The sequence below is a fragment of the Mogibacterium kristiansenii genome, assembly GCF_029224645.1.
In the GTDB taxonomy this organism is placed as follows: Bacteria; Bacillota; Clostridia; order Peptostreptococcales; family Anaerovoracaceae; genus Mogibacterium_A; species Mogibacterium_A kristiansenii.
The window spans coordinates 1-57,671 of record NZ_JAQXUZ010000020.1 but is presented as its reverse complement, the minus strand read 5'-3'; the positions used below and the strand labels follow the sequence as shown (position 1 = coordinate 57,671).

Here is a 57,671-nt window from a genome sequence, read left to right as displayed (position 1 = left end):
TCGTACCCGGCAGGTCTTGCAATCTACTGGGCCGGCGGTCAGACCATTCAGATTTTCCTGAACATTCGCATGAATAAGGTTCGGAAGGATTTGAAGGAGAAGGCGGATCGCGAAAAGCTTGTTGCCCGTGCGGAAAAAGAATTGAAAAGAAGACTGAATGCAACTTCTAAATTGAAAGGAAATCGTTAGAAAATGAGAGTTTCAGAAAAATGGGGAGGAGATGTTGACGCAGCGGTAGAGCTTGCGCTCAAGGAACTCAAACTCACCATCGATGAAGTCGATGTCGAAGTTCTGGAAGAATCCTCCAAAGGTTTCCTCGGCATAGGTTCCAAACTGGCAAAGGTCAGAGTTACAGCAAGGGAAGAGAAGTCGAATAAGAAGGAGAAGAGTTCCTTCGATGATATCGATAGAATCCTGGCTTCTTTACCTGAAAATCAGAAAGTAGAAGTTCCTGAGGAAATCAGAGAAGATTATGATAAGTTCGAGCAGGAAGAGATGGAAGATGCTCGAGCAAGTGCAAAAGCAAAGAAGAAAGACAGACATAGATCCAGAAACAACCGGGGTAATCGGAGAAAAGAGCATAAGGAACATCGTGCTGAAAGTTCCATGTTCGCCGATCTGAAGAACCTGGAGCCGGCAGAAGGTCATCCGGTGGAAACATTCCTTCGGGATGTAACCACAGAGATGGGCATCGATCTGGATTTCACCGTGAAAAGCGGAAATGGAATCGTCTATGTAAACATTACCGGTAAGGATACCGGAACCATCATTGGAAAAAGGGGTCAGACCCTGGATGCGATTCAGTATCTTGCCAGCATCGTTGCCAATAAGGAAAGCGATGAATACGTGAGAGTTATTCTGGACGCAGAGAATTACCGTTCCAAGCGGGAGCGTACACTGGTGAATCTGGCAAACAGACTTGCCGGCAAGGTGGAGCGTTCCGGAAGAAGCATTACGCTGGAACCGATGAATCCTTATGAGCGTAAAGTAATCCACTCCACATTGCAGGATCATCCGTATGTGACGACTCGCAGTGAAGGAAAGGAACCGTATCGCCGGGTTATCATCGAGAAAAAGTAAAATGAAGGAATCTCGGTCCATCTCCGGATGACCGGGATTTTTTTTAAAGGAGAGAAAATGGGAGACACAATTGCAGCAATCGCCACGCCGCAAGGTGAAGGCGGAATCGGCATCGTCCGAATCAGCGGAGATGATTCACTGAACATCATGAAAAAAATTCTCCGTCCCTGCCCGGCGGAGGTGAAGCCTCGCTATGCTTATTACGGGAATATCGTGAATCCGGAAAACGAGAATGTCATCGATGAAGCCATCTGCTTGTACATGAAGGCCCCGCATTCTTACACTTGTGAAGATGTGGTGGAAATTCAGGCACACGGCGGCATCGTTTCCATTCGGTTGATTTTGCGGACGGTGTTGGACTGCGGTGCTCGCATGGCGGAGCCGGGCGAATTCACGAAGCTTGCATTTCTCAACGGCCGGATGGATCTCGCCCAGGCGGAGGCGGTCATCGATGTGATAAAAGCAAAGAGCGAAATGCCGTTGCAGATTGCCGAGCGTCAGCTGAAGGGGCGCCTCGGTACGGAGATTTCCGAAATTCGGGAAAGTCTGCGGGATGTGCTGGCTCAGATGGCTGTGAATATTGATTTTCCGGATGAAGATATCGAGCAGGTGGAATCCCAGCGGTTCTGTGAAGATTTGAGCAAAGTGAAGGAAAAGGTGCAAAATCTTCTGGATACATGCGATAACGGTCGAATTGCGAAAGAAGGGATTCGCGTAGCCATTGTTGGAAAGCCGAACGTGGGGAAATCCTCCTTGATGAATGCGCTGCTGGGAGAAAACAGAGCCATTGTAACGAATATTCCCGGAACCACCCGGGATACCATTGAGGAAAGCGCCACCATTCACGGTCTTCCTTTGGTACTGACGGATACTGCGGGAATTCGAGAAACGGATGACGTGATAGAGCAGATGGGAATTCAGAAATCCCACGAAGAGATGGAAGCGGCGGATCTGGTGGTTCTGGTTTTGGACGGAAGCAAAGCGTTGTCTCCGGAGGATGTGAAAATTCTGAATCAAAATAAAGGGCAGCGAGTTCTTGTCGTTCTGAATAAGAACGATCTGGGTGAAGCGGTCTCTCAGGATGAAGTGAAGGATATTATTCCGGAAGCGGAAATTGTTCAGACGTCTCTTCTCCGTTTAAACGGTGCGGATGCGGTAACTCATCGAATTCAAGAGATGTTTCTGGAAGGCATTCAGAATATGCAGGAGAGAAACATCGTTACCAGCGAAAGACATCGGGATGCCTTGAACCGGGGAATGGAATCCATCGTGGATGGAATGAATCTCCTGGAAATGGGGGAATCTATTGAAATCTGTGAGCTTCAAGTTCATAATGCATATGAGGCACTGGGTGAAATTATCGGCGAAACGGCCGGTGATGAGATTTTGGACACGGTGTTCTCCAAATTCTGTCTGGGTAAGTAACAGGAGCGTTAAATGACATCAAAAGAGATTAATAAAGATACCATTCCGGTAATGGGAGAATATGATGTAATCGTGGTAGGTGCCGGACATGCCGGCTGCGAGGCGGGTCTGATTTCCGCGCGCATGGGAATGAACACCTTGCTGCTGTGCATCAACCTGGAATCCGTGGCCATGATGCCTTGCAATCCGTCCATCGGCGGAACGGGAAAGGGACACTTGGTGTGCGAAATCGATGCGTTGGGCGGTGAGATGGGATTGAACATCGACAAAACCTTCCTTCAGAGCAAGATGCTGAATACCTCCAAGGGTCCTGCGGTACACTCCCTTCGGGCACAGGCGGATAAAACAAAGTACCACCTGGAGATGAAGAAGACCATCGAAAAAGAACCGAACCTTCATCTGAAACAGGCGGAGGTCATCGACCTTGTCATCGAGGATGGAAATATTCAGGGTGTCATCACCCGCACCTTCACCCGTTACAATGCGAAAGCGGTGATTCTTTGCACCGGAACATTTCTGGGAGGTAAAATATTTATCGGTGATTCCGCATTCCGGAGCGGCCCGAACGGCTTGGCTGCTTCCACGGATTTGGCGGAAAAACTCTACGAATACGGATTTCCGATGCGGCGGTTCAAAACCGGCACGCCGGCCAGAATGCTGGGAAAGACCCTGCATTACGATCGCATGAAGGAGCAGTCGGGAGATGAAGAAATCGTGCCGTTTTCTTTTATGAATGAAGGTAAGGATATCGGAACGAATCAAATTTCTTGCTGGCTATCCTATACGAACGAGGAGACGCACCGGATAATTCTGGACAATCTGGACAAGTCGGCTATGTATTCCGGCAACATCGTGGGGGTGGGGCCGCGGTACTGCCCGTCCATTGAGGATAAAGTGTCTCGTTTCCGGGATCGGGAGCGGCATCAGCTTTTCGTGGAGCCGGAGGGTTTGGATACCGATGAGATGTACATTCAGGGAATGTCGTCCAGTTTGCCGGAGGATATTCAGCGGGAGTTCTACCATTCCATCCCGGGGCTGGAGGACGGCGAAATCGTTCGGCCGGCCTATGCCATCGAATACGACTGCATCGATCCTCAGAGTTTGAAGCCGTCTTTGGAGAGCAAGGTGGTGAAGAATTTGTTCTGTGCCGGACAGTTTAACGGCAGTTCCGGTTACGAGGAAGCGGCGGCCCAGGGGCTGATGGCCGGAATCAATGCGGTTCGGAAGCTTCAAGAGAAGGAACCGCTGGTGCTTGGCCGGGATCAGGCGTACATCGGCGTGCTGATTGATGATCTGGTGACCAAGGGAACCAATGAGCCGTACCGTATTATGACTTCCCGGGCGGAATACCGTCTGCTACTGCGTCAGGACAATGCGGACCGGCGTCTTACGGCGCTGGGTTATGAATACGGTTCCGTCAGCGAGGAGCGTTATCAGAAATTCTTGAAAAAAAAGGCGAACGTAGATGCGGAGCTTGCACGCATCGAGAAAAAAACAGTTTCGAATAAGATTCAGAATGAATTTCTTTCCAGGCACGGAAGTGCCGAATGCGACCGAGGGCTCTCCTTCGGTGAAATGATGCGCCGCCCGGAAATTCATTATGCGGATACGGCAGAGATTGATGACGAGACCAGACCGGAGCTGACTCGAAACGAGCGATATGAAGTAGAAGTAAGAATTAAGTACGATGGATATATTCAGAAGCAGATTGCTCAGGTAGAAAAGATGAAGAAGCTGGAAAGCAAACGGTTGGATGATTCCATCGATTACAACAGCATTGGCGGTTTGAGATTGGAAGCGCGCCAGAAGCTGACGGAGATTCGTCCGATTAATCTGGGGCAGGCCAGCCGAATTTCCGGCGTGTCTCCGGCGGACATCAATGTTCTTCTGGTATATCTGGAGAAAGAGAACAGAAAGAGGTCGACAAATGAGTAAAGCCTATGAGCGGCTGGAGCAGCAGGTAGGGGAAGAAAAAGCGGAATTGATGATTCACTATATGGATGAGATTTTGCGGATGAACGAGCATATCAACCTTACCGCCGTTCGGGATCCGGAAGAATTTATCGTAAAACATCTGCTGGATTCTCTGGGGTGTGTGGGTTCTCCGGAATGGGAAAAGGCCGGCACGATTGCAGACGTGGGGACCGGTGCCGGATTCCCCGGAGTTCCGTTGGCCGTCATGGCACCGGAGAAAAAGATTTACCTTATCGATTCCCTTCAGAAAAGACTGCGTGTAATTGATGACATTACCCGGTCTCTGGATATTCAGAATACCACGACATTCCATCTTCGTGCCGAAGAGGCGGGACAGAGCAAGGAGCACCGGGAGAGGTACGATCTATGCGTATCTCGAGCGGTTGCTTCCATGAATGTTCTGGTGGAATGGTGCCTGCCCCTTGTTAAAGTAGGGGGGACCTTTGTGGCGTACAAGGGAGAAAAGGCAGAAGAAGAAATAAAGGAGGCGGAAAAAGCAATCCGACTTCTGGGCGGAAAGATTGACCGAATCGAAACGGTGAATCTGGAAGATGAATCTGCGGAGAATCACGCGTTGGTGTATATAAAGAAAGTTAAAAAGACGCCGGCGAAGTTCCCGAGAAAATCCGGAACGGCTCGAAAAGAACCGCTGTAGCAAAGCTGTAGAAAAATGAGGGGTGTGTTTCATGTGAAACATGCTCCCTCTTTTTTTGCACTTTTGCTCGTGAATTGCCGACGTATTTGTTGTTGGATAGAAAAAAATAAAGGATTGATTATTATTAGATAAAAATTAACCCAAATAGGTTGACAAAGAGATGAAGGTGGTATACAATACAGTTAACCTAATTTGGTTGAGGAGGATGGACAATGAAAACAACACTTGGAGCTTTTTTGAGAAAATTGAGACTACAGCGTGGGGAGAAACTCAAAGAAATGGCCGAAAATTTAAATGTTTCCTCAGCATTTTTATCAGCTGTTGAAAATGGTAAGAAGAAAATGCCTGCCTCTTGGTACGAGAAATTAGCAAACTTATACAATCTTTCAGCTAAACAACAAGAGGAATTGGAAAATGCCGTTATTGAATCCGGAGAAACTGTTGAATTAAAAATTAAAGATATTCCTTCAGGTAACCGTGAACTCGCAGTATGCTTTGCCAGACATTTTGACAGTTTAGACGAAGAAGCCAGTAAAGAAATATTCGCTATTTTAAAGAGAAAAGAAGAGGAGAAATAGTTTGGCAGAATACATTGTTGAGCCCAAATCCAGACAAGATATCAGAGATTTAACTTTAATGTTAAGAAAGTTTTTGGGTCTAGAAAATGAAAAGTATTTTCCCATTACGGAACTATTGGATGTTCTTGCTGAAATATTTGATAACTTCAGTTATGAAATCGTAGAGAATAACGAGTTACCTTTTGGAACTCACGCTGACACCAATACTCTTACCGGTCATATCCGCATAAGGGAAAGCGTGTATGAAGGTGCTTGCAATGGAAATGGCAGAGATAGAATGACTATTGCACATGAAATTGGGCACTATTTTACCATTTGCTTTTGCGGATTTAAGTTAGAAAGAAATTTTACCAACAAAAAAATTAAAGCATATCGTGACCCGGAGTGGCAAGCGAAATGCTTTGCCGGAGAACTTTTGGTTCCAGCACATTTAATGAAAGGTTGTTCCGTAGGAGAAATTATTGAAGAATGTGGTGTCTCTTATGATGCTGCCAAAATTCAATATAAAAAGATTAATAGTGAAAGGAGTGATGCCTCTTGAATGTTCTTAATGTTAAAAAAATCAATATAACTTGTTAAGACAAGATATATTGATTTCATCTCCGAATATTGCTATTCGTATCAAAGCAGAAGTATTATAGCAATTTTCGGAGAGATATTCAATAGAAAACGGTAAATTAATATTCTAAACAAGGGGGTTCTATGCCGTTTTCTCACTAATCCCCGGAAAGTTTTATAATATGTCTAGAACTAACTATAGCAGAAAAGGCTGTAAGGATGTCTTTCGTTCATTTCTTGTAAGGAATGCGACTTATGATGGCTCTTTAGAAATGCCTTGTATCAAATCCGTTGATGTAATCCCACACAAGTTAACTGTGTTTTCAAAATCAATACGAAGCAAAGACTTCAATAGTTTCGTACATTTCTTCGAGGATGATGTACAATTTGAGAGAATCTGGAACGCACCAAACAGGTATCTTCCGATTTTAAAGAATTTTGATGGAGTCATTACTCCTGACTTCAGTCTATATCGTGATATGCCTCTTGTTATGCAAGAGTGGAACACTTACAGAAACCGAGCTATCGGATACTGGTTACAGGAGAACGGCATTACCGTTATTCCAAATATCAGATTTTCTGATGAACGTTCGTATGCGTTTTGCTGTGACGGTGTTGCCAAAAATGGAACCATTGCAGTTGGGTCGCATGGATGTGTCAAAGTCAACATTGAGCGAATATACTTTGAAAGAGGTTTAAGAGAAACTGTGAAAAAGTTGGAACCGAAGAGAATTTTAGTCTATGGAGTAGCTCCGGATTGTATATTCAAGGACTACATAAAAGCAGGTATTGAAATCATTCAGTATGACAGTGATTGCTCAAGCTCTCGAAAGGTGGTGAGGGCTTAATGGGTACAGGTTATCACGGCGAATTTGGCAATAGCCACGGTACAAAAGAGCAGGCAAAGATTCCAATAAAATCACTCGGAGATGTCCGTTATAGCAAAAAGAAAACCGAGGGATATTTACTTAATATAAATCATCCAAAAGGTGGATCAAAAGCAAAATTTATGAAAGATGTTTTAGGATATTCTTCAACTGATTCTAAGTTATTTCATAAAAATATCGTAAAATCAATTATAGGAAAAAAACCTGATAAAACTGAAGTAACCCCATTTGGAACAAAGCACACCTATAAAACAAAGTTAATCGGGATAGCAGGTGAATCGGTAAGTGCCAACGTAGTGGTTGTCATACAAAAAGATAATAACAGAAGTACTTACAAAATTGTCACGGTTTACCCGGATAAGAAAGGAAATTAAATTATGAAAGAGTTAGATGTAGTAAAATTGAATAAAGAATTCAAAGGATTAAAAGCCGGAACAGAGGGAACTATTGTACTGGAGTACGATGGCAATTATTTTGAAGTGGAATTTTTTGATGATAACAATGATACAATAGGTGTTTTTACAACTCCGATTGAATTATTGGAAACTGTAAATGAAATGTAATCTTTAACTGTGGACAAGTAAAAATAAAAACCGCCCAGTCTCTCTGAAATGTTGTGTTAAGGGAAAGATTTGGGCGATTTTTAGTTCTTCGTACAATGAACTAGAATCGGCGTTCCATTTTATTTTGCCATTACAAACAGGTTTTTTCAATGCTTTTCAGCTTGTTTCGGTAATAAAAACATCTTCCGGAGAAATGTTCTTCGAAGCTCATAGTTAAACTATTGTTGACTGGTGCAGAATTATTCTTTTGTGAGAATTTCTGAAGAAAAAATTATATATGTTTCACGTGAAACACAATACAACATTTCTTAACTTGTGTCAGCGAAAAGAAAAAATACAATATATTGTTTCACGTGAAACAAAGAAAGAAAAAAGCGTGAAGATTCGGTGATATATGGCAATAGCGGGGGCTTAAAACTGGAAATGAAAGTGCTTTTATTATATAATAAACAGATGATTTTAATTACAGAAGGAAGGAAAATGAATGGGAAAATCATACGCAATCTTTAATCAAAAGGGCGGTGTCGGGAAGACAACAACGAATATCAATCTGGGGGCCTGCCTGGCACGCAAAGGAAAGCGTGTGTTACTGGTGGACATCGATCCCCAGGGAAATACAACCAGCGGCTTGGGGCTGGTGAAGAGAGAGCTTCGCGATACGCTTTATGAGGCGCTGACCATGGAAGAGTACGACGTTCACAAGGCGGTGTACCATACCGAAACGAAGAACCTGGACATCATCCCGGCAAGCGTGGATCTGTCCGGTGCGGAAGTGGAACTGATTCAGATTTTCGGCAGAGAAATTTTACTTCGAAATGTATTGGCGCAAGTGAAAGACGAATACGATTTTATTTTTATCGACTGTCCGCCATCTTTGGGGCTGCTCACCGTAAATGCGTTGGTGGCAGCGGATGGAGTAATCATTCCGATTCAGTGCGAATTCTACGCTTTGGAGGGCGTAAGTCAGCTGATGAAAACCGTGGAATTGGTTCGCCGAGAGATGAACAGAAATCTTCAGATAACCGGGGTCATCCTCAGCATGTTCGATGGTCGGACGAATCTGGGACTGCAGGTAGTGCAGGAGGTAAAAAGATTCTTTGGCAATAAGGTGTTCAAGACCGTAATTCCGAAGAATGTCCGTCTGGCGGAGGCTCCGAGTTACGGACTTTCTATTGTGGATTATGACCCTTCGTCGAAGGGGGCCAAGGCATATAAGAAACTGGCCGATGAATTTGTACAGCGAGAAGGGAGATAATGAATGGCATCAAAGAAAAGAGGACTGGGAAGAGGACTGGATGCACTTTTTGCAGATGCGGCACCGGTATTGGAAGAAGAGAATACCGCGGTTATAGATAAAGTGTTCGAGAAGGAAGAAGAAGCGGATTCGGGAGACCGGGTGCATTACATCGATATCGATGATATTAAACCGAACCCAAATCAACCGAGAAAGAAATTCAATGTGAAGAGACTAGAAGAACTGTCTCAATCCATTCAGGACAATGGCGTAATTCAGCCGCTGGTAGTACAGCGCAAGGGTTCCGGATACGAGCTGGTAGCCGGCGAACGGAGATGGAGAGCGTCCAGACTGGCAGGACTAAAGAAAGTTCCTTGCTTGATTCGGGAGTTTGACGAGAAGCAGAATCTGATTGTAACCATCATCGAGAATATGCAGCGAGAGGATTTGGATCCGATTGAAGAGGCGAACGGACTGCAGCAGATGATTCACAAATTCGGCTTTACACAGGAACAGGTATCCGAATCGCTGGGCAAGAGTAGGGCATATATCGCAAACTCCGTACGTCTTCTGAAACTTCCGGAAGATGTTCAGAAAAAGGTGAGTGAAGGAAAGATTTCCGCGGCTCACGGAAGAACACTTCTGTCGTTAGAAGATCCGAGAAAACAGCGAATGCTGGCGGAGCGAATTGAAAAAGAAGAGCTTTCGGTGCGTACGGTGGAGGAAATCGTAAAAAAACTGAAAGAGGGCGGAAAAAAGGAAACGAAGAAGACGGAAAAGACGAAGTCTACTGAAATAATTACGGTGGAAAACGACCTGAGAGACTTGATCGGTACAAAGGTATCCATCGTTCAGGGTAAGAAAAAGGGAAAAATCGAGCTGGAATACTACAGCATTGATGAATTAAACCGACTGATTGATCTTCTGAGAACAGTTGGAAAATAAATTAAAGAAAAATTAAGGATAGAACAATAGACTGCGAGAATACTATGGAACAGATAAAAGTAACAGAAAATTCAAGCGTAAACGAATACTTAGCGGACATCCCGCTCCCCGCCTGCATACTGGCACCGGATGGATGTATCAAAGCGGCAAACGCACTGATGAAGGATGTATTTGCTTACGAAGGCATTGCGGAGCAGAATTTCTTTGCCTTGACCGGTGTTAAGAGAAAAGCACTTGTAGCCGCTGCTCGGGATGAAGAAGCTGAAGAGATTGAAATCGAACGAAATTCTCAGTCCTTTGTCCTTCGGACGAATAACGACCCGAAGGATGATGAAGATATTTTCGTGTACTTTATCAATGTGACGGAAAGGGATACCCTGAGGGAAGAGAGAAAGCAGGAGCAGGTGTGCATCCTGTACATCAGCATCGACAATTACGATGAGATGATGTCCATCACGACGGAAGACAGCCGGCTGGCAGTTCCGACGGAAGTAGATCGAATCGTTCGGAAATGGGCATCTCAGTATGATGCCTCCATCGATTCCATCGAAGCGGATTCCTACATGATGACCGTGTACCGGAGAGATGCGGATCGAATTATCGAAAGTCGTTTCTCCGTGCTGGACGACGTGAGAAAAATCGATACGAAGGTAGACTTTCCGGTCAGCTTGAGCATCGGCATGGCTTTGGGAATGAAGTCCTTGAAGAGTGCAAAAGAATTGGCAGAGGCCGCACTGGAGTTGGCGCTGGGTCGTGGGGGCGACCAAGCGGTTGTAAAGAATGGGGATCGCACCCACTACTACGGTGGAAAGCTGCAGTCTTTGGAAAAAAACAACAAGGGAAAATCCAGAATTATCGCTCATGCGTTAAAACAGCTGATTCTGGAGAGTTCGAAAATCGTTATCATGGGGCATCGCTGGCCGGATATGGACTGTTTCGGCTCGGCCATCGGCGCATATAAAATTTGCCGGTATTACGAACGGGATGCCTATATCGTGATCGATAATTACAATGAAGCCCTTCAAACCGTATACACCCAGGCGGTGGAAACGGAAAACTACAATATCATAAACAGCGATAAGGCGAAGGAAATTCTGGATGAGAAGACTCTGATCATCGTTGTGGACGCCAATCGCCCGAGCATGGTGGAGTGCAGCGATATTTTGGAGAAAAACCTTCGGGTGGTTGTGGTGGATCACCACCGATTGTCCGATGATTCCATTGCCAATCCGACGCTGGCATACATCGAGTCCTACGCTTCTTCCGCCAGCGAGTTGATGACGGAAATCATTCAGTATACGGCAACCCGCCGAATTGTGAACAAGTTCGAAGCGGAGACGCTGCTGGCCGGAATTACCGTGGACACCAACAGTTTTTCCAGCAAAACCGGCGTGCGGACCTTCGAAGCGGCTGCGTGGCTGCGGCGAGCAGGTGCGGACACATCGGAAGTAAAGCGGTTCTTCCAGAGCGAAGCTACCACCTTCCAGTCCAAAGCGGATGCCATCGCCAATGCGGAGTACTTGGATAACGGTGTGGTAATCGCCACATCCCAGGGCTATTCCACAGAAGCTCAGATTATCAACGCGCAGGTTGCGGATTCGCTGCTTTCCGTAAAGGGGGTGCGTGCTGCAATCGCACTGGGCAAAAACGATATGAACAAGACCGTCATCAGCGCCCGTTCGCTGGGAGATGTGAACGTACAGATGCTGATGGAGCGTTTTGGCGGGGGAGGACATCACACGTCCGCCGGCGCACAGGTGGAGGAAAATCCGGAAGAAGTCATTGAACAGATCAAAGAGATTTTACCGGAATTTACAGATGAGGATAATACAGAGGAGGAATAAGACATGTTAGTAATTCTTAAGAAAAACGTAAAGGGTACCGGAAAGGCCGGAGATATTGTAAAAGTAAGTGACGGTTTTGCCAACAACCGGTTGATTCCGGCAGGTCTGGCAGTTCCGGCAACCAATCAGAACGTAAAGAGTGCGGAGAAGCAGAAGGCCTTCATTGAGAAGAAGAATGCGGAAGAGAAGGCTGCGGCAGAAGCAACGGCAAAGAAGCTGGAATCCAAGACGGTAACCATTAAAACCCGCGTAGGAGATAACGGAAAGCTGTTCGGATCCATCACTTCCATGGACATCGCCGACGCAATTCAGAAGCAGGTTGGAAATAAGATTGACAAGAAAAAAATCGTTCTTTCCAAGCCGATTAAGGAAATTGGCGAGCACACCGTAGAGGTGAAGCTGTATCCGGAAGTATCCGCAACCGTTAAGGTCGTTATTTCCGAAGAATAAGAAATTGCGGAACTGTAATCGCGGAACTGTATATAAAGGATAGAAGAGACGAGAAATGGCAGAAGAAAGGGAGATAACCACCAGTCTGGAACCGCCCCAGGATATAGAGGCGGAAAAAGCCGTCCTGGGATCCATGCTTCAATCGGAAGATGCGGTGATGGACGTGACAGATCGGCTTCGCGCCGAGGATTTCTACCTTCGGGAACATCAGGAAATCTACAAGGCGTTCCAGGATTTGTGTCGAAAAAATGTTAATATCGATTTAAACACCACGTACTCCCAGCTGCGAAGCCGGCACACGGCGGACTTCGTGGGAGGAATGGTGTATCTGAGCCGTCTGTCGGATAACGCAATCGTCCCGGGAAATGCAAAGTACTATGCGGAAACCGTATTGGCAAAGTCCAACATGCGACAGCTGATAAAAGAAGCAGACGAGATGCGGGCGCAGGCATATGACGGGCAGAACTCTGCAGATATTATTTTGGATCATGCAGAGCAGCGAATTTTCGAAATCGCCCACAAAACCCAGAAGAGAAATTACACGGACATCAATGAGGTGCTGGTAGAAAATATCAAGCAGATTCAAGAGTTGGAACGAAATAAGGGACAGCTCCCGGGAATCACTACCGGTTTCACGGATTTGGATAAGTTGCTGGGCGGTCTCCACAAGACGGACCTGATCATTCTGGCAGCCCGTCCGGGTATGGGAAAGACGGCGTTTGCGCTGAACCTGGCCGGAAATGCGGCAGCGGATGGTGCATCCGTCATTATATTTAGCATGGAAATGTCTAAGGAACAGCTGGGCGAGCGTATGTTCGCAACAGCCGCTTCTGTAGAGATGGAGCACCTGAAGAGAGGAAACCTGACCCAGGACGAATGGATGAGCCTCAGCGAAGCTCAGGACAGCTTCGAAAATTGTAAGATCGTTATCGACGATACCTCAGATATTTCGGTATTGGAAATTAAGAATAAATGCCGCCGACGGAAGGCGGAAGCGGGACTGGACCTGATTGTCATCGACTACCTGCAGCTTATGAGCCAGCAGGGATTCAAGTCCGGCGACCGTGTGAACGAAATCAGTGCAATCACCCGTCAGATTAAGATTCTGGCGAAGGAACTGGATTGCGCGGTGATTCTGCTGTCTCAGTTATCTCGAGACATTGAAAAAAGACCGAATCACAAACCGCAGCTTTCCGACTTGAGAGAATCCGGATCCATCGAGCAGGATGCGGATATCGTCATTTTCCTAAAGCGTGAGGATTACTATGCGGAGGACGACGATGAAGTGGATCTGAGCCGGCAGAGCAATACCTGCGAAGTTCACGTGGCAAAACACAGAAGCGGATCCACGGGCGTCGTGGAGCTGGCATGGATTGGAAAGTATACCAAGTTCGGAAATTTAGAAAGAAGCATACTGTAGGATTACAATATCAACACATAACAGGAGTACAATGGCGAAGATAAGATTCAAAAAAATTAACACTCGAAATCCGCTGCTGTTCAGCACCAGCGTGGAGAACTTGTTCATCAGCGAACTGCTTCCGGCAGCTCCGGGAGAATACGTGAAGGTATACCTCTTTGGACTGATGAATGCGGGCTTTGGCGGTGCGGAAGATATAAAAGTAACTTCCAACGTGCTGAATATGCCGGTGGAGGATATCGAAAAGGCGTGGGCGTACTGGGAAGATAAAGGCGCAGTGCAGCAGGTATACGACCCGGAAACCCGGTCCTATCGAATTGATTTTATCAGCCAAATTGAAGAGATATTCGGAACGCCGATGGAAGAGGCGAAGCCGGCAAAGACGGCATCGGTATCTCCGGAAGCAGCGCCACAGGACGCACCGGAAGCATCGGTCAGCAAGACGCCGGAACAACTCATGGCGGAAGAGGTAGCGCGGCTGGAAGACCTGGAAATCCGGGCATTGTACACCAATCTGGAGGAGGCGAAAGGAACGCCGATTTCCACGCAGGAAGCGAACAAAATCCGGGATACCATCAATATTTACGGGGTGACACCGGATGTCTATTCCTATGCGATTCAATACTGCAGCGAGCTGGATAAGTACAGCGTGGACTATATTTCTAAGGTGGCAATCCGCTGGACGGAAGAGGGATGTCACGATATCGCTCAAGTAAAGGCTCTGCTGGACAGCGAGAGTAAAAGAACTTCCGAATACCACCGAATTTTCCGAGAGGTAGGCTTCAAGCGAACCCCGAGTCCGGCCGATCGGGAGATGATGGATACCTGGCTGGATAGCTGGGGCTTTAAGATGAGCGAAATTCTGGATGCTTGTCGGACCACTGCAGGAATGCGGGAACCATCCCTGCGCTATGTGAATCGCGTTTTGGAAAACAAGATGAAGGAAGCGGGGGGAATCGACACAAAGAAATCCTCAAGGGCTTCCGCAAACAACAGCGAAAAAGGGGACAGCTATCAGAAGACGGTCAGTCGGAGAGTCCTGGGCGCCTATTACGATTATATTCGAAACCAATCCGAGCTGGAGTATCAGGAGCATCTGGATGAAGCCCGGAAAATTCCGCAGATGGCCGATATTTTGAAACTGGAAAGCGAGCTGAATAAGGCCATGATGACCTTTGAGTTCGGATCAAATATAAAAGAAAAGAAAAAGATTCAGATGGAGAAACGGAATAAACTGGAAAAGAAGAAGCGGGAATTGCTTCTTCAAAGCGGATATCCGGAAGACTATCTGGAGAAGAAGTATCGGTGCGAGAAGTGCAGGGATACCGGGATTACCGATGACGGACAGTTTTGCTCCTGCAAGAGACAGCGGATTGAAGAGGCATATGAATGGAATTTGAAAAAAAACCGATAGACAACATGAATGAGAATAACCGAATGCCGGAAACGGTGAATCCGGAGGAGAATATGGAGGAAGAAAAATCCTCAAAGGAAAAGAAGAAAGAAGAAAAGAACGCGAAGAGAGAAGTGGCTGCCAGAAAAAAGGCGGAAGCGAAAGCGAAGAAAGCGAAGAAAGCGGCGGAAGCGGAGGCAAAGGCTGCGGAGAAGAGAAAGAAAAAGGCGGCAAAGAAAGCAGCAAAAGAAGGAAAAATCACTCTGGGAAAAATCATCGTGGATGAAGCCGCGGATGTGATTTCCACCCATGACCGCATTCAGGCTTCCGTGGATCGTTTTTTTGCTGCCATGAAGTACAGCTTGGTTTATGAGATGAATGACGCCCGGATCCGCTATAAACACAACGCGACCGGAATGCTTACCGCATTCTTCGGCACTATCGTCATCATTTGCTTTATGCTTCTTGTTTTTGACCATGAAACATCCTATCAATATTCCTATAACGGAAGAATTCTTGGATACGTCGATGACCAGGAGCAGGTGTACAATATTTTGAATATCGCCGGGGAGAAACTGTCCAAGGTAAACGATGCAAAGATTCGTTTCAAGGTGGGACAGAATATTACCTTTAAGAAGGTGTCCAGCTCCAAGAAGGATATCGATACCGCCGACCAGGCGCTGAACAAGCTCACCTATATGACGGAAATTGACGTGGTGGGTTATGGAATCTATGAAAAAGACCGCCTGCTGGCTGTGGTGGAATCCAAGAGCGTTGCCGACAAGGTGCTGGATGACGTGGTAAATTACTACCGGACGCCGGATAAAGGAATGCAGCTTCAGAAAATCGGATTTAAGCATCACGTAGAGGTGAAGCCGGTGAACGTCATGCTCACCAGCGTGATGACTCGAAATGAAGCGGAGGACATTCTGGAAAACGGCGGAAAGATGTCCTTGCAGCATATCGTGATGGAAGACGAGGATACCGCGAAGCTGCAGGAAATCTACAGTGCAGACAGTCAAGAAATTCGGGTCATCGGTCAGAGCGATTCCAACCGAGAAGAGGAAGAAGCGGACACGACGGAAAAGGGTGATAAGAACGTCAGCAAGGGAAAAAAAATAGATGTGGCCACCGCACTGTCTGCCGTTACGGCCACTATTCGAACACCGGAATCGGGAGATAAAATCGAAATCGACCGAAAGGTGGAACCGATTACCGTAGAGATGACGGAAGACGGCACCATGTCAGAGGTCATCAAATACAAGACCATCGAAAAGAAGACGAAAGAAATGTACCGGGGAGACCGAGAAGTCACTCAGAAGGGTGTGAACGGAAGACAGATTATCACCGGTACCGTGGTATATCAGAACGGTAAGGAAGTAAAGAGAGATATTCGAGATAAGGAAGTACTCAAGAAATCCGTAGACAGGGTGGTTCTGGTGGGTACCAACGACAAGCCGAAGTGGTATCCGACCGGGCATTATATTATTCCGGTGAAGAATGAGGTCATTACTTCCTACTTCGGATCCAGGTGGGGAAGAATCCACGGCGGACTGGACTTCGGTATGCCGATCGGAACGCCAATCTACGCTTCCGATGGAGGAACCGTCACCCGGGCAAGCTACTTTGCGGGCTACGGATTGTGCGTAGAGGTGACTCACAATAATGGCACCTTCACCCGATACGGACACTGCAGTGCCGTGAAGTGTAAAGTGGGCGATAAGGTTGCCCAAGGTCAGAAGATTGCACTGGTAGGAAATACCGGAAACAGTACCGGACCGCACCTGCACTTCGAGATCCATCCACACGGCGGTGGATACGTGGATCCATACCCGTATCTGTACGGCAGCAATAAGGGAAATCAGCTGAATAACGAGTAGAGAGGTGTTTTCTGAATGGAAAGAAACCCATACGAGGAGTTCCTCGACCCTTCCGTGGAAGAATTGAATCGGACGCGAAAGGATCGGGTGGCTGCCCGAAAGAAACAGAAGAAAGCGCAGAAGCGGGCCAATCGTCGTAAAGCGATGGCCTCCGGAAAGAAGCGGCGACGGAAACCGAACAAAGTGGTTTTGGTTCTGGTGATTGTTATTGCAATCGGCCTGTTTGCTTCTGTACGGAACATCACTAGGCTTCAGTCCGAGAATAAGCGATTAAAGGAACAGAACTTGAAGCTTTCGGAAAAGCGGGATGACTTAAAAAAAGAATTGAAAAATGTGAATAGCCGGGAATATATTGAGAAGAGAGCCCGGGAACAGCTTCGGCTGGTGAATCCCGGTGAGATTATTTTTACCTTCCCGGATGAAGATAAGGAATAGAATGAAGAAGATAGCGATAGACGAAGCCATAGTAGTAGAAGGAAGAGACGATGAGATTGCTCTGCTGAAAGCAGTGGATGCATTGATTATAAAAACCCATGGGTTCGGGATTCGGCAAGAAACCTGGACGCTGATGGAGAAGGCGTATCGGGAGAAGGGGATTATCGTATTTACGGATCCGGATTTCTCCGGCGAGGAGATTCGGCGGAAGATTACCGCCCGTTTTCCGGAAGCGAAGCAGGCTTATCTGCCACTGGAGGAAGCAACTCGAGACGGTGACATCGGGGTGGAAAACGCCTCCCCGGAAGCCATCATCCGGGCCCTGCTGAAGGTGCATTCCGGAACGGCGAAGGGACCCGCGGATCCGATTACCATGGAGGAATTGGAGCAGCTGGGTTTATCGGGTTGTGAAGGTTCCGCCGCTCGCCGGGAGAAGGCGGCAGCGGTTCTCGGAATCGGCTATGGAAACAGCAAGACATTTCTGAAGAAGGTCAATGCTTTCGGTATTGACCGAGCTGCGCTGTTGGAAGCGCTGAATAAAGAGGGCAGAGTTGAGTAAGAGTAAGAAGAAAAGTACAGGATTTCATCATTCCAAGAAGCTGGGACAGAATTTTCTGACGGACCACGGAGTGGTAGAGGACATCGCCATTGGAAGTCTGGCAGATGAGGATACCCTGGTTATCGAAATCGGACCGGGCCAAGGCGTGCTGACCGACGAATTGATGAATTATGCCGGCGCGCTGATTGCAGTAGAACTGGATGACCGATTGATTCCGTATTTGAGAACCCGATTTGCATTGAACGACCGGGTGGAAATCGTTCACGGGGACATTCTGGAAATCGACCTGGAGGAACTGGTTCGGAGCGGAAAGGAGAAGTTCAATGTCTCCAAGGTACAGGTGGTGGGAAACCTGCCGTACTACATTACCACTCCGATTATCATGAAGCTGCTGGAATCCGGAATTTCATTTGAGAACATCACCATCATGATGCAGAAGGAAGTGGCGGATCGATTGATTGCAGAACCGGGAACCAAGAACACCGGTGCCATCACCTATGGCGTTCAATATCGGTGTACCGTAGATAAAATTTGTGACGCCGATCGGAACTGTTTCGACCCGGCACCGAAAGTGGATTCCGCCGTTCTGCGCTTGAACTTTCGGAAGGAACCGCCGGTCACTCCGGTCAGCGAAAAATTCTTTTTTCAGTGCATCAAAGCAGGTTTCATGATGCGCCGAAAAACACTGTTAAATTCTTTGGCGGCATTGAATTCGTTGGATGCATCCTATCATTTTGGGAAGGACGAAATTCAGCAGGCACTGAAGGAATGCGGAATTGATTCAAAGCGCCGGGCGGAGAGTCTGACCATGGAGGAATTTTCCGAATTATCCGATGCAATTTGGAGGCAGAGATAGTTGATTAAGAAAAAATTGTTCAAGAAAAATCGTAAAGAAAAAAAGAATCCGGGAAAGATTCTTTCCAAGCTGATTTCGGTGAAGGAAAAGATTCAGAAAAAGTTCCGGGAGAAATTTCCGAAGAAAAAGCCGAGATTCCACGATGCGGATCTCCATGAGAAGCGCTACATCCTTCGGTTGGCGGCGATGTCCTTTCTGATGTACCTGTACATCGAGACTTTCGCCAGAGCCACCGACGGAATTTTCAACGGCGTGATGATGCTTTGGAAGCAGCCAGTGGTGTTCCTGTACAACTGGTTGATTATTTTTGCCACGCTGACGCTGACGCTTCTGTTCCGGAAGCGTGGGTTCGTCACGCTCCTCATCATGATTGTATGGGGCACCTTGGGAACAGTGAACGGATGCATTCTGATTAAACGAATGACTCCTTTTACCCTGTACGACTTGCAGAATCTGGGCGATGGACTGACACTGCTCACTACCTACTATTCGAAATTGCAGATTGTTCTCGGTGCCGCGGCGCTGATCATCGGCGGCGCTATTATCGTATTGTATTACATCAGCAGCTACCGGTGGGACAATGTGAACTACAAAAGAAGTTTCGCAGTGGTTCTGATTTCCGTGGCCGCTGCGATGGGAAGTACCGTTGGCCTAATCCGGCTGGGCACGCTGTCCACCTTCTTCGGTAACTTGAACTATGCGTACACTGACTACGGATTCCCGTATTGCTTTATCAACACGTCCATCAACAAAGGCATTTCCAAGCCGGCGGATTATTCCAAGAGTTCCATTCAGAAGATTTTGAAAAAGACGAAGAACGGAACGGATACCACGCCGACGAAGAAGGAGACGGATAACACCAAGCCGAACATCATCGTGCTTCAGATGGAGTCCTTCGCCTATGCCCAGGATTTCCACAATATTAAGGTGTCCAACGATCCGACACCGAATTTCACAAAATTAATGAAAGACTACACTTCCGGTTGGTTTGAAGTGCCGGCTTGCGGTGCAGGTACCGCAAATACGGAGTTCGAGGTGCTGACGGGAATCAGTGCGAAGTTCTTTGGTCCGGGAGAGTATCCGTACAAGGGAAAGCTTCGAGAGAAAACCCTGGAAAGCATGGCCTACGTGTTGAAGAACAGTGGATACTCCACTTATGCGATGCACGATCATCGGGCGCTGTTCTACAACCGAAACGAAGTATATGCGAACCTGGGTTTTGACAGCTTTACCTCGGCGGAATACATGAACAATATCGAGCTGACGCCGACCGGATGGGCACAGGATAAAACCATGACCGGTGACATCATGGACATCCTGACCAATACGAAAAATCCTTCTTTTATGCACATCATTTCCGTGCAGGGACACGGCAGTTACCCGACGGAGCAGGTATTTAAGGATCCCTATACCACGGTAACGGCGGACAACGAAGAAACCAAATGGAAGTACGAATATTACGTAAACGAAACGCATCAGATGGATACTTTTATCGGAGATCTTCTGAGCAAAATCCGGAAAAGCGGCGAACCGACCATCGTACTGATCTACGGCGACCACATTCCGGCACTGGATGTGAAGAGCGCGGATTATGCAGACGGCAACCTGTACCAGACCCGGTATGTAATCTGGGATAACATCGGTCTGTCGGAGAATGATCGAAAGCTCTACTCGTACCAGGCCGGGGCCCAGCTCCTTAAAGATGCGGGTCTGTCTCACCGTGGTGTGCTCTTCGATTATCAGCAGAGCAATTCTCAGAAGTCGTCCAGCTATCTGAGCGATCAGAAAACGCTGGCGTACGACATGCTGTATGGAAAGGATTACGTCTTCGGCGGGAAGAATCCGTACAAGCAGACCAAGATGCGCATGGGATACAAGGATATCGAGATCGATAAGATTGTAAAAATCGGCGACGATTATTACATCAAAGGAAAGAACTTCACGGAGCGAAGCAAGATCAGCATGGATGGCGAGACGTTGAGCACCATCTATTTGAGCTCGACCTTGCTGGGTCTTCAGGAGAAGATCGATCCGGAAGATGTGGATAAGCTGGAAGTGAGCCAGACAGACAAGAAGGACGACACCATTCTGTCCACCATCACCTCCCAGGAAGAGTTATAGTTTTTAATAAAAGGATTATCATGAAAGAAAACAATACGGAAGAAAAAGAAATTATGCAGAAGACATCCGCAGAGAAAAGCGAAAGTCATGATGCGGGAGAGAAAACCTACAGTCCGGAAGAACGGCCGGAGATGGAGGGAATTCTGGAAATTGCAGAAGGAGGCTTCGGCTTCCTTCGGTTCAACAATTTCCTGTCCTCGGAAAAGGACATCTACGTGTCTCCTACCCAAATTCGGCGTTTCGGCCTTCGGACCGGAGATAAGATTCGGGGAATTACCCGCCTGCCGAACGAAGGGGAGAGAAACGGCGCCCTGCTGTACGTGCTGACGGTAAACGGAAATCGTCCGGTGAACACCAGACGGCGTCCGCACTTCGATCAGCTGACACCGATATTCCCGAACGAGCGGATTTCGCTTGAGGATTCCAGTATTGAGATTTCCACCCGGATTATCGATCTGGTGGCACCGATCGGAAAAGGGCAGAGAGCACTGATTGTAGCCCAGCCAAAGGCGGGAAAAACCGTGCTCCTGAAGAAGATTGCCCAGACCATCGAAAAGAAATATCCGAAGTTGGAGCAAATTGTGCTTCTGGTGGATGAACGACCGGAGGAAGTAACGGATATGAAGGAATCTCTGGAGCGTTCCGAGGTTATCTATTCCACCTTCGACGAGCTGCCGGCCCATCACATCAAGGTGGCGGAGATGGTCATCCAGAGAGCGAAACGCTTGGCGGAGGAAGGTCAGGATGTGGTGATTCTGTTGGACAGCATCACTCGGTTGGCAAGAGCTTATAACATGGAAGTACCGTCCTCCGGAAGGACACTTTCCGGAGGACTGGATCCGGGAGCGCTGCATCCGCCGAAGAAATTTTTCGGTGCGGCTCGAAACATCAAAGAGGGCGGAAGCATCACCATCCTAGCGACCGCACTGGTGGAAACGGGAAGCCGAATGGACGATGTTATCTACGAGGAGTTCAAGGGCACCGGCAACATGGAACTTCACCTGGATCGAAAGCTGAGTGAACGAAGAATTTTCCCGGCCATCGACCTGTATAAATCCGGAACACGGCGAGAGGATCTGCTGCTGACACCGGAAGAATTCACCGCCATGTATATGATTCGCCGAGAGATGTCCAACGGCAGTGTGGCGGAGATTACGGAAGATATCATCGACGATATGACCCACACGAAGAACAATCACGACTTTGTGGAGCTGATTACCCGTAAACTGTACCGCTAAATTTTTCAAGAAAACGGAAAGAGAAGCATAACAATTGGACTACAAGAAGATATTCATTAAAGAAGCCTGCCCCACATCCATCGGAGGGCAGGCGATTATGGAAGGCGTTATGATGCGGGGGGCAGATCGCACGGCGATTGCCATGCGGCTTCCCGGAGATGAAATCTATCTGCGGACAAGGAAGCTGAAACCGGCGGGAAAGCTTCGGAAAATTCCGATTCTCCGAGGCATAATTTCCTTCGCGGATTCCCTGTTTACGGGAATGGGTACCCTGATGGAATCGGCGGATATTCTGGAAGAGAACTTCCCGGAAGAGGATTGGGGAGAACCTTCGGCGCTGGAACAGAAGATCAACAGCCGATTCGGCGAGAAGGCGGCATGGAATGCGATGCTGTTCCTTTCGGTGCTTTTTGCGCTGGTACTCTCCATCGGCATTTTCGTCATCTTTCCCACCATTGCCATTAACTGGCTGGGGAAGTGGATTTCCAACAGCATAGTGCTGAACCTGTGCGAGGGAATTTTCCGAATCGTATTGTTCGTTCTGTACATCTATTTAATATCGCGGATGAAGGACATCCAGACCTTGTTTCAATACCACGGGGCGGAACACAAAACCATCCACTGCTTCGAGAACGGCCTGGAACTGACGCCGGCCAACGCTCAGAAGTTCTACACACTGCATCCTCGCTGCGGAACCAGTTTTCTGATTTTCGTCATGATTATCAGTCTGCTGTTGTTCTCGTTCTTGGGGTGGCCCAATGTGTGGATGCGCGTCACGTCCCGAATACTGTTGATTCCGGTCATTGCGGGACTGAGCTACGAGGTGTTGCGACTGGCGGGAAAGAACGACAACGTTATAGTTCGGGTACTGAGCTACCCGGGTTTGATGATGCAGAAGCTCACCACGAAGGATCCGACGGACCACCAGCTGGAAATCGCTATCGTTGCGCTTAAGGCGGTATTGGTGGATTCCGATGCGCCGGTAATCGACGGTGTGGTGGATACGGATGCCAAACTGATTGTGAAGGAAAACGAGGAACCGGAAGAATCGAACGGGTCAGATGAGCCGGAAACGGCGGCCGAGACGGATGCTGATTTTATGGAAAGTAAAACTGTTTCCTCCGAAACCGACGAAATTCCGAAAAAAGAAGAAGACAACGAGACCTACGTTCCCGGAATCCGGTATGATTCGAACGACGCCACGCTGGGGAACCTGCTGCACTGGGGCAAGAGCTGTCTCTCTATGGTGGAGAACGGGGCCGACGAGGCGCAGGAGATTTTGCAGTACATTCTGGGATATACCCGGACGGATCTGATTCTGCGGAAGAAAGAGGTGCTGCGAGAGGATGACCGGAAGGAGTACGAGCGGCGCATCGAGATGCGGCTCAGCGGAACCCCGCTGCAGTATATCACCGGCGTGCAGGAATTTATGGGGCTGATGTTCCGTGTGAATCCGAATGTACTGATTCCGAGACTGGATACCGAGGTGCTGGTGGATCAGGCTATCGGAATTCTGAAGGCGAAGGAATGGGAGAATCCTTTTATTCTGGATATGTGCACCGGAAGCGGTGCCATCGGCGTGACCATGGCTCACGAATTTCCGGATGCGGAAGTGACGATGACGGATGTGAGCCCGAAGGCGCTGAGTACGGCAATGGGAAATGCGCAGATTAACGACGTGTTCTCTCGGTGTATTTTCCTGCAGGGAGATATGTTTGAAGCGATTCCGGAGCAGAAGCGCTTCGATATGATTCTCAGCAATCCGCCGTACATTGAAAGCGATGTCATCGAGACTTTGTCCACGGAAGTGAAGGATCACGAACCGAGACTGGCGCTGGACGGCGGAGCGGACGGATTAACGTTCTACCGCATCCTGGCGGAAAATGCGGAGAAGCATCTGGCGGACGGTGGATACCTGATGATGGAAATCGGCTGCGATCAGGGCGAGGCGGTTCGTCAATTATTGGAAGAAAATGAAAATTACAGCGCGGCAGTGGTGCTGCAGGATTTGAATCATTTGGATCGAATTGTAATAGCGGAAAGGAAGGGACGAGAATGAATCTAGCAGTTATCTTTGGGGGAAAATCCGATGAGCATGAAGTGTCCAGAAACTCGGCGGTCAATGTGCTGACCGCTTTGGAGGAGAACGGCCACGATGTACTTGTGGTGGGAATTACCAAGGCGGGACGCTGGTATGCAACCAAGGCCTCCCATAAAGAAATCGCTAATGGGGACTGGGAAAAAAGAGCAGATAACCGTCAGGCGGTCATTCCGGCGGACCCGGTAGCCCATGGTTTCCTGATTTTCGACGAGGCCGATCACGCAGAGCTCCATCGAATCGACTGTATCATCCCGGTGCTTCACGGAGACCACGGCGAGGACGGAGATATTCAGGGCTTGTTCGAACTGGCGGAGATTCCGTACTGCGGACCGGGAGTTCGCGCTTCGGCCAATGCCATGGATAAATCCGTGACCAAGAAGCTGGCGGCGGTGACCGGTGTAGATATGGCCAAGTATTGTGTTCTTAAGAAATACGAATACGACAAAAACCCGGAGGAACAGATTGCTCGGGCTCTGGCGGTGGATGACGGAAACTTCCCGCTTTTCGTGAAACCTTCTTCTGCCGGATCTTCTGTGGGTGCCCACAAGGTGAAGAAGGCGGAAGACCTTCGTCCGGCCATCGAAGATGCGTTCCTCTATGACGACAAGGTTCTGGTGGAAGAAATGATTGCCGGCCGAGAAATCGAGGTGGCCCTTTTGGGGAATGAGGAACCGCAGGCTTCCTGCGTGGGAGAGATCCTGTCCGCCGACGAATTCTACGATTACGATGCGAAATACAACAATCCGGAATCCCGGACACGGGTCATCGATGACCTTCCGGAGGAAACCCTGAATCAGGTTCGAAACTATGCGGTGGAAATTTTCAAAGCTTTGGACTGCAGAGGGCTGTCCCGCTGCGATTTCTTCTACAGCACCGACGGAAGAATCGTGTTCAACGAGATCAACACCCTTCCGGGGTTCACCAATATCAGCATGTATCCGCAGCTCTGGGCAGCCATGGGCAAACCGGCACCGCAGCTGCTGGAGGAATTGATTCAGCTGGCTTTGGAAGAACATCAGTGGAACTAATAAAAAAAGAGCACGCAAACCCGCAGTTGTCCGACGCGGCGCTGCGTGCTTTTACATAGGTATATTATTTGCATGGAATAGAGTGGGGGATGGAAGATGGGAATAAATAGAAGATTTGTGGATTTGCACATGCATTCCACGGCTTCCGACGGAACGACGCCGCCGGAAAAGCTGATTGAGGTTGCCAGGGCGGAAACGGTCCTGGCCCTGGCAGAGGGGTGGATTTCGGAAGAACCACAAGAATACATTATGGCCCTGACGGATCACGACACGCTGGCGGGTATTCCGGCATTAGAAAAGGCAGCACGGCTATTCGAAAACGTCCGAATTATTCCCGGTGTGGAGATTTCATCGGATTACCAAGGACATGAGATTCACATCCTGGGCTACAATGTGGATTCGGAGAACAGCGACTTACAGTCGGGACTGGAATATTACCGAGGCGAGCGGCAGCGCCGGAACCGGCGAATTCTGGGAAAATTCCGAGACATGGGAATTTCAATCCCGGAAGAGGAACTGAGCACGCGGGAAAACGAGGCGGTGGGCAGGCCTCACATTGCTCGGTGGTTGGTTCGGCACCGGTATGCCAAATCCATCCGGGATGCTTTCGACCGTTTTCTGAATCCGGGAGAACCCTGCTACGTCAATCGGGAAAAGGCTCCGGCGAAGGAGTGCATACAGTTGATTCGGAATGCCGGCGGCATTCCGGTGCTGGCCCACCCGGTGCGGTATCGTTTCCTGAACCATACGGAATTGGAGAAAATGATTCGCCGGTTCGCAGAGGATGGCCTGCAGGGGGTAGAGACTTACTACACGGAAAATCGACCGGCGGATACTCGGTACCTGGAAGCGCTGTCTGAAAAGTACCGTTTGATTCGCACCGGCGGTTCGGATTACCACGGCAAGAATAAGCCGAATCACCATATGGGCTATGGCCATGGAAACCTGGGGGAGACCATGGATCGGATTCAGGTCAACTTGTTGAAATCTCCATCATTTGAGGATAAAATGATGGAGATAAAGCTGAAATGAAGGAGATTCCTATGAGAGATTTTGATTATATTGCAAGTCCTGCGAAGTTGCTGACACCTGAAATTGTTCAGATGATTAGCAGCATTCATGAACATAAAGGCAAACAGGAATTATTTCTCGAAGCCAATGTAGATGAACTGAAAACGCTCTTAGAGGTTGCGTTGATTCAGAGTACGGGAGCATCTAACCGAATCGAAGGTATTTTTACAAGTGATAAGCGTTTGGAAGAATTGGTAAGCCAAAAGACAGAACCTCGCAACCGATCCGAGCAGGAAATTGCCGGTTATCGTGAAGTGCTTTCCACAATTCACGAAGGCTATGAATATATCAATCCAAGACCGAATATTATTTTGCAGTTACATCGAGATTTGTACTCCTATTCACAGGGGACTGCCGGTGGAAGTTATAAGAACTCCGATAATATAATTGCAGAAACAGATGCCGATGGCCATCAGAAAGTACGTTTTATTCCGGTTCCCGCATTTCAGACTGCTGAAGCGATGGAAGAACTTTGCAATCGCTTCCTTAAAGCGTGGGAAGCTGACCGCATTGATAAACTGGTCCTGATTCCCATGTTTATTCTGGACTTTTTGTGCATCCATCCTTTCAATGACGGAAATGGTAGAATGAGCCGGCTGCTCACTTTGCTGCTTTTCTACAAGGCGGGATACATCGTTGGGAAATATGTCAGTATGGAAATGCTGATTGAAAAGACTAAAGAAACATATTATGAAGCCCTTCAAGCAAGTTCTAACGGCTGGCATGAGGGTGAAAACAACTATGAGCCTTTTGTTAAGTACTATCTGGGCATCATGCTGAAAGCATACAATGAATTTGAAAGCCGTGTAGAGCATTTAAAGAATCGCAGTATTTCTAAGCCTGATAGAATTAAAGCAGTTATTGATAACAAGGTTGGCAAGATTACAAAGAAAGAAATCATGGAGCTTTGTCCTGATATAAGCAAAGTTACCGTGGAAAGGACTTTGACTAACCTGGTTAAGAGTGGTTATATCGCAAAAGTTGGTGCAGGTCCATCTACCGGCTATGTCCGCATTTAATAAAATATCTCCATCATTTATGAATAAAATGATGGAGATATTTTTATATTGATGGAGATTCAGAAACAGAAAAAGTGAAGAATCCCAAATTCCGGTTACAGCTCCACCATCCGCTTCTTCAGCACCGGATGCATCTTATACGGAGCCAGCTCCTTCATGGGTTCGATGACAAAGGAGCGGTTGTGCATGTCCACGTGGGGGATGCACAGATCGTCGTCGGACATCACCAGGTCATCGTAGAAGATGATGTCCAGATCCAGAGTTCTCGGGCCCCAATGAATGATTCGCTCCCGACCGGCTTCCGCCTCGATGCGGTGAAGCTCATCCAGAAGTTCGTGTGGGGTGAGCAGGGTGGTGATTCGAGCGGCGCCGTTCAAGAAGGACGGCTGGTCCGTTACGCCGTACGGTTCCGTCTCGATCAAGGTAGAAACCGCTTCCACCTGAATGCCGTCCGTGGCATCCATTTTGGTCACCGCCTCTTCAATCAGCGCCCGGGAGTCGCCCAGGTTGGAACCCAGCGCGACGAACACCTCGTGGCGTCTGCGTTCGCAGCTCACCGCAACGGTGCGGAGGGGCAGGCCCACCGGCGCCCAGGGTTTGCTGATTTCAATCCACACGCCGCGGATGCGTTCATCCATTTCCAGCACGGCTTCGGCAACTTGCTCGGCGCAGGCTTCAATCAGGTTAAAAGTATTCTCGGTCATGACCTGCTTAATCCGCTGGGAGACTTCCGCGTAGTTGACGGAATCCTCGATGCGGTCGGAAAGACCGGCCGGCCGGATGTCCACCTCCATCTCGCAGGAAACAAGGAACTTCTGTCCCAGCACGTTCTCCTCTGGGAGCACCCCGTGATTTGCGAAAATTTCCAGTCCTTCAATTCGAATAGTATCTTGTCTGTGCATTTTATTTTACCCCGTTAATCGCTTCCATCATCTTGATGGCTCTTACATTCTTTTCCACATCGTGTACCCGGACGAAACCGCAGTGAGTCTGTGTGGCGAGAACCGTGGTCACCAGCGTTCCTTCCTCCCGCTGATCCTTCGGCAGATCCAGCGTCAGACCGATGACGGATTTTCTGGAGGTGCCCAGCAGGATCGGATACTCCAGCCGGGTGAACTCATCCAGATGCTTCAGGATGGTGAGGTTCTCTTCATAGCTCTTTGCAAAACCCACGCCCGGATCCAGGATGATGGCATCCTTCCGAACGCCGGCCTGCAGTGCAATCTGAGCACTCTTGGTCAGGTCGCCGATCACATCCGAAACCAGATTCTCGTATACCGGAATCTCTCGGTTGTGGGAGAGGCAGCAAGCCGCATCGTATTTCGCGGTCACCGCAGCAATCTTTTCGTCGTACAGGAAACCCCAGATATCGTTTACCAGGTCGGCACCGGCGGAAAGAGCCGCATCTGCCACGGTGCTTTTGTAGGTATCGATAGAAATCGGAAGGTCAATTTCCTTTTTCAGAGCCTCAATCACCGGAATCACTCGTTCGATTTCCTCTTCATCGCTAATCTGAGTGTATCCCGGTCGGGTGGACTCGCCGCCTACGTCGATGATGGCGGCACCTTCCTCTTTCATTTTTTCCGCATGGGCGAGGGCCCTGTCCAAATTGTTCCAGCAGCCGCCGTCGGAGAAGGAATCCGGTGTCACGTTGAGGATTCCCATCACATAAGTTCTGTTCGTAAGATCAAATTCTTTGTTGCCGATAATCATTTTTCTATCCCTTCGTTCTTAACTTTCCATTTGCACGTATCTGCGGCCTTGCATCGAAAACACATTCGGGAGGCTTTGTCCGAACGATGGAGCAGGGCAGCCAGTCCCGAGCCCCCTTCTTCTCCGTGTCCCCGAATGGCCTCCTGAATCATCTGAATTTCCGATTCCGCATATCCGCAGTCTCGAAGAATTCCTTCCGCAATCACCGCACCGGCCTCATCGTGGGATCCGGCGTCTCGATACTCGGCGGCTCTTCCGATATCGTGGAGGAGCGCGGCGGCATAGAGGATGTTTTTGTCATAATCCAGTCCGTCTTCCAACACCTGAATGTAGGAAATCCGCGCTACATCCAGCAGGTGCTCTAGCCCGTGCCGGCAGTAAATGCGGTCCGCCTCCAGCGCCTCAATCTCGTCCAGCAGCCGATTGAATTCTTCGTTTTGCACAATTCGGTTATATCTTTCGTCCATATCTTCGTCCTAGCGGATGCTCAGCAAGTTGAAAAAACTGTTCTGCAGGCTGTCGTTTCCGGAGAACACGCCGCGAGTGACCACGTTCACCGTCTTCGTACCCGGCTTCTTCACGCCCCGCATGGTCATGCACAGGTGCTCCGCCTCGCACACCACCATCACGCCCGCCGGATTCAGACAATCCATAATCGCATCCGCAATCTGCGCCGTCATGCGCTCCTGCAGCTGCAGCCTTCTGGCATAGACCTCCACGGTTCTGGCCAGTTTGGACAGCCCCACAACCTCGCCCTTCGGAATGTAGGCGATGTGCACCTTTCCGAAGAAGGGCAGCATGTGATGCTCGCACATGGAATAGAAATGAATATCTCTCTCCACCACCATCTCATCGCTGTCAACTGTGAAAACCTTCGACAGATGCTCCTTGGCATCCACCGTCATTCCGCCGCAAATCTCCTCGTACATCTTCGCAATTCGATCCGGCGTCTCCAACAGCCCCTCCCGATCGGGGTCCTCCCCGATTCCTTCGAGTAGCATAACAACCGCTTTTTTAATTTTTTCTGTATCCACTTCCGTGCTCCTCTCTTTATTCACAGTTTTCGCAATAATTATCTAAAAATAAAATTTCTCAATCCCATCCTTGGCCGACCGAAGCAGGGAGAGCGAGCCGGTCACCAGTACCGCGTCGCCTGTCGCTTCTTTTATGGCAGTCTCGATGGAATCCGATACGTCCGATTTCACACCGACCTTCTCGTACACTGCAGCCAGTTCCTCCTTCGGAAGGCTGCGGCCAACCTCCGGCAAATCGATGCAGATCGCATGGTGCAGCACGCCGCTGAGAATTGCGGCGATTTTCGAATACTCCTTATCCCTAAAAACACCGGTAACGGCGGTGAACTTCGTGTCCGGCCAGCATTCCCGGAGCGTTTCCGCCAGGCATTCCGCCGCCGCTGCGTTGTGAGCGCCGTCCAGAATCCAGATTTTGGAGTCCTTTCGGATGATCTCCAGGCGTCCCGGCCAGCGGGTTTTCGCAAGACCGTTTCGAATGTTCTCTTCCGTAACGGCCGCGCCGGTTCGTTGAAGGGCAGAAGCAACCTCAATGGCTGCCGCCGCATTCCGGAGCTGATGCCGACCCAGGAGGTGAATGAAATATTCTCTTCCTTTATATAAGAAGGTTTGACCCTCCCGCGAATGTTCCTTCCGGGTGCAGTCCTCGGTGTGGGTGATACGGCAGTCCATGGACTCAGCCGCCGCCTTCAGGACTTCCATGACCTCCGGATTCTGAGGACCGGTCACCACGGCAGCGCCCGGCTTGATGATGCCGCTCTTGCAGGTGGCGATCTCCCGAAGGGTGTTTCCCAGGATGCCGATGTGATCCATGCTGATGGACGCAAAAGCGCACACCAGCGGGCTCTTAATGACGTTGGTGGAATCCAGGTCACCGCCCATGCCGGTTTCCAGCATCACGTAGTCGCAGTTTCGTTCCTTGAAATATTCAAAGGCGATGGCGGTCTCCAGTTCGAAAACGGTAGGATGGTTCAGACCTTTGGCCGTCATTCGGTCCGCCGCATCCTTTACCTTCTGCACAAGTTCCGGAAATTCCGATTCAGCCATCCATTCGCCGTCAATCTGAAAGCGTTCCAGATAGCCGAAGACGGAAGGGGAGCTGTAGCAGCCCACTCGGTATCCCGCATCCATGAGGATGTTCTTTGTGTAGGAAAGGATGGAGCCCTTTCCGTTGGTGCCCGCAATGTGGACAATTCGAAGATCGTCCTGCGGGTTATCCAGCTCTTCCATGAGCGCTCGTATGGAGTCCAGGCCCAGGATAATCCCGGACGCGGACACGTTATTCAGGTATTCCCTGGCTTCGGTGTAATTCACTTTTCCACTCCTCGCTGTGCATATCTGTCTTTTTGAGAGCCCCAAATACTTGAAAAACGGGGCTCATTTCAAAAACCATAACCTTTAAAATGATATCATAGAACCATTGGAATTTAAACATAAACGAGGAAACAAATGAGAAAATGTGATGGTTTGAAAACCGATGAAAAAATATCCTTGCAAAGCGAAAACGCCCTTGGTAGACTTCAAAGGAAGAAACAAAAAGAGAGGACATTATAGGTAATGATTGGTTTTATTCTAGGCATCGTGGTGGGCTGCGCCCAGCCCATCATGACAAGTCTGAACACGAAGCTCAGCCAGCGCCTGCGCTCGCCGCTCCTGCCGAGCTGTACGACATTCATATTGGCAATGATTCTTACCGGCTGCGTACTGCTGGTGCTTCAGGGCAATCTGTGCATTCCGCTGGGGACCATTGCCAAAGAGCCGTGGTGGATCTGGACGGGCGGAATCTGCGGAGACATCATCGTCATCTTCAGCATTCTGTGCCTGCCAAAGCTGGGAAGCGTGGAAACCGTGGTTTTTCTTGTGCTGGGACAGATTGTGTCCGGACTGTACATCGACCATTTCGGCGTGTTTGAATCCGCGGTAATCCCCATGACCCTCCTGAGAGCGGTGGGGGCGGTACTTGTTTTTGCCAGCGTGGTGGCGGTTTCCGGAAACATCAAATCGGACGCACCGGAGAAAGCCAAGGGCATCAACTTCTACCGATTCCTGGATTTTATCGCGGGCGTCGCTTGCTCGGTGCAGATTGCGGTGAACGGACGATTGGGTATTGTGGCCGGACTCAGCTTTCGGGCCACCATCATCTCCATGATTATGGGATTGCTGGGGGCACTGGCAGTGATTCTTTTCCTCCGACTGACCAAAGGACCGGGCAGCATCATCGACCCGACCCTCCCGAAAATCAAGGGCCATTGGTGGATGTGGACCGGCGGACTGTGTTCTTTTACCATTGTGGGCGGAAACGTCATCCTGCAGCTGCTCATGGGTACCGGATTGGCGACGATTCTCAATATTCTGGGACAGACATTGGCCGGCGTGGTGATTGACGCCACCGGATTCCTGGGAATTCCCAAGAAGCCGGTGACCCCGCGCAAAATCATCGGACTGGCGGTCATGATCGTGGGCACGGCATTGATCAGTTATTTTTAGATCGGATAACAATGAAAGAGCCCCGGGCGATTTGCCCAGGGCTCTTTCATTATCTTTGCATTATGCTTTCCAAAGTCCGTGCAGGTTGCAGTACGCGTATACCGCAACAACGGAATCATCCTCCGTCAGCGCGAATTCCAGCGCCGGCTTGTCACCCGGTTGAAGGGTCTTCCGCTGAGCCCCTTTCTCCGTCTCCACGGCAATCCATTCAATATAGTGATTTTCCACCATTGGATGTTCCACCGATCCGACGGTTACCTTTACCTTGTTTCCATCAACCACATAGGAAGGCACGTGCTTTTCCGCTGCACCGTCCGAAGTTCCGGGAACCAGTTCCGTCATCTTCTGTCCGCAGCATACCATCGGAACGCCGCTGTCTCGAATCATGCCGATCAAATTGCCGCAGTGTTCACATACTAAGAATTTCATTTGCTTTACCTCCTTTGATTAATTTCTCATCGTTACCGATGCATTTGCAGAACCATGTGCCAATGGGGCATATGGTTCTTATATAATACCACTTTTTGGGAAGTATTTCTCTTCTTTGGAGAAATTAGATTATTCGCTTTTGGGCCCGGCGATTTTCTCGGCGCGTGGTCGCCCATGTTGGCGTGGGCCTCCCCGCAAAGCCTTTGACCTTCGTCACGCCACGCCAACAGGGCCCGGACTTTCCGCGCCGGCGCCTGTTTTTATCGCCTGTCTTGCACAAAAAATTATGCTGTATTTAATTAGATACTTTAAAAGTACACATAAAATATAATAAAATGTAAAGCTGCGTGGTATAATGTCATAAAAATAACATGTAATCAAACATAAAATCTGTGCAAAACAACAAAGGAGGAAAGGGTATGTTAGACGCACAATATTATGAGAAGACAGATGAAATCATCGCCAAGCATACAAGAGAAGAACGCTCATTGATTCCGATTATTCAGGATATTCAAGAAGAATATCGGTATCTTCCGCCGGAGCTGTTGACTTACGTGGCGAAGGAGATTGGAATTACCGAAGCCAAGGCGTTCAGTGTGGCCAGCTTCTACGAGAATTTTTCTTTTGAGCCAAAAGGAAAGTACGTCATCAAGGTCTGTGACGGGACCGCCTGTCACGTGCGGAAGTCCATTCCGATTCTGAATGCGCTGAACAAAGAACTGGGACTGAACGAGCACAAACATACTTCGGACGATATGCTTTTCACCGTAGAAACGGTTTCCTGCCTGGGCGCTTGCGGACTGGCGCCGGCGATTACCGTGAACGATGAAGTGCACCCGAAGATGTCGCCGGAGAAAGCAATAGATCTGCTGGAAGAACTGAGAGGTGAATAGGATGAAGCTTGAAAACAGAACGGAACTGAAAGAGTATCGGGCGGAATGTCAGAAGAAGCAAAGCGCCGACTGCAGGGTGCTGGTGTGCGGCGGAACCGGATGTCTGGCCAGCGGATCCGAGAAAATCTATGAGAAGCTCAAGGAGCTGACGAAGGAAAATGCCGGTGTTGAAGTGAAAATCGGGGAAGAGATTGCCCATGCCGGTACCGAGCACGTACACACAAAGGTTATGAAGAGCGGCTGCCACGGTTTCTGCGAAATGGGTCCGCTGGTACGAATCGAGCCGTACAATTACTTATACATTAAAGTGAAGCTGGAAGATTGTGAAGAGATCTACCGGGAAACCATTCTGGGAGGAAGACCGATTGAGCGCCTGATGTACAAGATGGACGGCGTAACCTATCCGTCCCAGGAGGAAATTCCGTTCTATGCGAAGCAGACAAGACTGGTGCTGAAGCATTGCGGACACATCGATGCGGAACATATCGAAGGTGCTTTGGCCGTGGGCGGATACAAGGGAATCGAAAAGGCTATTTTTGAAATGACGCCGGAGGCAGTCATCCAATGCATTTACGATTCCAACCTGAGAGGCCGCGGCGGTGCCGGATTCCGCACCGGAAGAAAGTGGCAGCAGGTGGCATCCCAGGAGGAAAAGATTCGCTATGTGGTATGTAACGGTGATGAAGGCGATCCGGGTGCTTTTATGGATCGAAGCATCATGGAAGGCGATCCGCATCGCATGATCGAAGGCATGATGATTGCCGCCTACGCCGTTCAGGCTCGGGAAGGGTACATCTACGTACGTGCGGAATATCCTCTGGCCATTGAAAGACTGAAGACGGCCATTCGTCAGGCAGAGGCGGTGGGACTTCTGGGCGACAACATTCTGGGAACGGATTTCAGCTTCCACCTCCACATCAATCGAGGCGCCGGCGCCTTTGTATGCGGTGAAGGAAGTGCACTGACCGCATCCATTGAAGGACGGCGAGGCATGCCGAGAGTAAAGCCACCGCGTACCGTTGCACAGGGACTTTGGGCAAAACCGACCGTCTTGAACAACGTGGAAACCTACGCCAATGTACCGATGATTTTACTAAACGGCGCGGATTGGTATAAGGGAATCGGTACGCCGGAAAGTCCGGGCACGAAGGCGTTTGCTCTCACCGGAAACGTAAGAAACACGGGCCTCATCGAAGTGCCGATGGGAATTACGCTGCGGGAAGTCATTTACGATATCGGCGGCGGACTGCAGAACGATAAAGAATTCAAGGCCGTACAGATTGGCGGACCGTCCGGCGGATGCCTGACAAAGGAACAGCTGGACAGCAAGATGGACTTCGATTCTCTGGCAAAGATTGGTGCCATGATCGGATCCGGCGGTCTTGTTATCATGGACGAGGACACCTGCATGGTAGAGGTTGCGCGGTTCTTCATGAGTTTTACCCAAAGAGAGAGCTGCGGAAAATGCGTGCCGTGCCGAGAAGGAACGAAGCGGATGCTGGAAATCCTGGAACGCATCGTTGCGGGAAAAGGAAAGCCGTCGGATATGGACGAACTCCGGGAGTTGGCGGACATGATTGAATGCACCGCCCTTTGCGGACTGGGAAAGAGTGCACCGAAGCCGGTCATCAGCACGATGAATGCATTTGAAGACGAGTATCTGGAACACATCAACGAGAAAAAATGCAGAACGGGAATCTGCTCCAACCTGCGGAGATTCCGGATTGACCCGGAGGTATGCAAGGGATGCTCGAAGTGCGCACGGAATTGTCCGGCAGGCGCAATTGAAGGCGAGCTGAAATCGCCGTATCACATCAATCAGGAAAAATGTATCAAGTGCGGTGCCTGCATGGAGCAGTGTCCATTCAAGGCCATTCATATCGAAAAGTAGGAGGGACGATTATGGGATATATGACAATTGATGGGAGGACGGTAGAGTTTACCGATGAGCCGAATGTGCTCGCCGTCATTCGCAAAGCAGATATCGATATACCAACACTTTGCTATCATTCGGAGCTGTCCGTGTACGGCGCCTGTCGTCTGTGCACGGTGGAAAATGAGCGAGGAAAGACCTTCGCCTCCTGCTCCGAACCGCCGAGAGACGGAATGATCGTCTACACCAATACGCCGCGCCTGATGAAGTATCGGAAGCTCATCCTGGAGCTTTTGCTGGCAGCGCATTGCAGAGACTGCACCACCTGCATTAAGAGCGGTGAGTGCCAGCTGCAGTCGCTGGCGCACCGCATGGGAGCGGGAAACATCCGCTTTGAAAATACCAAGGAACAGCACCCGCTGGATTTCAGTTCTCCGTCTATCGTTCGAGATCCGAACAAGTGCATCCTCTGCGGTGACTGCGTCCGCATGTGCGACAACGTGCAGTCGGTGAACGCCATCGACTTTGCATACCGGGGCACCCGGGCGCTGGTAACACCTGCTTTTAATAAGAAAATCGCCGAGACGGACTGCGTTAACTGCGGACAGTGCCGTGTGGTATGTCCAACCGGCGCCATCAGCATTCATACGAATACGGATGCCATCTGGGATCTTCTGGCGGATAAAAACACAAAGGTCGTGGCGCAGATTGCTCCGGCGGTGCGCGTTGCAGTAGGAGATCGGTTCGGTCTGCCAAAGGGTGAAAATGTGATGGGCAAGCTGGTGAATGTGCTTCACCGGCTGGGCTTCGATGAAGTCTATGACACCTCCTACGGTGCGGACCTGACGGTCATCGAGGAATCCGAAGAGCTGATGAATCGCCTGGAAGCCGGGGAGAACCTTCCGCTGTTCACCTCCTGCTGTCCGGCATGGGTGAAATTCTGCGAGGAACGCTATCCGGACCTGGCGAAGAACCTGTCCACCTGCCGTTCACCGCAGCAGATGTTCGGTGCGGTAGTTCGGGAATACTATAAGGATCCGGAGAAGAGCGGCGGAAAGAGAATCGTTTCGGTTTCCATCATGCCGTGCACCGCAAAGAAAGAGGAAATTCTGAGACCGGAATCCAGTACCAACGGAAAACAGGATATTGATTATGTCCTGACCACAACAGAACTGATCGGTATGATTCGAAAAGCCGGAATACGTTTCGAAAATCTGGAAATTGAGGCAACGGATATGCCGTTCGGTATCGGATCCGGTGCCGGCGTAATCTTCGGTGTTACCGGCGGTGTGACGGAAGCGGTACTGAGACGTCTTCGGGAAGGTCATAACCGTGTGGAAATGGAGAAAATCAAATTCAGCGGTGTCCGCGGAGAAGAGGGACTCAAAGAAGTGGAGTTCGATTACAACGGACGCACCATCCACGCAGCGGTTGTAAGCGGACTGGGCAATGCGAACAACCTGATGAAGAGAATTCAGAAGGGCGAAGTGCAGTACGATTTCGTGGAAGTCATGGCCTGCCGACGGGGATGCATCATGGGCGGCGGACAGCCGGTACCGGTGGATCCGGAGAGTCGGATTGCGAGAAGCAAGGGAATCTACGATACGGACATCAACACGCAGATTAAGAAGTCCAATGAAAACCCATTGGTTCAGTCGCTGTACGATGGCCTGCTGAAGGGCAAAACCCATGAGCTTCTGCATCGGAATTTTGAAGCAGCCGGAAAATAAGCGCACTTAATAAAATGCTGTAGATAGCGAAAATCCCCACCTTGTCGGATACTCCGATGGGTGGGGATTTTGCTCTATTTCATAATATCCACAATCGCCTGAATCAGCGCGCCGCGAAGGCCGCTCGTCTCCAGCGTGGCAACGCCCTTTATGGTGGCACCGCCCGGGGAGCAGACTCCGTCCTTCAGTGCGGCCGGATGGGATCCGGTCTCCATGGCATAGGCCGCAGAGCCTTCCATCATCTTCTCTACCAGACGGTAAGCGGTGGCCCGTGGCATTCCGTGGAGAACCGCCGCATCGGCCAAAGACTCGATGACGATGTCCATAAATGCCGGCGTGCTTCCCGCCACGATGCCGCCCAGGTCCAGAAGTTCCGGCGGCAGCAGTTCAATCAGGGCAATACTGCCGAACAGTTCGTTGAAAATCTCCAGCTGCTCTTCCGTCAGAGAATGATCGTTGGAACATACCAGCACGCCCTTGCCTACCTCAATCGGCGTGTTCGGCACCACGCAGATTACGTGGCAGCCCTCCGGAAGAAGTTCCATATAGCGCTGATGGGAAACCCCGTAGGCGATGGAAACGATGATTTTGCCCGGGAGCAGATCCCGCACTTCCCGGAGAACGTTCTCCACCTGCGTCGGAATGACGCCCACGATAACGATGTCGGAATTCTCCGCCACCTCAGCGGTAGTCCCCGGGTGAATGCCCAAAGCCTTGCAGTTGTTCTCCAGTCTCGCCCGGTTCCGTGCGCTGGCGGTAATCCGGGTCGGATCGATTCCGCCATGGGTAATAAAACCCCTTACGATGGCAGAGGACATGCTGCCCAGTCCGATGATACCGATTCTTGTGTTTTCTGCATTCATAACGATAATTCCTTTCCATAAAAACAGTTTCGAGGAAGTCTTCACTGTCCGACTTCCTCGTCGTCTTTGGCGGGAAGCAGTCCATCCACCTCAAAACAAGTGAGCCAGGGATGCTCTTCGTACCGCACCGTAATCTCCCCATCGATGATGACTCCCTCCGCCGGATAATATACATTTCCCAGCTCACTGGGTTCCCAGGTGTACCCCTGTGCCAGCAGGGACTCCTTCTCCTCATCGGTAAACCTTACCGATATCTCCAATCGTGGAGGCGCACATCAGCTGGTGATGGTTTCCACCGAAAGGAGAACGTGGCGAAAGCCCCGCTTGTTCATATATGCAATTGCATTTTCATTTAAATGTGCCATGATATACCTCCGTGTATGAAGGGATTGTAACACAAAGGAAAAATGCGGTGCAAGGGGGTGGCTTAAGAATCGGACTGAGGTATAATTAGTCCAATGGGGATTTCATAAATCCGCATAATCAGGCGGAATGGAAAGGATAAGAGAGATGAATACTGTTAAGGTTAGAAATACGGTAATCGGCGAGGGTATGCCGAAGATCTGCGTGCCGATTGTGGGGGTTACAAAAGAAGCCATTCTGGAGGAGGCGAAAGCCATCACCCGGCTTCCGGCAGACGTAGTGGAATGGCGAATCGACTGGTTCGAGAACGTGTTCGACTTCGCAGCGCTGGAAGATGTGATGAAGGATCTTCGTCAGGTGCTGGGTGACCTGCCGCTGCTGATGACCTTCCGGACCTTCAAAGAAGGCGGTGAGAAAACCATCGAGGATGAAGTCTATGCGGACATCAACATCAAAGCGGCTCAGACCGGTTATGTGGATATGGTCGATGTGGAAATTTTCACGGGGGATGAAATCGTCCGGAGAATCATCGAGGGCGCTCATGCCGCCGGGGTAAAGGTGGTGGCGTCCAACCACGATTTCTTCAAAACGCCGGAGAAGGATGACATCGTCCGCCGTCTCTGCAAAATGCAGGAGATGGGTGCGGACATTCCGAAGATTGCCGTGATGCCGCAGAACAAGAAAGACGTGCTGACCCTCCTGGCGGCCACGGAGGAGATGGCATCGATTCACGCAGACCGTCCAATCATCACCATGTCGATGGCGGGCACCGGCGTCATCAGCCGTCTGTGCGGTGAAGTATTCGGATCCGCTCTGACATTCGGCGCAGCCGCAAAGGCATCCGCTCCGGGTCAGATGGGTGTGGAAGATCTGAAGCAGGTCCTCACACTCCTTCACGGAGCCCTGTAAAGATAATTCCGATACAGCTAAAGCCTTCCATTCCATCAAGGATTTCATCGTGTAAGTTCCTCTGGAATTTTTCGTTCGTAACTGTCGGTTTTATAGAAGTGTAGATTTTATCAGTTATATCTTATAGCTTTCGGAATATACCATTGAGCTTCAGCCGTAAATGTGTTACACTGTGTTCAGCCACAGGCAAGGAGGCTTATGCTTATGATTAAACGTGAAATGTATATGAAGCGCATCCGTCCGTTTATCGGAACGGAGCTGATAAAGGTCATGACCGGCATTCGCCGGTGCGGTAAATCGGTTATGCTGGAGCTTATAAAAGAGGAGCTTGTGGAGTCCGGTATCAGCTCTGCTCAGTTCATCTCTATCAACTTTGAGGATTTGAACTTCTCTCATCTGCAAACCGCAAAGTCACTGCATGATGAGATTACCAAGAGAGCCGCAGAGATCAACGACAAAGTCTATCTGTTTTTTGATGAGATTCAGGAGGTAAAAGACTGGGAGAAGTGTATCAATTCCCTCCGGGTATCCCTTGACTGCGACATCTATATCACTGGCTCAAACGCAAAACTTTTGTCCGGTGAGCTTTCCACCTATCTCGGCGGACGCTTTGTGGAGTTCGTTATTTACCCCTTCTCTTTCGCGGAATTTCTGGAACTGTACCGTCCCATCGCACCGGATGAGCCGATTCAGAAATGCTTTCAGAAGTATCTATTATCCGGCGGTATGCCGTACCTTGCCAACATCCGCTACGAGGATGCTCCTTCCAAACTCTACCTTCATGACCTGTTCAACTCTGTCCAGCTAAAGGATATTGTGACGCGGAACAAGATCCGTGACATTGACTTGCTGGAACGCATCATCGCTTATGTGATTGCGAATGTGGGTACGACCTTCTCCGCAACTTCTCTAGCGAAGTTCTTCAAAAACGAGAAACGAACCGTTGCACCGGAGACCATCCTGAACTACATTAAATACTGCTGCGACGCGTATTTGTTCTATCAGGTCAAGCGTGAGGACTTGCAGGGAAAGCAGATTCTCGCCTCCAATGAGAAGTATTACATTGCCGACCACGGCATCCGGGAGGCTGTTTTCGGCGGAAATATGCGTGATATCAACCTCATTTTGGAGAACATCGTGTATCTGGAGTTGTTGCGCCGGGACTACAAAGTGACAGTCGGCAGAACCGGAGACAAGGAAATCGACTTTGTATGTGACAAGAGTGGAGAAAAACTATATGTTCAGGTTGCCTATCTGCTGGCATCCGATGAGACCGTCCGGCGTGAGTTCGGCGCGTATGACAATATCCGCGACAACTACCCGAAATATGTTGTCTCTTTGGATGAGTTCGACATGAGCAGAAACGGAATCAAGCACCGCAATATCCGCGATTTCCTGTTGGCAGAGGAATGGAATTAGAAATCAATGCATTGTAACATTGCCGAAAGAAAAGCCGAAAGCCCTCGGAAACAAAGGACTTTCGGCTTTGTTTTATGGTGCCCCAGAGAGGATTCGAACCTCCGACACCCGCTTTAGGAGAGCGGTGCTCTGTCCCCTGAGCTACTGAGACAAACAAGGGCGACACCAACGATGAATCGGTATCGCCCGAACAGTATGCATTTGTTTTTACAGTTCCTTGCCGGTCAGGAGCGTGTAAGCTTCCTTGTACTTCGCAATGGTCTTGTCGATGACATCCTGCGGCAGCTTGTAGTCGCTGTCCGGGTTTGCCTTGAGCCAGTCACGAACGAACTGCTTGTCGTAAGACGGCTGGGATTTGCCCACTTCGTAGCCTTCCAGCGGCCAGAAACGGGAGCTGTCCGGTGTCAGCACTTCGTCTGCCAGAACAATCTCTCCGTTCTCGTCCAGTCCGAACTCGAACTTGGTATCGGCGATGATGATGCCGTGTTCCCGTGCGTAGTCCGCACACTTCTTGTATACGGCGATGGTGAGATCCCGAACTTTGGCAGCGTACTCTTCGCCGTGTCCCGGATAATCTCTCTCCAGAACTTCGATGCTCTTCTCATAGGAGATGTTCTCATCGTGATCGCCGATTTCAGCCTTGGTGCTCGGAGTGAAGATTGGCTCCGGCAGCTGCTGGGACTCCTGCAGTCCTTCCGGCAGCTTGATTCCGCAGACCTCGCCGGTTTCCTGATAGCTTGCCCAACCGCTTCCGGTGATGTATCCGCGAACGATGCATTCCAGCGGGAGCATCTCCAGCTTGCGGCACATCATGCTGCGACCTTCGAACTTCTCGTTCCGGAAGAATTCCGGCATATCATTCACATCTGTTGAAATCATGTGATTCGGAACCACGTCGCTGGTGAAATCAAACCAGAACTTGGACATCTGGGTCAGAACCACGCCCTTGTCTACGATATCGTTCTGCAGAATATGGTCAAACGCAGAAATGCGGTCGGTAGCAACCATGATCAGGCTGTCATCCGCATCGTAGAGCTCACGAACTTTACCTTCTTTAACCGGGGTATATTCCTTCATTTTCATAACTCCATTCTTTGCTGTACATGATAAGACTTGACTCAATAAATATACCACCTGTCGGAGAATTGTTCAAGAAATACACCCACAAAAATAAGATTCTTTCGGCTGAGGCGGCCGGGAAATTTTTCAGTGAATTTAGCAGGAAATAAACCGCTGGTTTATTTTCCGAGGATGTTATATATAGTAAAATTAAACAGGGTTATTGAAAAAATCGATAATGAGAAAAGGGGGAAAAGAAATGTTAAATCGATTGTGCAGAAAACGATTCGCTGTGGCGGTGATTTTGTGCCTGACCATGGTTTTTTCCGTGCAATCGGGAGCTGTGTTTGCAGACACTGCGGGGGATTCGGCACAGAACTCGGCATGGAATCAGTTTTCGAAGATTGAGAACATCAGCGACGGGACCATTCGCGGAGTGGATTTCTCCATGTATCAGAAGAATGTGGAGTGGAAAAAGGAATTTAAGGATTATCAGCAGAGACCGATTGAGAATCTGATGGAATTCCTCAAGCAGCAGGGCGTGAATACGGTGACCGTTAAGGTGGCGGTAAATCCTAGCGCCGGTGACTTGGGACAGAAGAACCTCTGCACCTTGGAGGATGGAATTAAAACTCTGAAGGCCGCCAAAGCGGCAGACCTGAAGACCAACATGGTGCTCCTGTTCTGCGATTGGATGACGGACAAAAATGACCAGACACCATCGAAAACCTGGGATGGAAAGGATGCAGACGCTGCGGCAAAGGCGTACACTAAAGACACCGTTCTGGCCGGATTCACGAAAGCCGGTTTTACTCCGGACATGATTACCATCGGGAATAACGTGAATTACAATTTCCTGGGATATAGCGGCAACGATGCTTATAAGGGCTGGAAGGCTATGGGGGATATCTCCGGCATCATCAAGGATTCCAACAAGGATATTCAGGTTGGAATCGGAATTGCGGCACCGGGAGATGCGAAAGATTCCTCTAAGGCAGAGGATGTTAAGTGGGTTCTTCAGGAGCTGAACAAAGAATGGAACGGAGTTCAGTACGACGCGGTAGGCGTGACGCTGTACGGAAGCTATTACAGCACGGAGTACATTGCGGCGTTGAGAGATGCCTTCCAAAAATATGAAGGAGAGGCGAAAGCAGCCGGAAAGAATCTGTACGTTGCGGGTATTTCTTTCCCGACGAAAGACGACAAGGACACCTCGGCGACGAGAGATCGGCAGGCATCTCAGATCTACGATGTTCTGAAAGCCACCGTAAGCGGAAGCAATGAGGGCGGCTTGATTTACGATAATGCTCTCTTGGGTTGGGAGTCCTCAGCGTTGGTGGACAATTACGGTCACCTGAAGAAATCCATCGCTGCTTTCGCATATGGAAACGGCACGAAAGCAGATGTGACGGAGTGGTACAATCCGTACGAATACGGCGGGGAACCGGGACTGAAAGCCCAGAAGGTGAAGATTAAAAAGATTGATGGTATGACCAAGGATATGATCCGAGGCGTGGATGTGGGATCTTACAAAGCACTGCAGGATGCCGGCGTGAAGTTTTATAACGAGGAAGGAAAGGAAGAACCGCTGCTGAAGATTCTCAGCGATCACGGCGTGAACTCCGTTCGAATCCGCGTATGGAACGATCCGTGGAAACACAATACGGACGGCACCAAGACCACTTATGGCGGCGGCGGAATGGATTCGGACCGTGCTCTGGAGCTTGGAAAAGAAGCTAAGAAGTATGGAATGAGCGTTACGCTGGACCTGTTCTTCTCCGATTTCTGGGCCGATCCAACCCAGCAGATTCTGCCGAAAGCCTGGAAAAAGGATGCTGACGATACCGAACAGCTTCGAAGAGATTATTACGATTACACGAAAGAGATTTTCACGAAATTCAAAGACGCCAATGTTCCGATAACGATGGTTCAGTTGGGCAACGAGATTACCAACGGAATTCCGGGCGCATTTGACTTTGACCAAAGCTACACGGACGCATGGGGCAGCAAGAGCAAGGTGAAGAACCGTCCGAGAACTGCCTGCATGTTCTTGAATTCTGCGGCATCCGCTGTACGGAAGGTATCACCGGATACCAAGATTGCCCTTCAGCTGGAGACGCCGAATCGCAATAAATACAAGACCGTAATGGATGCGTGGGAGAAGTATCACGTAGATTACGATGTACTGGGGTCTTCCTACTATCCTTTCTGGGCCGGTAGAAACGGAAACAAACTTTCGGATTTGAAGGACGTACAGAATCTGGCGAAGGAATACGGAAAAGAATTTGTGGTAATGGAAACTTCCTGGCTCAGCAGTTCGGAAGACTCCGACGGAACCAACAACCAGGTGGGCAAACCGAGCAGCTACGTGAACTACAAGGTGGGTCCGCAGGGACAGGTGGATTCACTTACGGATATGTACAAAGTGCTGGGCGCAAGCTACAACGGCCTGGGTGCGTATTACTGGGAGCCGGCATGGATTCCAACCGTTCCGGGACAGCACAATTGGGATAAAAATAAAGAAATTTCGGAGAAATATGGCAACGGATGGGCTGCAAGAGCGGCCGAAGGATATTCTCCGGATTTCAAAATGTTCTATGAAGAAAAGCCGACGGCGGGCGCCAGCGCATGGGACAATATGGGCCTGTTCGACTTTAACGGCTACATGATGCAGAGCTTGAACTTCTATAAAGAAGCTATCGGCGGCACGAAGGCTGTGATGACGGTGAAGAAGCCGACTCTCACGTACAACGGAAAGACCCAGAAGCCGACCGTTTCCGTGACGATTCGAGGCGGAAAAGTACCGGCAAAGTATTACAAACTTTCCGGATCCACTGCCAAGAAAAACGTGGGCACCTACACCGTAAAGGCGACATTTAAGCAGGAATACAAAGGCGTCAAGGGAACCGTATCCGTGAAATACCGGATTGTTCCGAAGAAACCGGCAATGAAGTCGCTGAAGAAGGGACGGAAATCCATCAAGGTTTATTGGAAAAAACAGAGAGCGCAGGTAACCGGTTTCCAGGTTCAACGGAGCACCTCCAAGACCTTTAAGAAATCGGCGACAAAGCAGTACTCGGTGAAGTCCGCGAAGGCTACCACGAAGAAGCTGACAAAGCTGAAAGCAAAGAAGCGGTATTACGTACGGGTTCGGACTTATAAGAAGGTCGGAAAGACGACCTACTATTCCGCTTGGTCCGCATCGAAGAATACGAAGACGAAATAGCGCGTAAGTGCGGTTGAATCCCCGAAAGCCTTGCATTGCACAGGAAATTGTTATACAATGGCCTGTGTGTGTGGCTCGGGGATTCTCCTTTTTGCAAGGAAAAACCGGAAGCCCATGCGATTTAAAAAAAGCTATTTTTACAACGGTAATTGGGCGATGCAGAAGGTCATTCATTGGACGAGGTCACAAAGCCTTTATGAGAGCAGAGTGCTGCATTAAAGGAGGAAATATGATTACAGCAGTTGTAGGAGCAAATTGGGGCGATGAAGGTAAGGGAAAAATTACCGATCGCCTGGCACAGGACGCAGATTATGTGGTTCGTTTTCAGGGAGGCAGCAATGCCGGCCACACCATCAAGAACGAGTGGGGCAAATTCGCACTGCACCTTCTGCCATCGGGCATTTTCAGCAAGGACGCGGTCAGCGTAATCGGCAACGGCGTAGCGGTAAATGCGAAGATTCTGGCAGAGGAGCTGAAGACGCTGGAAGATGCCGGCGTAGAGCACAGCAAGCTGATCGTTTCGGACCGGGCGCAAGTGGTAATGTCCTATCACATGCTTTTGGATGCGTATGAAGAGGAGAGACTGGCGGGCAAATCCTTCGGTTCCACCAAGGCCGGAATGGCGCCATGCTACTCGGATAAATACGCAAAGATTGGGTTCCAGGTGGGCGAACTGTATGCGGACAGAGAGACCCTGATGCCGAGAATCGAGAACGTATGCCGGATTAAGAACACGCTGATGGAGCATCTATACCACAAGCCGCTGTTGGATCCGGAAGAAATTTACAAAGAAATCAAAGAAAATGCGGAAATTCTGAGACCGTACGTGGCACATACATCCGCCGTGCTGCACCAGGCGCTGAAGGACGACAAGAAGATTCTTCTGGAAGGTCAGCTGGGTGCGCTGAAGGATACGGACCACGGTATCTATCCGATGGTCACCTCTTCCTCCACACTGGCAGGATTCGGTGCAATCGGTGCGGGCGTTCCGCCGTATGCAATTCAGAAGATTATCTGTGTGGTAAAAGCATATTCGTCTGCCGTAGGTGCCGGCGCATTCGTATCCGAACTGTTCGGGGAGGAAGCGGATGAGCTGAGAAGACGCGGCGGTGACGGCGGAGAGTTCGGTGCTACCACCGGTCGTCCGAGAAGAGTGGGCAACTTCGATGCCGTGGCAACACGGTACGGTTGCATGATGCAGGGTGCAACCGAAGTGGCACTCACCGTTGTAGATGTACTGGGATACCTGGACGAGCTGAAGATCTGCGTGGGCTACGATGTGGATGGAGAGATCATCACTGACTTCCCGAACACCATTCAGCTGGAGAAGGCAAAGCCGGTATACGAAACCATGCCGGGCTGGAAGTGCGACATCACCGGAATTACGAAGTACGAAGATCTGCCGAAGGAATGCAGAGACTATGTGGAGCGCATCGAAGAGCTGATTGGCGTTCCGGTTACCATGGTTTCCAACGGTCCGGCAAGAGACGAGCTGATTTTCCGGTAAAAAATACAGAACATTCATATAAAGACTCCATTCATCGTATATAATATGGAATAGAGCGGAGAGCCTGCGGCCTGGCCGCAGGCTTTTATAGTTAAGAAAAGGTTTTTACAGGAAGGACGGCCGCCCGGAGCGGCTTGGAAACGGAGGAAGAATGGGCAGCACAATTACCCAATGGGATGGAAATCTGCTGATGGAAATTCAGCATTTTGTCATACACGAAGGACTGACACCTTTGGTGAAATTCATCACCCACCTGGGGGACGCCGGAAGTATTTGGATTGCCCTGATTCTGCTGATGCTGTGTTTCAAGAAGACCCGGAGAGTTGGAGTCATTGCGGCGACGGCGCTGATTCTCTCCTTTGTGGTGAACAACCTGATGCTGAAGAACCTGGTGGGTCGAATCCGGCCGTACGAGATGTTCACCGGAGTTCAGCGGCTGGTGGAAAAACCCTCGGACTGGTCCTTCCCCTCCGGTCACTCGGCGGCTTCTTTTGTGACGGCGGTGGTGATGTTCCGGGAACTTCCCCGGAAGTACGGCGTGCCGGCGCTGACCCTGGCATTCCTCATCGCTCTGTCCAGACTGTATGTGGGCGTGCACTATCCGCTGGATGTGCTCTGCGGAGCTCTCAGCGGAACCGTTATTGCGCTGCTGGTATGCCGATTCTATGAACGAAAGGAGGTGCTTTCAAAATGGTAAATATTGGAAATGATTGGGACGACGTACTTCGGGAGGAATTCAGCAAGGGCTACTATCTGAACCTGCGGCAGTTCTTGAAGAAGGAATATTCTCAGGGGACGGTATATCCGCCGATGAACGATATCTTCAACGCTTTTCGGTACACACCATATCAGGATGTAAAGGTGGTCATCCTGGGACAGGACCCGTATCACGAACCGGGACAGGCCCACGGGCTGGCTTTCTCCGTTCAGCCGGGCGTTCCGGAACCCCCGTCCCTCCAGAATATCTTCAAGGAGCTTCACGAAGATGTCGGGTTTGAAATTCCGCCAAAGGGGAACGGCTGCCTGATTCCTTGGGCCAAGTCCGGCGTGCTGCTTCTGAATACGGCGCTGACGGTGCGGGCGCATCAGGCCAACTCCCATCGGGGGAAGGGCTGGGAGCAGCTGACGGACCGGGTGATTGAGCTGCTGAATGAGCGGGAAAAGCCTATTGTATTCATCCTTTGGGGCAGCAACGCCAAATCCAAGGTGCCACTGATTACCGGGAAGCAGCATCTCATCATCACATCGGTACATCCCAGTCCGCTGTCCGCCTATCGGGGCTTCTTCGGGGGAAAATACTTCTCCCGGGCCAATGAGTTCCTGGAGGAACACGGCGAAGCACCGGTGGAGTGGAGCCTGTCGGGAAGAAACGAGTCGTTGGAAGGATAAAGAAAGGGTTGTAAAATGAAATATCGTTATAACGAAACGCTTCCGGCGGATTTTGCGGCATTGGCGCAGAAGTGCGGCGCGAGAATCCCTCTGAAGTCGGCCTATGAAGCGATACGAAACAGTCTTTTTACCGTGGGAATCTTTGAAGAGGAGCAGCTGGTGGCGTTTGGCCGCATCTGCGGAGACGGGGTGCTGTACTATCTGGTGTGCGACGTCATGGTGGCGGAAGAGTTCCGGGAACGGCACTTGGAGGAGAACCTCCTTCGGGAACTGGGCGACTACCTGCGGGAGCATCGGCGGCGAGAGAGCCGGGTGATGATTCGGACGGACCGGGCGTACGCGGAGGTTTGCCGGAAGCACGGCTTCAAATACGTGGATGAGGATTACGAAGTCATCATGAAGGGGTAGCAATGAATTTACGGGAACAGATATATGCGGATTACATCCGCGAGCTGAAGGAACATTACGAAGAGAATCGGGCGGCGGCAGAGGAGATGAAAGAGGAACTGCAGCATACTCCGCTGATTTCCCGGGGACGGCTGATTGACAAGCCGCTGGCGATGCAGAAGGTGTATACCCGGGAGGACGATTGGCGGTTTCGGGAAATCGTGGAGATGACCCACCGAATCTGCTGCAAGGTGATCGATCGCTATGTGGCGGATCCGGAATATCGGAAGGGCTTCGGCTTTTCCGAGAAACTGGAGGAGCTGATTCTGGCGGATCCGGGATATCCGGACGAACTGCCGATGGCCCGCTTCGATATTTTCTATCACGAGGATACCGGGGACTTCAAGTTCTGCGAGATCAACACGGACGGAACCAGCGCCATGAACGAGGATTTCCATCTGGACAAGCTGAACCTGCGAAACCCGGCTCACCAGGCCATCTGCCGGAAGTATCGGCTCCGGAGCTACGAGCTATTCGGCAGCTGGGTGGAGACCTTCCTGGAGCTGTACACCCACTACCGGAAAAAACATCCGGAGATGCCGCTGGTGCCGACGGTGGCCATCGTGGATTTTCTGGATAAGGGGAACGTGCCGGAGTTCTACGAGTTCGCCGCGCGGTTTCGGCAAAAAGGAATTTACGCCCAGGTCATCGACATCCGGTCGCTCCGCTACGAGGACGGCCGGCTGCTGGCACCGGAGGGCTATGAGATTCACGGAATCTACCGCCGGGCGGTGACGGCGGATGTGATGGAGGAGTACGATTCGGTCACGGCGCTGCTGGATGCCTATCGAGAGGGAAATGTTTTCTTGTGCGGCTCTTTCCGAACCCAGGTGGCCCATGCCAAAACCTTCTTCAGCATGCTGCACCGGGAGGAGACCCGGGCAATTCTCACGGCAGAGGAGAACCGGTTCGTGCGAGAGCATGTGCCGTACACCTGCGACTTCGGGGAGGAGGGCATTAAGCTGGAGGAAGTGATTCGAAACAAGGACAAATACATCCTCAAACCCAACGATTCCTACGGATCCGACAGTGTGGCGGACGGCCGGGGCCGGTCGCCGGAGGAATGGCGGGAGGTGTGCGAGGCATACTACAACAAAGGATTTATCTGCCAGGAATACGCGGAGCAGTATGCGACTCCCAATGTGGACTTCATGTTCGGAGACGGAAGGACGTGGGATTACATCAATATGAACGGATTGTATTCCTATAACGGAAGTTTTGCCGGGGTGTTCACCCGGCAGGCGAGGGGGACGATTATCGCCTCCCACGGAAGCGAACGAAACGTGGCCAGCTACCTGGTGACGGAGTAAGACGGTGCGCCGGAAGGGCGCGATAAAGAAAAAAACGGTGAAATCTTAAGGAATCTTAAGATTTCACCGCTTTTTCCTATGGTACAATATTTATAAATTGCGGATGCCGGAGCTGCCGGCGGGTGTTCATCTTCCCCCGATTCGAACGCTCGACAAACCGGTAGGGCCGGATTCGCAATTTATTTTTACCGAACAGAACACATCAACACAGACAGGGGTAAGAGCAATGAAGAAAAAGACTCACCGAATGAAGACCACAGGGAAGAAGCTGACGGTGTTGGCGCTGGCCTGCGGAATGACCATCAGCATGATGCCGTTCCAAGCTGCAGCGACGACGGAATCGGAACTGCCGAACCTGGCCGCCTCCGCCAAGGGGAGCCGCCTCACCGGAGCTGTCAATTCCGGGAAGAAATATCCGGAATGCGTACCGAACCAGGTGGTAGTACAGTATAAGGAAGGCGCCGTTACCACGGATGCGCCGACGACCAAGGAGAAGAAGATGGCGCGCCGGGCCGCTACGGCAGAATCCTTCGGCAGTGCCATGAAGGAAAAGTCCGGCGAACGGCAGAAGAAAGCGGAGAACACTTTGGGACAGCAGGCGGAAATCCTGGAGAAATCCTTGGACAAGTACGAGATTCAAGATACGATTGCCCTGACCCCGACGAAATCTTCGGAAGATGAGACGGTCATCAGTGTCGTTTCCTCGAAGGACGGAAGCGCCAAGACCTTGGCAAAGGAATTGGAGAAGAACCCGGAAATCAAGAACGCGGAGCCGAACTATATTTTTGAGGCGAAGGATACGGGAAACCGGACGGGATGGAACGATGAGTACCTCCGCACCGCATGGCATCTGGACGGCATCCACGCCTCCGCCGGCTGGGAGGCCTATGACAAGACCGCAGAGAAATCCGCAAAGGACGTGGTAGTTGCGGTAATGGATACGGGAATCGATTACGAGCACGAGGAATTGAAGAGCCACATGTGGAAGGCCCCGAAGGGCTTCAAGCTCACCGGCACCTACGGTCACGATTTTGTAGAGGAGGAGGCGGATTTCTGGGACATTCTCCTGGGCGGCAATGCTTCCGACGATCCGGACGGCATCGACCCGATGGACCAGAACGGCCACGGCACCCACTGTGCCGGCATCATCGCGGCTCAGGCCAACAACGGCACCGGAACCGCCGGCGTATTCGGCAGCGACAAATCCGGCGACAGCAGCGGCATCCGGCTGATGGGCATCCGGGTGCTGGACAGCGACGGCAGCGGCACCCTGAGCGGAATCCTCAAAGGTTTTTACTATACTATTCGGGCCAAGCAGCTGGGCGTGAACCTGAAAGCCATCAACTGCTCCTTTGGCGCGGATGTGGATTCCGACATTTACGACTCCGTCATCGACGAAGCGGGCAAAGCGGGCATTCTCACCATTTGTGCCGCAGGAAACGAGACGTCGGACAACGACCTGATTGCCAATGCTCCGGCCAACACCGGCTCCGATTACGGCGTTTCGGTGGCGGCTTCCGCCGAGGACGGCACCCTGGCATCCTACTCCAACTACGGAAAGCGGAACGTGGATGTGATGGCGCCGGGCACCAACATCCTCTCCTCGGTGAGCTATCCGAACTACACCCCGTGGCTGTACTCCGCCGATAAGGTGAAGCAGCTTTCGGAGTATTACGGGGAATTCAATAAAGATTCCATAAAAGAAAACGGCATCACCCCGGTAACCGGAACAGACGCTTCCGGCAAGTCCATCGACGGCATGAAGGAATTCGGCGCCGCGGTGACCGGAAAGAAGCTGAGCAAGGGCAGCAAGGGAAAAGCGGAGCTGACCATCGACGAATCCGAAGACGCTAATTTCCGTGCCTCCGGCGACAAAATCGCGTTGAAGTGGAAGATTACCGGAGCGAAGAACGGTGACATGTTCCTGCTGTACTTCCCATACGAGAAGAGCGGAGAATCGGATGGATCCAATACCTACTGCAACATCGCCTACCGGACTATCACCCAGGGCGGGGGTTCCGGATTCTTCATCGCGGGAGACATTGCGGCGGACGTATCGGATCAGGGAACCATCCAGTCCCTGAACGTGGCTTCCGAGGATATTAACCAGACGGATTCCAGCATGAACGATGTGTGGAGAGCCGAAGGGAATACAGATTTGCTCTCTGCATCCGGTGCGAAAGGGGAAAACTTCGGTCTGGGATTCATCTACCAGGTGGGAGATGAAGGCGATGCCACCATCGAAATCAGCTCCCTGGGAATTTCCAAAGCCGGTGCGGATGCGGATCAATTCGGCAAATACGCCCTGTTCTCCGGAACTTCCATGGCCACTCCGGTGGTCACCGGTTCCGTGGCCCTGATTGCGGCGATGAATCCGACTGCAGATGCGAAGCAGCTGAAATCCATCCTGTATCAGACCACCAACGATCGATATAAGAACGAAGTATCCACCGGCGGCGGAATCGATTTCGACGAATACACCGCCAACAGCGTTTCCGCCAAACCGGCCGTCCGGTCGGCCAAGGTGGACCCGAAGAAAAATCAGGTGATTCTGGAGGGTGCCGGATTCGGAACCAATCCGGAAATCACGGTGACCAATACGGTTCAGGACACCAAGCGAGACATCGCTTCCAAGGATGTGTCCTCCGACGGCAGCAAAATCACCATCTCCAATGCATCCTCGTACAACCTGGCGGGAAGCAGTATTGCTTTTAGCTTAAAAAACGGAGAGAAGACGGGCAGAGGCACCTTCTATCTGGTAAAAGGAAATGCCGAATACAAGAAGGAGTTCGTCCTGTCGGATGAAGAGGAAGAACGCAGCGACTCGGCGGCCCGCAACAAGAGTTCCTCATCCAAGGACCTGCTCGACGACGAGGAGGATGCAAGCTCCGATGGCGATAACGTCCAGTGGATTCCGAACGATATCCGGAAACTGGGATACGATGCGGGAAGCGGAAATCTGTATACCGTGGACAAGAACGACTACGACCAGGTGGGTCAGAGCCTGGATGACGCAGTGACGAAGTATGCGAAGAGTCAGGAGAAGAAGCACTTCCTCTGGAAGCTCAAGAAGGGGGAACGCCCGGAAATTACGTTGGTGACCAACGCAACGTATATGAGGGGTAACGTCTATGAGGTAATCTGCTGCAATCTGGGGGACCGGAAGTCTTACATGCTGGTAGGCATGGATCTGACCGGCAGCAAGAAGAACTGGACGGTATATTCCGACACGCTGATCGACAAGGGCAGCATGCCGAGCACCATCGATGAAGAGAGCGCCGGCTGCACCGCTTTGGCAGGAATGAACGGGAACCTGTATCTGACAGGCGGCGCAAAGAAGGAAGGCAAGAAAATTATGCCGTCCGCTGAGACCTGGAGCTGCCCGGTAAAATCCGGCGCCGTGTGGAAGAAGAAGGCGAACCTGCCGGAAGGTTTGTACGACGGAAAGGCCTTCGCTCAGAACGGAAAGCTGTACTACGTCCTGGGCCGGAACAGCAATGGACTCAATTACGACGTGATGGCCTTTAACGGCAGCAAGTGGCAGAAGGCGGGTACCCTGCCAAAGGTACTGAACACAACCCTTACGCAGGATGTTTTTGAACAGAATCTGGTAAGCTGCGCTGTGGGCCTGGATGCCAAGGGTATCGTGTTCGGCGGCGCCTCCTCCGACGGCAAGGGCGATACCTACCGGTTCAACACCTCCACCGGCAAAACCGAGGCCCTGAGCTACACCCTCTGGGGCAAGGGACAGGAGTCGGCAGCTTACGGTTCGTCAGCCGGAAACCGGTTCTATGCGGAATACGTGTCTTACGATGACGATATCACCTATGAGACGTTCAAGAGCATCCCGGTTGAAAGTGCATACCGCACCTTCAAAGTGAAGAAGAGCGGCAAGGGCTCCGGCACGGTCACCGGCACCGCCGGCGTTCTGAACGGGGAGACCGTTACGCTGAAAATCACTCCGAAGAAGGGATCCTACGTCTATTCCTACAGCATCAGCCGTTACGGCAAAAAGAAGAGCTTCAAGAAGCCGACGTCGGCCGCAAAGAAAGGCCAAAGTATCAAGCTGAAGGCCACGAAGGATGCCACGATTACGGTGCATTTCGGGAAAATCTGCACCAAGGTGAAGATGAACCGAAAATCCGTGAGCCTGAAGCGGGGAAAGAGCATCAAGCTGAAGGCTTCCGCCAACGGCACCAACCGCAGCGTCACTTGGACGGTGTCCAATCGGAAGTATGCCAAGGTGACTAAATCCGGAAAGGTGACCATCCGGAGCAGCGCCCGCCGCGGCGCCAAAATCCGGGTCACCGCCCGCTCCAAGGAAAACCGGAAGCTGAAAGCTGTGTGTGTGGTGAAGGTCCGGTAGCCTCCGGCGAGGAAAAAGTGAAGAACCGAAAAATGCAACGAAAAAGACAAGGCGATGGGGGGGTGCCTTGTCTTTTCCTTCGTGTTAACTTATGTTTGAGATTGGGTGGTGATAGAATTCTGTAAACAGCATCTCTTCTGTTTACAGTTATTATTATATGCAAAAACCTTAAACCAACTTAAAGGATTGGTTTTTACATCTCCAATAATCGGTCGATTCCGGCTGCGCCGGAATCTTCCCATCTTCATGTTTGGTCGGCTTCGCCGACCCCTGATATGCGCTCCGCCGATCGAGCTCGCCGAGCCGGTCGCCTAGAGCCGCGGACTATTCTGCTTTTAGTGCGTCGTTCAGAGCGTTTACCAGTGCGTCCGCGTCGAGGCCGTGAACCTGGGATGCCTGCTCGATGGACTCACCCTGAGAAGCCGGGCAGCCGATGCACATCATTCCGTTCTGGAAGAATGTCTCGATCAGTTCCGGATGTGCGGTGATAACTTCGCCGATGACGTTGTCCTTCGTAATTGTCATTTATATAACTCCCTTCATATTCCTTAGGAAAAATTTTCTACGAAAGTTACAATACCATTGATTTCAAGGAAATGCAACACCTTTCACAAATCTTTCATGAAAATTCCTATCAAATCACTCTGAATTTCCTTGCGATGAGATTTTTGTCGTGATAAAATCGTTTCCATATTGGGGGTAGGAGTAAAAATATGAAACGACTGGATAAAAATATTTTGGTAGCACGAATGGGGCTGGAAAAAGAAAGTCTTCGTGTAGACCGACGCGGCCGGCTGGCTCAGACGGCCCACCCGTTCCAGGAGGATGTGGAATTGGATGTGGATTTCAGTGGGAATCAATTGGAATTTGTCACGGATGTGTGCGATTCCTCGGATGAGGTCTGGGAGGCATTGCGGCGGCTGCACCGGAAGGCGGCCCGAGTGCTGGAAAAACGGGAGACCGGGCCGGAGTACCTGTGGCCTTTCAGCAACCCGCCCTATGTTCAGGCGGAAGGGGAGAATCCGCCCATGGAGTTTTACGGGGAGAAGGCATGGAAGACGGCCTACCGGAACCATTTGAGAGACCGGTACGGCACGCAGTTGATGCTGTATTCCGGGATTCACTTTAACCTGTCTTTTCCGGAGAAATTCTGGGAAGCAATTTCGGCAATAGGGGATGCCGGCATTGGAACCGGCTGTGCCGGCGAAAAGCGCCGGAGTGCGGATGCCGCCTATTTGAATTTGGCGGCGTGGACCACCCGGTACGCATGGCTGATTGTGTATCTTTTTGCGGCGAGTCCGGTACTGGATGAAAGCTATTTTTGTCCGGGGAAAAAAGACGGCACGCCTTGCCTGAAGTATGCCAGTCCGCGGAGCAGTGAAATCGGCTATTGGAACGATTTCGAGCCGGTGCTGGATTACCGCAGCCTGGAGGGGTACGTGGATTCCATCCTAAAATACACGGAGGACGGGACTTTGATGTCCCCGGCGGAGCTGTACTATCCGGTGCGGCTGAAGTCAGCGGGGCTGTATGATTTGGAGCGCCTGCGGCGGGAGGGAGTGAGCCATATCGAGATTCGGATTATCGATGAAAACCCGTACTCGGAAATCGGGATCTTTCGGGAGGACGTGCGATTTCTACATCTCCTGATGGTGTACCTGGCGAGTCGGGCGCCGAAGCCGTTCCCGGAGGGAGAGCAACTTCTGGCGCTTCGTGACATGAAGCGCGCCGCGCTGTTCGATGATTCCACTTGCCTTTCCAACGGCCTCAGCATCCGGGAGAACGCGGTGCAGGCTTTGCAGGAAATGGAAGAATTCTTTGAGAGGGGTGGCGGCTCCACCCCTGAGGGTGGCGTTGCCCCTGTTGCCGGTTCCGCCCCCGAGGGGATTGCAGCGCCGGTGACAGGCTCCGCGATTGGTGGAGGCTCCGCCAACGGTGACAGCCCCACATCCGTTGGGATTGCAGCACCGGTGACGGGCTCCGCCTCCGACGAGTGGGCATATATCCGGGAAGCGTTGGATTTCCAGTGGCGCAAACTGGAACCGGGCGGTCGCCCCGCAGAAATTATCCGGGATGAATTCCGGAAAGAGTATAACCGGAAAGGATTGGAATTGGCAAAAGCCCACAGTCGAAAACTGTGTCAGGAAGGCTAGCATACAAAGGCGACTGGGCACACCGCCCCGAGTCTAATTCGGGCCGTTTGCGAGATATCTTCGAAAATTGACGACGAAACGCTCGGAACCGAGGTTTCGTCGTCAACTCCCTTGTAGCCGTCGTGTGAATTAGAGCTGAATGCCCGGAGAAGAGGGAAGGATGAGGCCCCGGAAGAAGAAAATCCGGGCTAAATGAAGGGAATTTTGACTCAGGATTAACTTAAATTAGAGCATAAAGCGTGAAGAAATCGTTAGATTGACGACAGACTACCCGGAACAGAAGGTCTGTCGTCAATTTTTCGTGACGCCGCATGCAGATTAGAGCAGGCGGCATGAGAAGATGATTAGAATTGACGACGAACGGGGGAAGATGGGGTGTTCGTCGTCAATTCTTTCCTTTTGGAATTTCTAATGATGGGAAGAGATGCACGAAGGCCGTGAAAGCCCTTCGCGCATCTCTTTTCATCTAAGAGCGGCCCGAGTCTAAGTCGGGCCGCCGGGACAAAATCGGGAAAATGATGTAGGAACGCGGAAAAAAGAGGTTCCTGCATCATTTTGTTGTGGTCGCCGGGCAGATTAGAGAAAAGATGCCCGGCGGAAATGGCAAGATGTGATGTCGGAATGCTGAAAACAGCTGCTTATGCATCACTTTAATACCTGATTGAAAGTAAAGTAGAAGAAAAATAGTATAAAAATGATTAGAAGTGATGCATGGGATGGAGAAACGGGTACTCATGCATTAACTCTGAAAGTGGAGTTGATGCATGAGGCGGAAAAACAAGAGCGTCAACATCACTTTCTCCCTTTATCTCGCTCGCCGCCGACCCCTGTTGGCGCCGCCCCGCCGACAACCCCTTATCCCACCGTCGGGCCACGCCAACAGGGCGCCCCGAATCCCGCTCGCCGCCGGCCCCTGTTGGCGCCGCCCCGCCGGCAACCCCTTACCCCACCGTCGGGCCACGCCAACAGGGCGCCTCAAATCCCACCCGGCGCCGGCCCATGTTGGCGCCGCCCCGCCGACAAAGCCTTGATCCACCGTCGGGCCCCGCCAACAGGGCGCCTCGAATTCCACCCGGCGTCAGCTCATGTTGGCGCCGCCCCGCCGGCAAAGCCTTATCCCACCGTCGGGCCACGCCAACAGGGCGCCCCGAATCCCGCTCGCCGCCGGCCCCGGGTGGCGCCGCCCCGCC

General features: G+C 50.7%; 50 protein-coding genes and 1 tRNA gene (1 of these 51 running past the window's edge). 40 read left to right on the top strand and 11 right to left on the bottom strand.

The features are described 5' to 3' along the window. The 26 genes from PUE40_RS05790 to PUE40_RS05665 all read left to right on the top strand — a co-directional run. Positions 1-189, top strand: the end of a protein-coding gene (locus tag PUE40_RS05790; protein ID WP_154554392.1) for a YidC/Oxa1 family membrane protein insertase. 573 nt of this gene lie to the left of the window's left edge; only the last 189 of its 762 coding nucleotides appear in the window; its start codon lies beyond the left edge, outside the window; it ends in the stop codon at positions 187-189. A gap of 3 nt (positions 190-192) precedes the next feature. Further along, a complete protein-coding gene (gene jag / locus PUE40_RS05785; protein ID WP_277672172.1) occupies positions 193-1,080 on the top strand; it encodes an RNA-binding cell elongation regulator Jag/EloR in 888 nt (295 codons plus the stop codon). A gap of 57 nt (positions 1,081-1,137) precedes the next feature. After that, the gene (gene mnmE / locus PUE40_RS05780; protein ID WP_277672171.1) at positions 1,138-2,505 is read left to right on the top strand and encodes a tRNA uridine-5-carboxymethylaminomethyl(34) synthesis GTPase MnmE; all 1,368 of its coding nucleotides are present in this window, start codon (positions 1,138-1,140) and stop codon (positions 2,503-2,505) included. Between the two features lie 12 nt (positions 2,506-2,517). Then, positions 2,518-4,440: a tRNA uridine-5-carboxymethylaminomethyl(34) synthesis enzyme MnmG gene (gene mnmG / locus PUE40_RS05775; RefSeq protein ID WP_277672170.1), complete on the top strand. Its 1,923-nt coding sequence runs from the start codon at positions 2,518-2,520 to the stop codon at positions 4,438-4,440. Beyond that, positions 4,433-5,134: a 16S rRNA (guanine(527)-N(7))-methyltransferase RsmG gene (rsmG, locus tag PUE40_RS05770; protein WP_277672169.1), complete on the top strand. Its 702-nt coding sequence runs from the start codon at positions 4,433-4,435 to the stop codon at positions 5,132-5,134. Before mnmG ends, rsmG begins: the two co-directional genes overlap by 8 nt. A gap of 212 nt (positions 5,135-5,346) precedes the next feature. Next, positions 5,347-5,712, top strand: coding sequence for a helix-turn-helix domain-containing protein (locus tag PUE40_RS05765; protein ID WP_154554388.1), 366 nt, complete (start codon positions 5,347-5,349; stop codon positions 5,710-5,712). 1 nt (position 5,713) lies between these two features. Then, a complete protein-coding gene (locus tag PUE40_RS05760) occupies positions 5,714-6,253 on the top strand; it encodes an ImmA/IrrE family metallo-endopeptidase (RefSeq protein WP_154554387.1) in 540 nt (179 codons plus the stop codon). A 199-nt stretch (positions 6,254-6,452) separates the two neighbouring features. Beyond that, the gene (locus tag PUE40_RS05755) at positions 6,453-7,118 is read left to right on the top strand and encodes a DUF4417 domain-containing protein (protein WP_154554386.1); all 666 of its coding nucleotides are present in this window, start codon (positions 6,453-6,455) and stop codon (positions 7,116-7,118) included. Further along, on the top strand, positions 7,118-7,531 hold the full coding sequence (locus PUE40_RS05750) for a DUF6883 domain-containing protein (protein WP_277672168.1): 414 nt from the start codon (positions 7,118-7,120) through the stop codon (positions 7,529-7,531). The genes PUE40_RS05755 and PUE40_RS05750 overlap by 1 nt, the downstream gene beginning before the upstream one ends. Positions 7,532-7,534: 3 nt before the next feature. Further along, positions 7,535-7,720 carry a DUF4926 domain-containing protein gene (locus PUE40_RS05745; protein ID WP_154554384.1) on the top strand — a complete coding sequence of 62 codons (186 nt, stop codon included), beginning with the start codon at positions 7,535-7,537 and terminating at the stop codon, positions 7,718-7,720. A gap of 484 nt (positions 7,721-8,204) precedes the next feature. After that, the gene (locus tag PUE40_RS05740) at positions 8,205-8,975 is read left to right on the top strand and encodes a ParA family protein (protein WP_154554383.1); all 771 of its coding nucleotides are present in this window, start codon (positions 8,205-8,207) and stop codon (positions 8,973-8,975) included. Between the two features lie 3 nt (positions 8,976-8,978). After that, positions 8,979-9,899 (top strand): ParB/RepB/Spo0J family partition protein, encoded by a 921-nt coding sequence (locus PUE40_RS05735; protein ID WP_277672167.1) that lies wholly within the window; start codon positions 8,979-8,981, stop codon positions 9,897-9,899. Between the two features lie 44 nt (positions 9,900-9,943). Next, on the top strand, positions 9,944-11,743 hold the full coding sequence (locus tag PUE40_RS05730) for a GGDEF domain-containing protein (RefSeq protein WP_277672166.1): 1,800 nt from the start codon (positions 9,944-9,946) through the stop codon (positions 11,741-11,743). A 3-nt stretch (positions 11,744-11,746) separates the two neighbouring features. After that, the gene (gene rplI / locus PUE40_RS05725) at positions 11,747-12,193 is read left to right on the top strand and encodes a 50S ribosomal protein L9 (protein ID WP_154554380.1); all 447 of its coding nucleotides are present in this window, start codon (positions 11,747-11,749) and stop codon (positions 12,191-12,193) included. A gap of 55 nt (positions 12,194-12,248) precedes the next feature. Then, entirely contained in the window at positions 12,249-13,613 is a 1,365-nt protein-coding gene (dnaB, locus tag PUE40_RS05720; RefSeq protein WP_154554379.1) for a replicative DNA helicase, read from the top strand. A gap of 31 nt (positions 13,614-13,644) precedes the next feature. After that, on the top strand, positions 13,645-15,027 hold the full coding sequence (locus tag PUE40_RS05715) for a DnaD domain protein (RefSeq protein WP_154554378.1): 1,383 nt from the start codon (positions 13,645-13,647) through the stop codon (positions 15,025-15,027). Continuing rightward, a complete protein-coding gene (locus PUE40_RS05710; RefSeq protein WP_277672165.1) occupies positions 15,003-16,886 on the top strand; it encodes a peptidoglycan DD-metalloendopeptidase family protein in 1,884 nt (627 codons plus the stop codon). Before PUE40_RS05715 ends, PUE40_RS05710 begins: the two co-directional genes overlap by 25 nt. A 15-nt stretch (positions 16,887-16,901) precedes the next feature. Then, positions 16,902-17,321, top strand: coding sequence for an FtsB family cell division protein (locus PUE40_RS05705; protein WP_154554376.1), 420 nt, complete (start codon positions 16,902-16,904; stop codon positions 17,319-17,321). Position 17,322: 1 nt separating this feature from the next. Beyond that, entirely contained in the window at positions 17,323-17,880 is a 558-nt protein-coding gene (gene rnmV, locus PUE40_RS05700) for a ribonuclease M5 (protein ID WP_154554375.1), read from the top strand. Further along, positions 17,873-18,736, top strand: a complete 864-nt coding sequence (rsmA, locus tag PUE40_RS05695; RefSeq protein WP_277672164.1) for a 16S rRNA (adenine(1518)-N(6)/adenine(1519)-N(6))-dimethyltransferase RsmA — start codon at positions 17,873-17,875, stop codon at positions 18,734-18,736. The genes rnmV and rsmA overlap by 8 nt, the downstream gene beginning before the upstream one ends. Beyond that, positions 18,737-20,857: an LTA synthase family protein gene (locus tag PUE40_RS05690; protein WP_277672163.1), complete on the top strand. Its 2,121-nt coding sequence runs from the start codon at positions 18,737-18,739 to the stop codon at positions 20,855-20,857. It abuts the gene before it with no gap. A gap of 20 nt (positions 20,858-20,877) precedes the next feature. Continuing rightward, positions 20,878-22,095 carry a transcription termination factor Rho gene (gene rho, locus PUE40_RS05685; protein WP_154554372.1) on the top strand — a complete coding sequence of 406 codons (1,218 nt, stop codon included), beginning with the start codon at positions 20,878-20,880 and terminating at the stop codon, positions 22,093-22,095. A 34-nt stretch (positions 22,096-22,129) separates the two neighbouring features. After that, a complete protein-coding gene (gene prmC, locus PUE40_RS05680; protein ID WP_277672162.1) occupies positions 22,130-24,154 on the top strand; it encodes a peptide chain release factor N(5)-glutamine methyltransferase in 2,025 nt (674 codons plus the stop codon). Then, a complete protein-coding gene (locus PUE40_RS05675; protein WP_277672161.1) occupies positions 24,151-25,224 on the top strand; it encodes a D-alanine--D-alanine ligase family protein in 1,074 nt (357 codons plus the stop codon). The genes prmC and PUE40_RS05675 overlap by 4 nt, the downstream gene beginning before the upstream one ends. 96 nt (positions 25,225-25,320) lie before the next feature. Beyond that, positions 25,321-26,256: a PHP domain-containing protein gene (locus PUE40_RS05670; protein WP_154554369.1), complete on the top strand. Its 936-nt coding sequence runs from the start codon at positions 25,321-25,323 to the stop codon at positions 26,254-26,256. 11 nt (positions 26,257-26,267) lie between these two features. Continuing rightward, positions 26,268-27,314, top strand: a complete 1,047-nt coding sequence (locus PUE40_RS05665; protein WP_330636973.1) for a Fic family protein — start codon at positions 26,268-26,270, stop codon at positions 27,312-27,314. 95 nt (positions 27,315-27,409) lie between these two features. On the opposite strand, the gene folK is transcribed toward PUE40_RS05665, so the two are convergent. The 5 genes from folK to PUE40_RS05640 are packed head-to-tail and all read right to left on the bottom strand — an operon-like array spanning position 27,410 to position 31,372. Further along, complete coding sequence (gene folK / locus PUE40_RS05660) at positions 27,410-28,216, bottom strand: 2-amino-4-hydroxy-6-hydroxymethyldihydropteridine diphosphokinase (protein ID WP_277672160.1); 807 nt, start codon at positions 28,214-28,216, stop codon at positions 27,410-27,412. Position 28,217: 1 nt separating this feature from the next. Then, complete coding sequence (gene folP / locus PUE40_RS05655; RefSeq protein WP_277672159.1) at positions 28,218-29,027, bottom strand: dihydropteroate synthase; 810 nt, start codon at positions 29,025-29,027, stop codon at positions 28,218-28,220. Then, positions 29,024-29,494, bottom strand: a complete 471-nt coding sequence (locus PUE40_RS05650) for an HD domain-containing protein (RefSeq protein WP_277672158.1) — start codon at positions 29,492-29,494, stop codon at positions 29,024-29,026. Before PUE40_RS05650 ends, folP begins: the two co-directional genes overlap by 4 nt. 9 nt (positions 29,495-29,503) lie before the next feature. Next, on the bottom strand, positions 29,504-30,061 hold the full coding sequence (folE, locus tag PUE40_RS05645; protein WP_277672157.1) for a GTP cyclohydrolase I FolE: 558 nt from the start codon (positions 30,059-30,061) through the stop codon (positions 29,504-29,506). A gap of 42 nt (positions 30,062-30,103) precedes the next feature. After that, complete coding sequence (locus PUE40_RS05640) at positions 30,104-31,372, bottom strand: bifunctional folylpolyglutamate synthase/dihydrofolate synthase (protein ID WP_277672156.1); 1,269 nt, start codon at positions 31,370-31,372, stop codon at positions 30,104-30,106. 243 nt (positions 31,373-31,615) lie between these two features. Here PUE40_RS05640 and PUE40_RS05635 point away from each other — a divergent pair, with 243 nt between their 5' ends. After that, positions 31,616-32,545: a DMT family transporter gene (locus PUE40_RS05635; protein WP_277672155.1), complete on the top strand. Its 930-nt coding sequence runs from the start codon at positions 31,616-31,618 to the stop codon at positions 32,543-32,545. A 60-nt stretch (positions 32,546-32,605) separates the two neighbouring features. Here the strand turns inward: PUE40_RS05635 and PUE40_RS05630 are convergent, their stop codons facing one another. Then, positions 32,606-32,974, bottom strand: coding sequence for a desulfoferrodoxin family protein (locus PUE40_RS05630; RefSeq protein WP_154554362.1), 369 nt, complete (start codon positions 32,972-32,974; stop codon positions 32,606-32,608). A gap of 419 nt (positions 32,975-33,393) precedes the next feature. On the opposite strand from PUE40_RS05630, the gene PUE40_RS05625 reads away from it, so the two are divergent. The 3 genes from PUE40_RS05625 to PUE40_RS05615 are packed head-to-tail and all read left to right on the top strand — an operon-like array spanning position 33,394 to position 37,470. Continuing rightward, on the top strand, positions 33,394-33,867 hold the full coding sequence (locus PUE40_RS05625; protein WP_277672154.1) for a complex I 24 kDa subunit family protein: 474 nt from the start codon (positions 33,394-33,396) through the stop codon (positions 33,865-33,867). 1 nt (position 33,868) lies between these two features. Beyond that, positions 33,869-35,758 carry an NADH-quinone oxidoreductase subunit NuoF gene (locus PUE40_RS05620; protein WP_277672153.1) on the top strand — a complete coding sequence of 630 codons (1,890 nt, stop codon included), beginning with the start codon at positions 33,869-33,871 and terminating at the stop codon, positions 35,756-35,758. Between the two features lie 11 nt (positions 35,759-35,769). After that, a complete protein-coding gene (locus PUE40_RS05615; protein WP_277672152.1) occupies positions 35,770-37,470 on the top strand; it encodes a [FeFe] hydrogenase, group A in 1,701 nt (566 codons plus the stop codon). A gap of 74 nt (positions 37,471-37,544) precedes the next feature. On the opposite strand, the gene proC is transcribed toward PUE40_RS05615, so the two are convergent. Further along, the gene (gene proC / locus PUE40_RS05610) at positions 37,545-38,333 is read right to left on the bottom strand and encodes a pyrroline-5-carboxylate reductase (RefSeq protein ID WP_277672151.1); all 789 of its coding nucleotides are present in this window, start codon (positions 38,331-38,333) and stop codon (positions 37,545-37,547) included. Positions 38,334-38,374: 41 nt separating this feature from the next. After that, entirely contained in the window at positions 38,375-38,593 is a 219-nt protein-coding gene (locus PUE40_RS05605; RefSeq protein ID WP_154554360.1) for a hypothetical protein, read from the bottom strand. 250 nt (positions 38,594-38,843) lie between these two features. Here PUE40_RS05605 and aroD point away from each other — a divergent pair, with 250 nt between their 5' ends. Together aroD and PUE40_RS05595 are read left to right on the top strand one after the other, a co-directional pair. Continuing rightward, entirely contained in the window at positions 38,844-39,605 is a 762-nt protein-coding gene (gene aroD / locus PUE40_RS05600; protein ID WP_154554359.1) for a type I 3-dehydroquinate dehydratase, read from the top strand. 204 nt (positions 39,606-39,809) lie between these two features. Next, positions 39,810-41,024, top strand: coding sequence for an ATP-binding protein (locus PUE40_RS05595; RefSeq protein WP_277672150.1), 1,215 nt, complete (start codon positions 39,810-39,812; stop codon positions 41,022-41,024). 75 nt (positions 41,025-41,099) lie between these two features. Here PUE40_RS05595 and PUE40_RS05590 read toward each other — a convergent pair. Beyond that, positions 41,100-41,175 (bottom strand) — tRNA-Arg (locus PUE40_RS05590). Positions 41,176-41,231: 56 nt separating this feature from the next. Further along, the gene (locus tag PUE40_RS05585; protein WP_154554429.1) at positions 41,232-42,101 is read right to left on the bottom strand and encodes a phosphoribosylaminoimidazolesuccinocarboxamide synthase; all 870 of its coding nucleotides are present in this window, start codon (positions 42,099-42,101) and stop codon (positions 41,232-41,234) included. A gap of 241 nt (positions 42,102-42,342) precedes the next feature. On the opposite strand from PUE40_RS05585, the gene PUE40_RS05580 reads away from it, so the two are divergent. The 7 genes from PUE40_RS05580 (at position 42,343) to PUE40_RS05550 (ending at position 54,328) form a co-directional block, all read left to right on the top strand. Then, entirely contained in the window at positions 42,343-45,309 is a 2,967-nt protein-coding gene (locus tag PUE40_RS05580; protein WP_277672149.1) for a glycosyl hydrolase 53 family protein, read from the top strand. 229 nt (positions 45,310-45,538) lie between these two features. Beyond that, on the top strand, positions 45,539-46,816 hold the full coding sequence (locus PUE40_RS05575; RefSeq protein WP_154554356.1) for an adenylosuccinate synthase: 1,278 nt from the start codon (positions 45,539-45,541) through the stop codon (positions 46,814-46,816). Positions 46,817-46,967: 151 nt separating this feature from the next. Further along, a complete protein-coding gene (locus PUE40_RS05570) occupies positions 46,968-47,513 on the top strand; it encodes a phosphatase PAP2 family protein (protein WP_277672148.1) in 546 nt (181 codons plus the stop codon). Beyond that, complete coding sequence (locus PUE40_RS05565; protein ID WP_154554354.1) at positions 47,507-48,205, top strand: uracil-DNA glycosylase; 699 nt, start codon at positions 47,507-47,509, stop codon at positions 48,203-48,205. Before PUE40_RS05570 ends, PUE40_RS05565 begins: the two co-directional genes overlap by 7 nt. Before the next feature lie 15 nt (positions 48,206-48,220). After that, positions 48,221-48,613 (top strand): GNAT family N-acetyltransferase, encoded by a 393-nt coding sequence (locus tag PUE40_RS05560; protein ID WP_154554353.1) that lies wholly within the window; start codon positions 48,221-48,223, stop codon positions 48,611-48,613. A gap of 2 nt (positions 48,614-48,615) precedes the next feature. Next, on the top strand, positions 48,616-49,962 hold the full coding sequence (locus PUE40_RS05555; protein ID WP_277672147.1) for a hypothetical protein: 1,347 nt from the start codon (positions 48,616-48,618) through the stop codon (positions 49,960-49,962). Positions 49,963-50,188: 226 nt separating this feature from the next. Next, positions 50,189-54,328: a S8 family serine peptidase gene (locus tag PUE40_RS05550; RefSeq protein WP_277672146.1), complete on the top strand. Its 4,140-nt coding sequence runs from the start codon at positions 50,189-50,191 to the stop codon at positions 54,326-54,328. A gap of 324 nt (positions 54,329-54,652) precedes the next feature. On the opposite strand, the gene PUE40_RS05545 is transcribed toward PUE40_RS05550, so the two are convergent. After that, a complete protein-coding gene (locus tag PUE40_RS05545) occupies positions 54,653-54,853 on the bottom strand; it encodes a DUF1858 domain-containing protein (RefSeq protein ID WP_277672145.1) in 201 nt (66 codons plus the stop codon). 188 nt (positions 54,854-55,041) lie between these two features. On the opposite strand from PUE40_RS05545, the gene PUE40_RS05540 reads away from it, so the two are divergent. After that, positions 55,042-56,481 (top strand): hypothetical protein, encoded by a 1,440-nt coding sequence (locus PUE40_RS05540; protein ID WP_277672144.1) that lies wholly within the window; start codon positions 55,042-55,044, stop codon positions 56,479-56,481. The last annotated feature ends 1,190 nt before the right edge of the window (positions 56,482-57,671 follow it).

Excerpts from the sequence above, each read along its gene's own strand:
- jag (WP_277672172.1), top strand. The coding sequence starts at position 193 with ATGAGAGTTTCAGAAAAATGGGGAGGAGATGTTGACGCAGCGGTAGAG.
- mnmE (WP_277672171.1), top strand. The coding sequence starts at position 1,138 with ATGGGAGACACAATTGCAGCAATCGCCACGCCGCAAGGTGAAGGCGGA.
- mnmG (WP_277672170.1), top strand. The coding sequence starts at position 2,518 with ATGACATCAAAAGAGATTAATAAAGATACCATTCCGGTAATGGGAGAA.
- rsmG (WP_277672169.1), top strand. The coding sequence starts at position 4,433 with ATGAGTAAAGCCTATGAGCGGCTGGAGCAGCAGGTAGGGGAAGAAAAA.
- PUE40_RS05765 (WP_154554388.1), top strand. The coding sequence starts at position 5,347 with ATGAAAACAACACTTGGAGCTTTTTTGAGAAAATTGAGACTACAGCGT.
- PUE40_RS05755 (WP_154554386.1), top strand. The coding sequence starts at position 6,453 with ATGTCTAGAACTAACTATAGCAGAAAAGGCTGTAAGGATGTCTTTCGT.
- PUE40_RS05750 (WP_277672168.1), top strand. The coding sequence starts at position 7,118 with ATGGGTACAGGTTATCACGGCGAATTTGGCAATAGCCACGGTACAAAA.
- PUE40_RS05745 (WP_154554384.1), top strand. The coding sequence starts at position 7,535 with ATGAAAGAGTTAGATGTAGTAAAATTGAATAAAGAATTCAAAGGATTA.
- PUE40_RS05740 (WP_154554383.1), top strand. The coding sequence starts at position 8,205 with ATGGGAAAATCATACGCAATCTTTAATCAAAAGGGCGGTGTCGGGAAG.
- PUE40_RS05735 (WP_277672167.1), top strand. The coding sequence starts at position 8,979 with ATGGCATCAAAGAAAAGAGGACTGGGAAGAGGACTGGATGCACTTTTT.
- PUE40_RS05730 (WP_277672166.1), top strand. The coding sequence starts at position 9,944 with ATGGAACAGATAAAAGTAACAGAAAATTCAAGCGTAAACGAATACTTA.
- rplI (WP_154554380.1), top strand. The coding sequence starts at position 11,747 with ATGTTAGTAATTCTTAAGAAAAACGTAAAGGGTACCGGAAAGGCCGGA.
- dnaB (WP_154554379.1), top strand. The coding sequence starts at position 12,249 with ATGGCAGAAGAAAGGGAGATAACCACCAGTCTGGAACCGCCCCAGGAT.
- PUE40_RS05715 (WP_154554378.1), top strand. The coding sequence starts at position 13,645 with ATGGCGAAGATAAGATTCAAAAAAATTAACACTCGAAATCCGCTGCTG.
- PUE40_RS05710 (WP_277672165.1), top strand. The coding sequence starts at position 15,003 with ATGGAATTTGAAAAAAAACCGATAGACAACATGAATGAGAATAACCGA.
- PUE40_RS05705 (WP_154554376.1), top strand. The coding sequence starts at position 16,902 with ATGGAAAGAAACCCATACGAGGAGTTCCTCGACCCTTCCGTGGAAGAA.
- rnmV (WP_154554375.1), top strand. The coding sequence starts at position 17,323 with ATGAAGAAGATAGCGATAGACGAAGCCATAGTAGTAGAAGGAAGAGAC.
- rho (WP_154554372.1), top strand. The coding sequence starts at position 20,878 with ATGAAAGAAAACAATACGGAAGAAAAAGAAATTATGCAGAAGACATCC.
- PUE40_RS05675 (WP_277672161.1), top strand. The coding sequence starts at position 24,151 with ATGAATCTAGCAGTTATCTTTGGGGGAAAATCCGATGAGCATGAAGTG.
- PUE40_RS05670 (WP_154554369.1), top strand. The coding sequence starts at position 25,321 with ATGGGAATAAATAGAAGATTTGTGGATTTGCACATGCATTCCACGGCT.
- PUE40_RS05665 (WP_330636973.1), top strand. The coding sequence starts at position 26,268 with ATGAGAGATTTTGATTATATTGCAAGTCCTGCGAAGTTGCTGACACCT.
- folK (WP_277672160.1), bottom strand. The coding sequence starts at position 28,216 with ATGCACAGACAAGATACTATTCGAATTGAAGGACTGGAAATTTTCGCA.
- folP (WP_277672159.1), bottom strand. The coding sequence starts at position 29,027 with ATGATTATCGGCAACAAAGAATTTGATCTTACGAACAGAACTTATGTG.
- PUE40_RS05650 (WP_277672158.1), bottom strand. The coding sequence starts at position 29,494 with ATGGACGAAAGATATAACCGAATTGTGCAAAACGAAGAATTCAATCGG.
- PUE40_RS05635 (WP_277672155.1), top strand. The coding sequence starts at position 31,616 with ATGATTGGTTTTATTCTAGGCATCGTGGTGGGCTGCGCCCAGCCCATC.
- PUE40_RS05630 (WP_154554362.1), bottom strand. The coding sequence starts at position 32,974 with ATGAAATTCTTAGTATGTGAACACTGCGGCAATTTGATCGGCATGATT.
- PUE40_RS05625 (WP_277672154.1), top strand. The coding sequence starts at position 33,394 with ATGTTAGACGCACAATATTATGAGAAGACAGATGAAATCATCGCCAAG.
- PUE40_RS05620 (WP_277672153.1), top strand. The coding sequence starts at position 33,869 with ATGAAGCTTGAAAACAGAACGGAACTGAAAGAGTATCGGGCGGAATGT.
- PUE40_RS05615 (WP_277672152.1), top strand. The coding sequence starts at position 35,770 with ATGGGATATATGACAATTGATGGGAGGACGGTAGAGTTTACCGATGAG.
- proC (WP_277672151.1), bottom strand. The coding sequence starts at position 38,333 with ATGAATGCAGAAAACACAAGAATCGGTATCATCGGACTGGGCAGCATG.
- aroD (WP_154554359.1), top strand. The coding sequence starts at position 38,844 with ATGAATACTGTTAAGGTTAGAAATACGGTAATCGGCGAGGGTATGCCG.
- PUE40_RS05595 (WP_277672150.1), top strand. The coding sequence starts at position 39,810 with ATGATTAAACGTGAAATGTATATGAAGCGCATCCGTCCGTTTATCGGA.
- PUE40_RS05585 (WP_154554429.1), bottom strand. The coding sequence starts at position 42,101 with ATGAAGGAATATACCCCGGTTAAAGAAGGTAAAGTTCGTGAGCTCTAC.
- PUE40_RS05580 (WP_277672149.1), top strand. The coding sequence starts at position 42,343 with ATGTTAAATCGATTGTGCAGAAAACGATTCGCTGTGGCGGTGATTTTG.
- PUE40_RS05575 (WP_154554356.1), top strand. The coding sequence starts at position 45,539 with ATGATTACAGCAGTTGTAGGAGCAAATTGGGGCGATGAAGGTAAGGGA.
- PUE40_RS05570 (WP_277672148.1), top strand. The coding sequence starts at position 46,968 with ATGGGCAGCACAATTACCCAATGGGATGGAAATCTGCTGATGGAAATT.
- PUE40_RS05565 (WP_154554354.1), top strand. The coding sequence starts at position 47,507 with ATGGTAAATATTGGAAATGATTGGGACGACGTACTTCGGGAGGAATTC.
- PUE40_RS05560 (WP_154554353.1), top strand. The coding sequence starts at position 48,221 with ATGAAATATCGTTATAACGAAACGCTTCCGGCGGATTTTGCGGCATTG.
- PUE40_RS05555 (WP_277672147.1), top strand. The coding sequence starts at position 48,616 with ATGAATTTACGGGAACAGATATATGCGGATTACATCCGCGAGCTGAAG.
- PUE40_RS05550 (WP_277672146.1), top strand. The coding sequence starts at position 50,189 with ATGAAGAAAAAGACTCACCGAATGAAGACCACAGGGAAGAAGCTGACG.
- PUE40_RS05545 (WP_277672145.1), bottom strand. The coding sequence starts at position 54,853 with ATGACAATTACGAAGGACAACGTCATCGGCGAAGTTATCACCGCACAT.
- PUE40_RS05540 (WP_277672144.1), top strand. The coding sequence starts at position 55,042 with ATGAAACGACTGGATAAAAATATTTTGGTAGCACGAATGGGGCTGGAA.